The sequence below is a fragment of the Methanoculleus sp. UBA208 genome (assembly GCF_002498065.1).
In the GTDB taxonomy this organism is placed as follows: Archaea; Halobacteriota; Methanomicrobia; order Methanomicrobiales; family Methanoculleaceae; genus Methanoculleus.
This window is the reverse complement of sequence record NZ_DAFZ01000035.1, coordinates 525-41,054: the sequence shown is the minus strand read 5'-3', so window position 1 is coordinate 41,054 and position 40,530 is coordinate 525. Positions and strand designations below refer to the sequence as shown.

General features: G+C 62.3%; 49 protein-coding genes. 15 read left to right on the top strand and 34 right to left on the bottom strand.

Annotated features, from left to right (window positions below):
- Positions 1-289: 289 nt before the first annotated feature.
- The 22 genes from BRA62_RS03080 to BRA62_RS02975 form a co-directional block, all read right to left on the bottom strand.
- Positions 290-856, bottom strand: coding sequence for a HemK2/MTQ2 family protein methyltransferase (locus tag BRA62_RS03080; RefSeq protein WP_292364713.1), 567 nt, complete (start codon positions 854-856; stop codon positions 290-292).
- A gap of 2 nt (positions 857-858) precedes the next feature.
- Positions 859-1,632: a 16S rRNA (adenine(1518)-N(6)/adenine(1519)-N(6))-dimethyltransferase RsmA gene (gene rsmA, locus BRA62_RS03075; RefSeq protein ID WP_292364711.1), complete on the bottom strand. Its 774-nt coding sequence runs from the start codon at positions 1,630-1,632 to the stop codon at positions 859-861.
- Positions 1,629-2,192, bottom strand: coding sequence for a DUF655 domain-containing protein (locus BRA62_RS03070; RefSeq protein WP_292364709.1), 564 nt, complete (start codon positions 2,190-2,192; stop codon positions 1,629-1,631). The genes rsmA and BRA62_RS03070 overlap by 4 nt, the downstream gene beginning before the upstream one ends.
- Before the next feature lie 17 nt (positions 2,193-2,209).
- Positions 2,210-2,560, bottom strand: a complete 351-nt coding sequence (locus tag BRA62_RS03065) for an RNA polymerase Rpb4 family protein (protein ID WP_292364708.1) — start codon at positions 2,558-2,560, stop codon at positions 2,210-2,212.
- Between the two features lie 21 nt (positions 2,561-2,581).
- Positions 2,582-2,875 carry a 50S ribosomal protein L21e gene (locus BRA62_RS03060; RefSeq protein ID WP_292364706.1) on the bottom strand — a complete coding sequence of 98 codons (294 nt, stop codon included), beginning with the start codon at positions 2,873-2,875 and terminating at the stop codon, positions 2,582-2,584.
- A 2-nt stretch (positions 2,876-2,877) separates the two neighbouring features.
- Positions 2,878-4,116 (bottom strand): tRNA pseudouridine(54/55) synthase Pus10, encoded by a 1,239-nt coding sequence (locus tag BRA62_RS03055; RefSeq protein ID WP_292364704.1) that lies wholly within the window; start codon positions 4,114-4,116, stop codon positions 2,878-2,880.
- Positions 4,116-4,685, bottom strand: a complete 570-nt coding sequence (gene trmY / locus BRA62_RS03050) for a tRNA (pseudouridine(54)-N(1))-methyltransferase TrmY (protein ID WP_292364702.1) — start codon at positions 4,683-4,685, stop codon at positions 4,116-4,118. The genes BRA62_RS03055 and trmY overlap by 1 nt, the downstream gene beginning before the upstream one ends.
- Complete coding sequence (locus BRA62_RS03045; protein WP_292364700.1) at positions 4,682-6,013, bottom strand: signal recognition particle protein Srp54; 1,332 nt, start codon at positions 6,011-6,013, stop codon at positions 4,682-4,684. Before BRA62_RS03045 ends, trmY begins: the two co-directional genes overlap by 4 nt.
- Complete coding sequence (gene ftsY / locus BRA62_RS03040; protein ID WP_292364698.1) at positions 6,013-7,092, bottom strand: signal recognition particle-docking protein FtsY; 1,080 nt, start codon at positions 7,090-7,092, stop codon at positions 6,013-6,015. The genes BRA62_RS03045 and ftsY overlap by 1 nt, the downstream gene beginning before the upstream one ends.
- Positions 7,092-7,550, bottom strand: coding sequence for a prefoldin subunit alpha (gene pfdA / locus BRA62_RS03035; RefSeq protein WP_394339985.1), 459 nt, complete (start codon positions 7,548-7,550; stop codon positions 7,092-7,094). Before pfdA ends, ftsY begins: the two co-directional genes overlap by 1 nt.
- On the bottom strand, positions 7,543-7,734 hold the full coding sequence (gene rpl18a / locus BRA62_RS03030) for a 50S ribosomal protein L18Ae (RefSeq protein ID WP_292364696.1): 192 nt from the start codon (positions 7,732-7,734) through the stop codon (positions 7,543-7,545). The genes pfdA and rpl18a overlap by 8 nt, the downstream gene beginning before the upstream one ends.
- Before the next feature lie 7 nt (positions 7,735-7,741).
- On the bottom strand, positions 7,742-8,404 hold the full coding sequence (locus BRA62_RS03025; protein ID WP_292364694.1) for a translation initiation factor IF-6: 663 nt from the start codon (positions 8,402-8,404) through the stop codon (positions 7,742-7,744).
- Position 8,405: 1 nt separating this feature from the next.
- Positions 8,406-8,669: a 50S ribosomal protein L31e gene (locus tag BRA62_RS03020; RefSeq protein WP_011844804.1), complete on the bottom strand. Its 264-nt coding sequence runs from the start codon at positions 8,667-8,669 to the stop codon at positions 8,406-8,408.
- Between the two features lie 4 nt (positions 8,670-8,673).
- Complete coding sequence (locus BRA62_RS03015) at positions 8,674-8,826, bottom strand: 50S ribosomal protein L39e (RefSeq protein ID WP_214019632.1); 153 nt, start codon at positions 8,824-8,826, stop codon at positions 8,674-8,676.
- A gap of 20 nt (positions 8,827-8,846) precedes the next feature.
- On the bottom strand, positions 8,847-9,437 hold the full coding sequence (locus BRA62_RS03010) for a DUF7411 family protein (protein ID WP_292364689.1): 591 nt from the start codon (positions 9,435-9,437) through the stop codon (positions 8,847-8,849).
- Positions 9,437-9,775 (bottom strand): DNA-binding protein, encoded by a 339-nt coding sequence (locus BRA62_RS03005; protein WP_214019634.1) that lies wholly within the window; start codon positions 9,773-9,775, stop codon positions 9,437-9,439. Before BRA62_RS03005 ends, BRA62_RS03010 begins: the two co-directional genes overlap by 1 nt.
- Positions 9,776-9,794: 19 nt before the next feature.
- Positions 9,795-10,244: a 30S ribosomal protein S19e gene (locus tag BRA62_RS03000; RefSeq protein ID WP_292364686.1), complete on the bottom strand. Its 450-nt coding sequence runs from the start codon at positions 10,242-10,244 to the stop codon at positions 9,795-9,797.
- A gap of 51 nt (positions 10,245-10,295) precedes the next feature.
- The gene (locus tag BRA62_RS02995) at positions 10,296-10,556 is read right to left on the bottom strand and encodes a YhbY family RNA-binding protein (protein ID WP_292364684.1); all 261 of its coding nucleotides are present in this window, start codon (positions 10,554-10,556) and stop codon (positions 10,296-10,298) included.
- Positions 10,553-10,870, bottom strand: coding sequence for a ribonuclease P protein component 4 (locus BRA62_RS02990; protein ID WP_048113253.1), 318 nt, complete (start codon positions 10,868-10,870; stop codon positions 10,553-10,555). Before BRA62_RS02990 ends, BRA62_RS02995 begins: the two co-directional genes overlap by 4 nt.
- A gap of 70 nt (positions 10,871-10,940) precedes the next feature.
- Positions 10,941-11,567, bottom strand: coding sequence for a phosphoribosylglycinamide formyltransferase (gene purN / locus BRA62_RS02985; RefSeq protein WP_292364681.1), 627 nt, complete (start codon positions 11,565-11,567; stop codon positions 10,941-10,943).
- A gap of 23 nt (positions 11,568-11,590) precedes the next feature.
- A complete protein-coding gene (locus tag BRA62_RS02980) occupies positions 11,591-12,868 on the bottom strand; it encodes a hemolysin family protein (protein WP_292364679.1) in 1,278 nt (425 codons plus the stop codon).
- Positions 12,869-12,963: 95 nt separating this feature from the next.
- Positions 12,964-13,788, bottom strand: a complete 825-nt coding sequence (locus BRA62_RS02975; RefSeq protein WP_292364677.1) for a sugar phosphate isomerase/epimerase family protein — start codon at positions 13,786-13,788, stop codon at positions 12,964-12,966.
- A 39-nt stretch (positions 13,789-13,827) separates the two neighbouring features.
- On the opposite strand from BRA62_RS02975, the gene xseA reads away from it, so the two are divergent.
- Together xseA and xseB are read left to right on the top strand one after the other, a co-directional pair.
- The gene (gene xseA, locus BRA62_RS02970) at positions 13,828-15,075 is read left to right on the top strand and encodes an exodeoxyribonuclease VII large subunit (protein WP_292364675.1); all 1,248 of its coding nucleotides are present in this window, start codon (positions 13,828-13,830) and stop codon (positions 15,073-15,075) included.
- Positions 15,059-15,244 (top strand): exodeoxyribonuclease VII small subunit, encoded by a 186-nt coding sequence (gene xseB, locus BRA62_RS02965; protein WP_214019641.1) that lies wholly within the window; start codon positions 15,059-15,061, stop codon positions 15,242-15,244. Before xseA ends, xseB begins: the two co-directional genes overlap by 17 nt.
- Here xseB and BRA62_RS02960 read toward each other — a convergent pair.
- The gene (locus tag BRA62_RS02960; RefSeq protein ID WP_292364671.1) at positions 15,219-17,174 is read right to left on the bottom strand and encodes a PAS domain S-box protein; all 1,956 of its coding nucleotides are present in this window, start codon (positions 17,172-17,174) and stop codon (positions 15,219-15,221) included. The two genes, xseB and BRA62_RS02960, sit on opposite strands and share 26 nt — an antisense overlap.
- A 138-nt stretch (positions 17,175-17,312) precedes the next feature.
- Here BRA62_RS02960 and BRA62_RS02955 point away from each other — a divergent pair, with 138 nt between their 5' ends.
- Entirely contained in the window at positions 17,313-17,501 is a 189-nt protein-coding gene (locus BRA62_RS02955; RefSeq protein WP_292364669.1) for a hypothetical protein, read from the top strand.
- 10 nt (positions 17,502-17,511) lie between these two features.
- Here BRA62_RS02955 and BRA62_RS02950 read toward each other — a convergent pair whose 3' ends face one another.
- The gene (locus tag BRA62_RS02950; RefSeq protein ID WP_292364668.1) at positions 17,512-17,946 is read right to left on the bottom strand and encodes a DUF371 domain-containing protein; all 435 of its coding nucleotides are present in this window, start codon (positions 17,944-17,946) and stop codon (positions 17,512-17,514) included.
- Between the two features lie 32 nt (positions 17,947-17,978).
- Between BRA62_RS02950 and BRA62_RS02945 the strand changes: the two genes are divergently transcribed.
- Complete coding sequence (locus tag BRA62_RS02945; protein WP_292364667.1) at positions 17,979-18,569, top strand: HVO_0476 family zinc finger protein; 591 nt, start codon at positions 17,979-17,981, stop codon at positions 18,567-18,569.
- Positions 18,570-18,573: 4 nt separating this feature from the next.
- Here BRA62_RS02945 and BRA62_RS02940 read toward each other — a convergent pair whose 3' ends face one another.
- Together BRA62_RS02940 and BRA62_RS02935 are read right to left on the bottom strand one after the other, a co-directional pair.
- Positions 18,574-18,852, bottom strand: coding sequence for a thioredoxin family protein (locus BRA62_RS02940; RefSeq protein WP_292364666.1), 279 nt, complete (start codon positions 18,850-18,852; stop codon positions 18,574-18,576).
- Positions 18,853-18,897: 45 nt separating this feature from the next.
- On the bottom strand, positions 18,898-19,596 hold the full coding sequence (locus tag BRA62_RS02935) for a hypothetical protein (protein WP_292364664.1): 699 nt from the start codon (positions 19,594-19,596) through the stop codon (positions 18,898-18,900).
- 157 nt (positions 19,597-19,753) lie between these two features.
- Here BRA62_RS02935 and BRA62_RS02930 point away from each other — a divergent pair, with 157 nt between their 5' ends.
- The 4 genes from BRA62_RS02930 (at position 19,754) to BRA62_RS02915 (ending at position 22,192) form a co-directional block, all read left to right on the top strand.
- The gene (locus BRA62_RS02930; protein ID WP_292364662.1) at positions 19,754-20,224 is read left to right on the top strand and encodes an Hsp20/alpha crystallin family protein; all 471 of its coding nucleotides are present in this window, start codon (positions 19,754-19,756) and stop codon (positions 20,222-20,224) included.
- 68 nt (positions 20,225-20,292) lie between these two features.
- Positions 20,293-21,081, top strand: coding sequence for a CBS domain-containing ParB/RepB/Spo0J family partition protein (locus tag BRA62_RS02925; RefSeq protein ID WP_292364660.1), 789 nt, complete (start codon positions 20,293-20,295; stop codon positions 21,079-21,081).
- Positions 21,082-21,218: 137 nt separating this feature from the next.
- Positions 21,219-21,401 (top strand): hypothetical protein, encoded by a 183-nt coding sequence (locus BRA62_RS02920; protein ID WP_292364658.1) that lies wholly within the window; start codon positions 21,219-21,221, stop codon positions 21,399-21,401.
- Positions 21,401-22,192: a hypothetical protein gene (locus tag BRA62_RS02915; RefSeq protein WP_292364656.1), complete on the top strand. Its 792-nt coding sequence runs from the start codon at positions 21,401-21,403 to the stop codon at positions 22,190-22,192. The genes BRA62_RS02920 and BRA62_RS02915 overlap by 1 nt, the downstream gene beginning before the upstream one ends.
- Positions 22,193-22,285: 93 nt before the next feature.
- Here BRA62_RS02915 and BRA62_RS02910 read toward each other — a convergent pair whose 3' ends face one another.
- Positions 22,286-23,464, bottom strand: coding sequence for an NDP-sugar synthase (locus BRA62_RS02910; protein ID WP_292364655.1), 1,179 nt, complete (start codon positions 23,462-23,464; stop codon positions 22,286-22,288).
- A 99-nt stretch (positions 23,465-23,563) separates the two neighbouring features.
- On the opposite strand from BRA62_RS02910, the gene BRA62_RS02905 reads away from it, so the two are divergent.
- The gene (locus tag BRA62_RS02905; RefSeq protein WP_292364653.1) at positions 23,564-24,061 is read left to right on the top strand and encodes a YkgJ family cysteine cluster protein; all 498 of its coding nucleotides are present in this window, start codon (positions 23,564-23,566) and stop codon (positions 24,059-24,061) included.
- Complete coding sequence (locus tag BRA62_RS02900) at positions 24,054-24,314, top strand: hypothetical protein (protein WP_292364651.1); 261 nt, start codon at positions 24,054-24,056, stop codon at positions 24,312-24,314. The genes BRA62_RS02905 and BRA62_RS02900 overlap by 8 nt, the downstream gene beginning before the upstream one ends.
- Positions 24,315-24,318: 4 nt before the next feature.
- Here the strand turns inward: BRA62_RS02900 and BRA62_RS02895 are convergent, their stop codons facing one another.
- The 3 genes from BRA62_RS02895 to BRA62_RS02885 form a co-directional block, all read right to left on the bottom strand.
- The gene (locus BRA62_RS02895; RefSeq protein ID WP_292364649.1) at positions 24,319-24,648 is read right to left on the bottom strand and encodes a type II secretion system protein E; all 330 of its coding nucleotides are present in this window, start codon (positions 24,646-24,648) and stop codon (positions 24,319-24,321) included.
- 159 nt (positions 24,649-24,807) lie between these two features.
- On the bottom strand, positions 24,808-25,113 hold the full coding sequence (gene yciH / locus BRA62_RS02890) for a stress response translation initiation inhibitor YciH (RefSeq protein ID WP_011844832.1): 306 nt from the start codon (positions 25,111-25,113) through the stop codon (positions 24,808-24,810).
- Between the two features lie 41 nt (positions 25,114-25,154).
- On the bottom strand, positions 25,155-26,801 hold the full coding sequence (locus BRA62_RS02885) for an adenosylcobalamin-dependent ribonucleoside-diphosphate reductase (protein ID WP_292364638.1): 1,647 nt from the start codon (positions 26,799-26,801) through the stop codon (positions 25,155-25,157).
- 57 nt (positions 26,802-26,858) lie between these two features.
- On the opposite strand from BRA62_RS02885, the gene BRA62_RS02880 reads away from it, so the two are divergent.
- The gene (locus tag BRA62_RS02880) at positions 26,859-28,340 is read left to right on the top strand and encodes a cobyric acid synthase (protein WP_292364636.1); all 1,482 of its coding nucleotides are present in this window, start codon (positions 26,859-26,861) and stop codon (positions 28,338-28,340) included.
- A gap of 521 nt (positions 28,341-28,861) precedes the next feature.
- Here BRA62_RS02880 and BRA62_RS02875 read toward each other — a convergent pair.
- From BRA62_RS02875 to BRA62_RS02860, 4 genes are all read right to left on the bottom strand, one after another.
- Entirely contained in the window at positions 28,862-29,905 is a 1,044-nt protein-coding gene (locus BRA62_RS02875) for a type II secretion system F family protein (RefSeq protein ID WP_292364634.1), read from the bottom strand.
- A gap of 1 nt (position 29,906) precedes the next feature.
- Positions 29,907-30,830, bottom strand: a complete 924-nt coding sequence (locus tag BRA62_RS02870) for a type II secretion system F family protein (protein WP_292364632.1) — start codon at positions 30,828-30,830, stop codon at positions 29,907-29,909.
- The gene (locus tag BRA62_RS02865) at positions 30,827-33,163 is read right to left on the bottom strand and encodes an ATPase, T2SS/T4P/T4SS family (protein WP_292364630.1); all 2,337 of its coding nucleotides are present in this window, start codon (positions 33,161-33,163) and stop codon (positions 30,827-30,829) included. Before BRA62_RS02865 ends, BRA62_RS02870 begins: the two co-directional genes overlap by 4 nt.
- An 85-nt stretch (positions 33,164-33,248) precedes the next feature.
- The gene (locus BRA62_RS02860) at positions 33,249-33,887 is read right to left on the bottom strand and encodes a hypothetical protein (RefSeq protein ID WP_292364628.1); all 639 of its coding nucleotides are present in this window, start codon (positions 33,885-33,887) and stop codon (positions 33,249-33,251) included.
- A 369-nt stretch (positions 33,888-34,256) separates the two neighbouring features.
- On the opposite strand from BRA62_RS02860, the gene BRA62_RS02855 reads away from it, so the two are divergent.
- From BRA62_RS02855 to leuS, 4 genes are read left to right on the top strand one after another with little or no spacing between them, the layout of a single operon-like run.
- Positions 34,257-35,060, top strand: a complete 804-nt coding sequence (locus BRA62_RS02855) for an A24 family peptidase C-terminal domain-containing protein (RefSeq protein WP_292364626.1) — start codon at positions 34,257-34,259, stop codon at positions 35,058-35,060.
- 6 nt (positions 35,061-35,066) lie between these two features.
- Positions 35,067-35,432 carry a phosphoribosyl-AMP cyclohydrolase gene (gene hisI / locus BRA62_RS02850; protein ID WP_292364624.1) on the top strand — a complete coding sequence of 122 codons (366 nt, stop codon included), beginning with the start codon at positions 35,067-35,069 and terminating at the stop codon, positions 35,430-35,432.
- A gap of 23 nt (positions 35,433-35,455) precedes the next feature.
- The gene (locus tag BRA62_RS02845; protein WP_292364622.1) at positions 35,456-37,357 is read left to right on the top strand and encodes a PINc/VapC family ATPase; all 1,902 of its coding nucleotides are present in this window, start codon (positions 35,456-35,458) and stop codon (positions 37,355-37,357) included.
- A 40-nt stretch (positions 37,358-37,397) separates the two neighbouring features.
- Positions 37,398-40,175, top strand: a complete 2,778-nt coding sequence (gene leuS / locus BRA62_RS02840) for a leucine--tRNA ligase (protein WP_394339984.1) — start codon at positions 37,398-37,400, stop codon at positions 40,173-40,175.
- Positions 40,176-40,530: the final 355 nt, after the last annotated feature.

The following is a 40,530-nucleotide window of genomic DNA, read 5'->3' as shown; positions in this document are numbered from 1 at the left end:
CTGTCCCCACCCCCCCACGGCGATAGCCACCACGGTCCACTGGATGGGGGCACCCCCGGAAAACTGGGTTTAGATTATCTCCCCTCATCCATGTAGCATGAGATGGCATGAGACAGCACCCCCTCAAGTTTCAGCAGTGAAGCCTGACACACCGTCTCATGAGCATTGTTGTGAAAACACAAGAATACCACGGGCAGATGATGTTTTTAACTATTTGCCGGCTGAAAATCCAGACAACAGGCAACACCGTACGACGCCCGATCCTGCTTCCCGAGAAAAATCCGGAAAATCACGCCCCCATCCGGCAGAGGTCCCGCATCGCCCGCAGAACGTAGAGCCTCTCCCCCTCGAGCGCCTCCTCGTCGACGACGAACGAGATGAACCCCTCGCGGGCGAAGATCTCCCGGACTGCGCCCGGGTCGGTCAGCGACGAGACGAGGAGCAGAACCCGCCCGAAGGGCGAGAGCACCCGGCCGGCGTCGGCGACGAACCGCCCGATCGTTGCCCGCCCCGTCGGGCCGCCGTCGAGGGCGTATTCCAGCCAGTCGTCGATCCGCTCCCCGGGGGCGGTCGGGAGGTAGGGCGGGTTGAAGAGGATGAGGTCGAAGGGGCCGCAGAGCCCCGCGAAGAGGTCCGTCCGGACCGCTTCCACCCCGCGGGCGCGGGCGCACTCCACCGCGTGGGGGTTGATGTCGGTCGCGACCACCGCCGCCGCCCGACCAAGAAGTCCGGCCGCGACGCAGCCGCTCCCGGTCCCGACCTCGAGCACCCGGTCGGCCGGACGGACCTCGCGGAGTGCTGCCCGGAGGAGGAGAAACGAGTCCTCGGCAGGAGAATAGACCTGGTCGGGGAGCATCCTCAGCACCCGCTCATTTTGTTCGCGATCAGCGCGAACTCCTCGAGCGTCAGGTCCTCGGGCCGGCGCTGCAGGAGGTCGTCGGGGAGATCCGCGATCGTCCGCTCGATCGCCTCGGCGGGAAATGTGTCCTTACCGCTCCGCAGGCCCTTCCGGACGGTCTTTCGCCGGTGGGAGAAGAGCACCCGGACGACATCGGCGTAGACCTCCCGGTCCGCGATCGGGTACGGCGGTTCGTGCGGCGTGATCCGGACCACCCAGGAGCGGACCTGAGGTTTCGGGCGGAAGGAGGAAGGCGAGAGATCAAGCAGCGGCTTTACGGAAGCATAGGTCTGCACCATCACCGAGAGCCGCCCGACGTTCGGCGTTCCCGGCGGCGCGATCATCCGCTGGGCAAACTCCTTCTGGTACATCAGGACCGCAACCTCAAACCCGATCGAAAGCAGCCGGAACGTTAACTTCGAAGAGACAGAATAGGGAAGGTTCGCGACGACGATATCGAACGGCGGGATATCCACCCTCTTTGCGTCGCCCCTGATGATCTCGAGACGGCCCTCCTCGATCTCGTCGGCAAAGGCGATCTCGATCTCCTCCACGAGAGCCGGATCGATCTCTACCGCAATTACGTTCGCACCCCTGTCAAGAAGGGCGCGGGTGAGGATCCCTTTGCCGGGCCCGATCTCGAGCACCCTCCTGCCGGAGACATCGACAAAACCAGCAATCTTCTCGACGGCCCTTTTGTCGACGAGAAAGTGCTGATCCTTCGAAGCACTCATCTCGATGTGAAGACGTGATACTTCTCGTCCGGATCCTCGATCTCGTGCAGGATCCGGTTGACGATCATCCTGTCCGGGTGCGGGAGCGACTTGATCCGCCCGGAGATGTCGGCGAAACTCTCGAACGGCTTCTTCCCGCGCTGCTCGATGATCTCCCACAACAGCTTCTTCCCGATGCCGGGGAGCAGGTGCAGCATATGGAACTTCGGCGTGATGGGGACAGACTTATTGAAGAAATCGACGAACCGCGGCTCGTTCTCGCGGACGATCTGCTCGACCACGAACGGCAGTTCGAGCTTCGCCGTGGCCGTCAGGTCTTCGTAGCCGATCCGCCGCTTGACACGCTCGATCTTCTCCCGCTCCGCATCGCCGATATAGACGCGGTCGTAGATCTGGATATCCGCACCCGGTTTCGGGACGAGCTCGAGCAGTTTGAACTGGTCCACCCCGACCGCCTGGACAACTGGTTCGCGCTTGTAGGTAGGACGCTGGTCGCTAGCGTATCCCATAGGGAGGACATCGATAACTACAGCGTTCTCCTCTTTCCTTTCGGTCTTCATCGGCACCACCCCTTCAATCAGAAGTGGGTCATTACCAGGTCGAGTATCGCGTCCAGCTCTTCCGTCGTAAGATTGAACCGTTCTTTGGCGTAGATGGCCCGCAGTTCGTCCCGGGTCCGCGGCATAAGGTTCGCGATGCGATAAGCGATCTCTTCCTTCATCTTCTCGAGTTTCACGAGCTCGTCGACGAGGTCGTGGGCCCTCTCGGAAGATGTCTTTGAAAGATGATTGGCATGCTCGATACTCTTACGAAGCTCGTAGGACATCTCCTCTCCTGACTCGAGCCGGGCTGCCTCCACGGAGAGGAGGGTATCACGCAGCTCGGGAAGCAGCATCCGCTCTTCGCTCACGATTCGTTTTACTTTCATGCCAATCACTACTGCTGAGGGTTATATCTTCTGCGCTTTTAGATGTTGCGGTCTCGCAATCACCTGTTTTACCGTCTCTCCATCCCGGACTTCGAGCACCCATGCGCGTCCGCGCTGCCCGATGACCGTGCCGGTCTTCCCGTGGAATCTCTGGTGGGGCATGCCCTTCTGGACACTCGGCTCGACCACGACGTGTACCCGCTGCCCGATCTCGAAGTTCTGAATCACCGAGGTGACCGGGGGGATACCGCGTTTTCTGAGGTCCTTCTTGAACTTATACCGCGTCTTCTTGCGTGGTCCATTGTGATGTGCCATGATTACTCACCATACTCGTTAGCTGTTTTGACCAGCACCACATCGAGGCTGACAACACTTGCGGTGCGCCCCAGGATCAGGGCAAGGCTGGGCTGGGTTCTGCCGTTGTCACCCGATATCAGTTCTTTGATGTAGAGGCCCGCTTCGCCGACGACTTCGACCCAGTATCTGCCGTCTTCTTCGCCCGTACACCCGATATCGAGGACCTGCCGTTCCCGAACTTTATCTGCCCGTCGGTGTGACACCCGCAGAGGGGTGCGCTGTCGTATCGTTACACCTTTTAACTGATCGAGGGCCGCCCTGAACTCATCTGGCGTTACAGAACCGTCGATCTCGACCAGGATCCTGTATTTTTTATGCGCTTTGTCGGATTTAAGGCTTTGCACCATCTTCCGATCCGCCCGTCCGGCGAGATGAACCTCCACCCGGCCGGCGGCGGTCCGGTTGATCTCCTCCTCGAGTTGAGCAAGGTCCACCGACCGTTTCCGGGGCGCCTCAATCTCCATTACGAAGGGGCGGCCCGACCCGAGCATCCGGGCGTCGATGTCCTCCCGGCCGGCACCGTGCAGGACGGCGTTTGCTGCGTCGAAGGCCTCGATCGCCGGCCGGCCGATCAGTTCCTCGACGGAGTCGGCATACTGCTTGCCGGTGAAGTCGCACTTCTCGCACCCCGCGCCCCGGCACGCCCGGCAGTCCCAGTGGGTCTGGGGGATGCCGCGCTCGTACTTCAGGTACCGGCCGGAGAAGAAGACGGGGTTCACCTGCACCTCGACGGCGCCCTCGGCAAGATCGAGGATCGCCACGACGTCGGGCTTCTTGAGGTCGGCCATCTTCCCGGAGAGAGACGAGACGGCTTTGCCCACTTCCCGGTTCATCTCGGCCTTCAGCGGTTCGGGGTCGCGGAGGGAGAGGTCGCTCCAGACCATCTCCTCGCTCTCCGTGACAAGCGGCGGCACCTTCGTCCCGATAAGGAAGGTCTCGAACTCGATGCCGTCCACTGCTTCGACGACTCTTTCCGCCCAGTCTTCGGTGCGGGAGAGCTCGCCGCCGCATATCCAGCAGGACTCCGGGTCCGGTTCGCGGTGCGGCTCGTTTGCCGCAAGTTCGTGCGCGATCCGGAGCGCCCTGCCCCGCTCCTCGTTCGTCAGCGAAAATGAGCGCTTGCCGAAGAACCGCCCGAGGCAGTGGTTGCAGGTATCGCCGTATCCAAGAATTGCTTCTACCTCTTGTATGATATCCATCAGGATTCCCTCCGGTCCATCTCGTTTAAGAGGACGGTGATCGTGTGATCGGCGTGCAGCGACCGCGGCCCCACCGAGTAGCGGGGGCAGCCCGCCATCAGGTCCTGCTCCTCGGGGGTGAAGTTATGGTGATCCGAGAGGAGGTACGACTCCGGGAGCGTCTGAACGGTCCTGACGTCCTCCCCCTCTTCGTCGAGGACCGCAAACGGGATCTCGGCAAGCAGCCGTGAAAGCCCGCCGCGGCGGACGTAAACGCCCGGCGTCGACTCCCGGAACTCGTCCCCGCAGGGGATCGAGAGCGCCTTCTTGATCAGGGCGGCGCTGCTCCGCTCGTCCGGCGAGAGGTAGCGGACAACGCTACCGCGGAAGAGGACGGTCTTCTCCGGCCCGGGCTCCCCGCAGAGGATGAGGTAACACTCGACGTCGCGCCGCAGATCGTGAGAGAGGAAGAACGAGGAGTTGATGCAGCGGCAGAGGACGTCCATCCTCCCGCCGCTGCCGGGCAGATCGTTGAGGCTGAAGGTGCCGTTCGTTACGGCAAGATGGCCCACGACGGCAAACCGTTTCATCTACTGGGTCCGCCGAACTTCTTCATCATGCGCTGCATGTTGAACTTGCCGCCGCCCATGCCCCGCATGCCCTTCAAGGCACGCTGCATGATCTTGTAGTACTTGATGAGGTCGCGGACGTCGTCGGGCGTCACCCCGGCACCCCGGGCGATGCGCTGGATCCGGGAGCTCCCGATCATCGACGGGTCGTCGAGTTCCGGGGGCGTCATCGAGTCCATGATCACCTTGTAGCGCTGCATCTTGGTGCTGGTGATGTCGTAGGCGTCGTCCGGGATCTGCATGCCGCCAAGGGGGAGCATGCTCATGATCTGCTTCAAGGGCCCCATCTTGTTCAACGCCTCGAGCTGCTTGTACATGTCCCGGAGCGTGAACTTGCCCTTGAGCATGGCGTTGACGTCGAGCTCCTCGCCCGAGACCGCCTCCTCCGCCCGCTCGACGAGGGCTTTCAAGTCGCCCATCCCGAGCAGCCGGGAGATGAACCCGTCCGGGTCGAACCGCTCGAGGTCCTCGATCGTCTCGCCGCTCCCGATGAAGACGATGCCGCTCTGGGTCTCCGAGACCGCCGAGAGAGCGCCCCCGCCTTTCGCCGTGCCGTCCATCTTCGTGACCAGGACGCCGTCGATCCCGATCGCCTCGTGGAACCGGCGGGCCTGCTCGCTCGCCTGCTGGCCGAGTGCCGCGTCGATCACGAGCCACCGGTGGTCGGCGTGCGAGATCTCGTTGATGCTGACGATCTCCTCGATCAGGTTCTCCTCAAGGGCGTGCCGCCCCTGGGTATCGATGATGATGACCTCGTAGAGCTTGCGGTATTTCGGCAGCCCTTCCCGGACGATCTTGAGTGCATCGGGTTCCTTCGGATCCCCGAAACAGGGGACGCTGATCCGGTCGCAGAGGGTCTTCAGTTGATCGTAGGCGCCCGGCCGGAACGTATCGGCGCAGATCACCCCGACCCGCAGCCCTTTGCGCTGGAAGTAGCGGGCGAGTTTTGCCGTCGTCGTGGTCTTCCCGCTCCCCTGCAGCCCCGCCATCAGGATCGTCTGGGGCCCGAGCGCCACATCGCCCGGCGTTCCCATCAGCCGGACGAGTTCCTGGTAGACGATGCGAAGGACGTGCTCCCGCACACCCATCCCTTTCGGGGGCTCCTCATCAAGGGCGCGCTGCTTGATCGCCTGGGAGAGTTGCATCACGAGTTTGACGTTGACGTCGGCGGAGAGGAGCGCCCGCTGCAGGTCGCGCACCAGTTCGTCGACCGCCGCCCGGTCGATCACCGTCTTGCCGGCGAGTTTCTTGACGGCGTCCTTTAAGGACGTGCCGAGGTTATCGAGCATCAGGATTCATCTCCCAGAAGTTCGTCGACCACGGCCCGCGGCGAGAAAGGCACAATGTCGTCGTAGCCCTGGCCGGTCCCGAGGAAGAGGATCGGTTTTCCGACGGTATGCGCAACCGATATCGCCGCACCCCCCTTCGGGTCCATGTCCGCCTTCGTCAGGACGACCGCGTCGGTGCCGACGGCCTTGTTGAACTCGTCGGCCCGGATGACCGCGTCGTTGCCCGCCACCGCCTCATCGACGTAGACGACGAGATCGGGCTTCATGACCCGCCGGATCTTCTCGAGCTGGTTCATGAGGTTCGCCCGGTTGTGGAACCGGCCGGCCGTATCGGCGAGGACGACGTCGATATCGTGCGCCTTCGCGTACTGGACGGCGTCGAAGAGGACCGCAGAGGGGTCGGCGCCCGCCTGGTGCTGGATCGTCTTGATCCCGAGACGGTCGGCGTGGGTCCGGATCTGCTCGATCGCGCCCGCGCGGAAGGTGTCGCCTGCGCCGATCACGACCGAGAACCCGTTCTTCTGGAGGTAGTTGCCGACCTTTGCGACCGTCGTCGTCTTGCCGGTCCCGTTCACGCCCGTAAAGAGGATCTTCACGGGCCGCTCATGTCCCTCGATGAATTCGTCCAGATCGAGACCGTCGCCCAGCACGCCGCAGAGCGCGGATCGCAGGGTCGATACGACCAGATCGTCGACCGAGGAGCCGATCTTCCTCTGCCGGCCCACGAGGTCCTCCCGCATCCGGCCGATGATCTCGTCCGTGACCGGGAGCGCGACGTCGTTTTCGAGGAGCACCATCTCGAGCTCAAAAAGCGGCTCCTCGATATCCTTCTCCCGGAGGAGGACCTCCCGCTCCCGGACGAGGACCTTCACCTTGTTAAGGAGCGTGGGCTTCTCCCGCTCTTTCTCCGGAGCCTCTCCGGGGACCGGGGGTTCGGCCGAGATGCCGGGCTCTGCAGCCTCCGCTCCCTCCGGCAGTTGTGCAACCTGCGGCTCCGGTTCGGCCCCGGCAGCCTCCTCGATATTCGAGGCGAATTTGGTCCTGATATTCTGAAGTTTTTTCTTTAAGGAATCAAACATTATTTACTTCCGCCCTGGCCTGCCTGAGCCTGCCGGGCCCCCCGGTAAGCCGCCTCGAGGCGCCGGGAGATCTCCGTTGCCTGCCCCTGCAACTGCTCGACCGAACCCGCAACCTTCTTAGCCACGGCCTCAAGTTCGGTTATCCGATCCTCTAGATACTCAACCGCATCAGCGCTGGCCCTCTCAACCGAGACGTCCGCCCCGATGTTCACCAGGACATGACCGGCATCGAGCACCTTCACCCGAAGATATGCGCCGCCCCCGATGGGGAGAAGAACGGCGCCGTCCGCGTTCTCCTGGATGGCCCGGAGGGTCTCGATGGCGGCGGTGCCCTCAAGCCGCTGCTGCTCGATCATCGAGAGCTGCTGCGTCAGGAGTTCTATCTGCTGCCCGTACTCATTTAAGTACATCTGGAGGGTCTGTATCTCGCGAGGATCTGCCTGGTTCACGTCATTCACCAGCTACTACGTTAACCGACTCGATGGTGATATAACTTCTCTTCAGGCGGTGTTTGCTTCCGATATCCGCAAACGTCCTCTCTTTTGCCTGGTTCTCATTCGGGGCGCTGATTACCTTACGGTACGGTTTCCACTCGTTGTTGATCCTGCATGCGCCTACAACTTCAAACGTCTGGTTCTCCATGACTGTATCACTCCAAAAACCCAAAGACTTCCTCTATTCGTCCCAGCTCAAACCCGGTCGTAACGGATCCTGCGATGTAGCCCTTGCTGTTTGCAAGGAGCCCGGACCCCACGAGACCGCTTCCCATGTTGACCGACCCGAGGCCGATCGGAAGGTCGACGACCCGCTCGAGGTTCGCGATCTCCGTATCGTTGGCTCTCGGGTGGACGAGAATACCCTTGTTCGTCGCGGACCCGGCCATGCCGACGGTCTTGATACCGCCTAGCGTTAGCCGGACCACCGGCACAGAGAGGAACGACCCGATCTCTTCGGCGACGTCGATCTCCATCTCGGGATGGACGGCAGCAACGTAGTCGTTTGCGAGGATCACGTTGCCCGCCGCGTTCATGGCACCCTCGAGCAGCAGGATGTCGCGGTACTCACTGAGGACCGCCAGTTCCTCGTCGGTGGCAAGGCCGCTGACGACCAGGCCCTGGCTGTTTCCGGAAACGAGCGAGCCGATGATGCTGCTGCCCTGAATATAGGTGCTCACGATCTCGACATCGAGCTCCCGTGCGAGGGTCCCGGTGAACTCTTCGGGCGCTCCGGGGTACACGAGCGCTATATCCTCAAATACGCGGGCGTAAACACCGATGTTCGGATCGCCGGAGAGATCGATCGTCCCTGTCATCTCACTCCTCGGCGAGCTCGGCCTGGACCTGCCCGTCCTCGAACTTCATCGCGCGGACGCGAATCTTTCGCGGGGGCTTCGAACTGCCGTTCTCCCAGACCTTCTCGTTGATGCTCTTATCGAGCTTGACGTCTTCGCTCTTCATATGCCGCACGAGAAACGCCCTGATGTCCTTGATGGCGGTGTTGCCCCGCTTCCACCGGGGTGCACGCTTCACCTCGCGGAGAGGGATGATATAGATATGCTCCTTCAATGCCTCTGCCATAGCCTTACACCTTCAGGGAACTCCGTCTCCAGTTGCGCCGCTTCGGATGCGACGCAACCGCACGGTTGGTCCTGATCATCACCCATGCCGGCACGCGGCGGTTCTGCTCGCATGCCTTTGCCAGCCGGATCTTCCGGCCCTTCATCAATTTGCTCATAATGTTCACTCTCGTAATATTCAGGTCTCTCTTCTCGCGACCACCAGCGACTGCAGGTGATGGGGAGGGAAAAACGGCGCCGGATCGATGTCGCGAGCGCGAAGCGCATCCCGGATCTCCCCTTCGTAATCGCCGTTCCCGATGTTGCCGGTCTCCCCGTATCGCACCACCAGCAGCCGTCCGGCGAGGCGTTCCACCTCGCGTTTCCCGTAGCCGAGAAGCGGCCGGACATAGGAGCAGCCGGAGGTCATCTCCAGGTGCTGGACTTCGGGGCGTTCGAGCCGGGGGACCCGGTCTTCGCGGCGGGTGCCGTCGCCGATCACCGCATACTCGGCCGAAAGGATCTCGATCGCCGTCCGGTGGACCATGGCAATCGCGTCGTTCGGGTATCCGCACGTTAGAAGCAGGTCGACGGCCTCGCGAAGGAGGTCCTTCCCGAGCACCCTCTTCTTGAAGGGAAGGCCCAGGGCGACCGCTGCGGCCCGCACTTCCGGGACCTCGCGGTCGGGATCGAATACACAGGTATTCAGTTCCACGCCGTAATCGCGCGCGAGCATGATTGCCGCGAGCGCGCTGTCTTTCCCTCCCGAGAAGAGCACACCTGCTTCCATTACTTCCGCGTAATCCTGAACTCTTTCTTCGACGGGGTCAGCTGGGCAAGCAGGGCTTTCAACTGCTCGTCGGTGATCCGCTGCCGGACCCTGCCGCTCTGCGCGAGCATCACCAGTTGCTGCTCGACCGCTTTTGCAAACTCCGGCCGGGTCAACTTGATGGTATTGAGCCGCTCCCTCGCTTCAGGTTCGAGGATCTCCATGAGGGCGGCGCGGATCTGCGAGTCGATCTGTTGCTGGCGTGCTGCCTCTTCCTCCATAGCCTGCTGGTCCATCGCCTGCCGCTGCATCTGTTCCATCTTCCGGCGGCGGAGTTCCGCGAGTTCGTCGTCTACCATCAGTCATACCTCCTTTCAATCAGTATTTCGAAAGACCCGGCGAAACCGAGGTAGCCTGGGCCTTCATGCCGTTTGCAACGTTGTCGAGGAAGGACCTGCCGGCTGCAGTGACCGTGCGCCCCTCGCTTCCGTGGGAGACGTATCCGGCCGCTTCGAGCTGCTGGAAGATCTTTCGGACGACGGATCCGCTTCCGCGCCTGAACCGGGAGGGAGACGAGCCCCGGTCACGCTTGCCGCCGTAGGCGGAGCGCATCCTCTGGGTACCGACCGGACCGTCGGTGTAGATACGCCGGAAGACCGCCGCAGCACGCACATACCACCAGTCGTCGTTCTCGGGGGGCATCTCTTTATGTACCCCCGTCTTTGCAAAAGCTGCCCAGTCGGGGGGCTGAATCTGCGGGTTTTTCTTGAGTTCTTCTGCCACCTGCCGGATGAACATATCGGCAGGGATGTCATATACAGTCGTCATAGATGAACCTCACTCTTGCTAACAGTCTTTACATATTCGTCCAGTGATGTTTTATATATTTCGAGGATTGTGCCCGGACGATCGGCTCCGCCGCTCCGTGAGGACAAGCGTCCGCCCCCGGACCTCGACGAGAACCGCACCGGCCGATGCCGCTACCTCCTCGGGATCGACCTCGGTGTTCCGCAGCCATCTCACCTTGACGACCTTCCGGTCCTTGAGCTGCCGCCGGATCTCGTCGATCATGACGTTCGTGATGCCCCGTTTTCCCACCCAGATGGTGGGCTTGAGATCCTGGAACGATTCTCTGCTCATTGCCGCGGCCTCCCAACCGGATACCGTGACCGGTGCCCGCAGGTAAGACAGGTGACGACCACGCGGCCGCGGTGAACCCTGACCCGGGCATTCGACCCCGGGACCAGGTAGGTGTAGCACCGGCGGCAGAAACGGCGTTTCAGCGGCCGCTCAATCCGTATCCGATGTCGCATCCCGATCTTGCGGGCCAGTTCCACGCACCGGTTGCTCCAGTCGGGGTTTTCCGGGTAGAACTCCGCTGCACGCGCAAAGAGGACGGCGATCCTCTCGCGGGCGAGTCTTCGGGAACCTGATTTTCGTGTAGTATCTGCCATGGTGCGATCCGTTCCAATGGTGGGTCTTGAGATTGGAGGCGGGAGGATATATAAGAGTTTGATGCCGGGGTCAGCGGACCCGCACCCGCCGGCCGGCGACCTCCAGGCGGTCCTCGCAGAAGAGTTTCACGGCAAGCGGGAGGGCTTCGTGCTCTTCTGCGAGGATCCGGTCGGCGAGCGCCGTCTCGTCGTCGTCCGGGAGGACCGGCACGCACCGCTGGACGACGATAGGGCCGGTATCCATCCCCTCGTCCACCAGGTGGACGGTGCAGCCCGCAACCTTCACCCCGTACTCGATCGCCTGCCTTTGCGCGTGCAGCCCGGAGAACGCCGGGAGCAGGGCGGGATGGATGTTCATCATCCGGCCCGAGAACTCGCGGACGATCCCGGCCCCGAGGATCCGCATGTAGCCGGCGAGGACGAAGAGGTCCGCCCTGCAGCCCCGCATCGCGGATAAAAGCGCCTCCTCGTACGCGGCCTTCGAGGGGAACCGCGCATAGTCGACGACCGTCACCGGGATACCGGCGCCTTTTGCACGCTCTATCGCGTATGCCCCGGGGTTGTCGGTGATGAGGCCGACGCAGACTGCCGGGATCTCGGCGGCAGCGACGGCGTCGATCACCGCCTGAAAGTTTGATCCTCTCCCCGAGGCGAGGAACGCAATCCGTTTCTTATCAACAGGTGTCTCCGGATCCATACTATCGCTTTCCCGGTCCTTCATCAGGAACCCTCCGGCGCAATCGGAGATGCGGTGATCAATTTCACCTTGACGATTCGCCGCCCCCGCATCTGCATCACCACCAGCGTGATCTTGCTCTCCTCGACCTTGACCACCTCGCCGCGGCGGGGGATGTGCCCCAACCGGTCGATGACGAGCCCGCCGATGCTCTCGTAGGTATCGGTCAGCGGGAGATCCAGGTCCAGATCCTCGTTGAGGTGCTCCACCCACGCCCGCGCATCGACCAGGTAGACGCCTTCCTCGATCTGCTGCACCTCGGGCTCCTCCTCGTCAAACTCGTCCATGATCTCGCCGACCAGTTCCTCGAGCATGTCCTCGACCGTCACGATCCCGGTAAACGAGCCGTACTCGTCGAGGACGACAGCCATATGCTGCTTCTTCACCTGGAGCTCCTTTAAGAGCTCGTCGATCTTCTTGCTCTCGGGAACAAAGTAGGGCTCGTACATCAGGTTCCTGATCGTCGCGCTCGTCTGCTGCCGGAAGACCGCCGAGAAGACGTCCTTGACGTTTAAGAGCCCGACGACGTTGTCGATATGCTCGTGGTAGACCGGAATCCGGGAGAAACCCGTCTCGTTGAAGAGGGAGAGGGCGTTCTCGAGCGTGGATACGTCCTCGAGCATGACGACGTCCACACGGGGCGTCATCACCTCGCGAACCGTCGTGTCTCCAAACCGCAGCACGGAGTAGAGCATATCCCGCTCCTCCTCCTCGATGGTGCCCTCCTCCTCGCCGACGTCGATCCACTCCTTGATCTCCTCCTCGGTGACGACCGGCTCGGTCACGCCGGGCCTGAAGGCGAACTGCCGCTTGATGCGGTCCGCGACCCAGAGCACCGGGTAGAGCACCCTCGAGAGGTAGAGGATCGGCCGGGCGACACCGAGCGCCAGTTTCTCGGTATTCCGGGAGGCGTACATCTTCGGCCCGATCTCGCCGAAGACCAGCATCAGGATGACCGTGACGCCGGTCGCTATCCCGATACCGACGTCGCCGTAGATGGCGATGGCGATCGCGGTCGCGAGCGACGCCGCGGCCACGTTAACGATGTTGTTCCCGATCAGGATGGTGATCAGGAGGCCGTCGGTCGATCGTTTCAACGTATCGAGTGCTTTCGCTCCTTTTCTACCCTGGTTTAAGAGTGCGCGGACTTTAGCCCGGGTTATCGATATGAGGGCGACCTCCGAACTCGAGAAAAAGCCCGAAAGGAGCAGACAAACAATGAATAAAATGATCTCTATGGTCAGAAGGTCTATGACTACCATTTACTCCACGCCGCATCAAGCGGCAGCATCCGGTATTGATTGATTGCCGGGATTTTATGAATTATGTCGCGGGCAGATGTTATAAAACCAGCGCTTCAGGAGAATGCCTCCTGTAATGCCCCCGATTCCCGCATCAGGAGTACAACCTTCTCTTCGGATGAGAGGGGTCCCGGAAAGACCATATCCTCGAGTTCCAGGGTGAGGTATCCGCCGTAGCCCCGGTCGGCGAGCTCCGCAAGCACCCGCTTTGCGGACGGGTCGTTATGGATGGGGTGGTGGGGCCGCCCGTTCCCGCCGAGTGCACTGACATGGACGTTTACCATCCTCTCGATGCAGAGGTCGATGAACCGGATCGTCTCATCGCAGGACGTCATCATGGCGTGCCCCATATCCAGTGTGAACCAGAGCCAGGGTTCACGCTCGAGCACCTCGGCCGCATCCTCCGCCGTGGAGAGCAGGGCGTTGACCCGGGGCTCCAGGTTCTCGATCGCCACCTTCACCCGCGTCTCCTCAGCCGCCTCCCGGAGCCGGGCTATATAACTCTCGAACCGCCGGTAGTCGTAGGCGCTCGGGTGCCGTTTCGCCGTCCTTTTCCCCGGGTGGACGGTGACCACGCCGGCACCCATCCGGTCGGCCATCCGGATCGCTTCGAGGGCGTATTCGACCGATATCTCGGCGACACGCGGGTTGATGGAGCAGGGGTTCAGATCCAGCGACGGGGCGTGGACGGTGATCGGCGAGAGTTCCGGGTGGCCCGCGATGCACCGGCTAAGTTCGTCTTCAGGACGGCCGCGAAGCCAGAAGTGCGGCGTCTCTACCCAGAACTCGAGGGAATCAAGGCCGGACTCGGCGACGTAGTCGAAGATATGGTCGCAGGGGTACTCGTGGAAGAACATGGTCGAGACGGCGAAACGGCCCATAACACTACTTGATATAAACCATCGGTCTAATAGATTGTGATGATGCTCGGCGGTCATTCCACCGGTCCGGAACGGTTCGGCACCCCGATATTCGGAGTTTCGGAGGTCTCGGGGCTCATTTGCGACCTCCTCGACGACGCACGCCTGCACCAGATCTGGGTGCGGGGGGAGGTGACCAACTACAGGGACCACGCCTCCGGCCACCGGTACTTCTCGCTTTCGGAGAGAAACGGGAGGAACTCCGCACTTATCAACTGCGTGATGTGGCGCACCTACACATCGGCGCTCGGGTTCGAGCCGAAAGACGGCATGGACATCCTCGCCTGGGGGTCCGTGGAGGTCTACGAGCCTCACGGCAGATACCAGTTCATCGTCCGGGAGATGCTCCCCGCGGGCCTCGGCGAGCGCCACCTCATGGTCGAGCGCTGGAAACAGGAACTCGACGGCGAGGGGCTCTTTGCCCCCGAACGGAGACGGCCCCTCCCTCCTTTCCCGCAACGGATCGGCGTGGTCACCTCCCCGACCGGCGCGGCGGTGAAGGATATCCTCTCGGTCATCTCCCGGCGGTATCCGGCCGAGGTCGTCCTCTCCCCGACGGCCGTCCAGGGCGATGGGGCGCACATCGAGATCGCGGAGGCGATCCGGCGGATCGACGGGCTCGTGGACGTGATCATCGTCGGGCGCGGCGGGGGGAGTTTCGAGGACCTCTTCCCCTTCAACCACCCGGACGTCGTCAGAGCCGTCGCGGCGTGCAGAACACCCGTGATCAGCGCCGTCGGGCACGAGGTGGACACCGCCCTCTGCGACTTCGCCGCGGACCTCCGGGCGCCGACGCCGTCCGCGGCGGCGGAACGAGCGGTGCCGGAACGCCGGGAGGTTCTCCGGGAACTTGCCGGGTGCGAGGAGAGGATGCGCCTGCTCGTCCATAGCCGCCTCGCCGCCTCACAGAGCGAGGTCGAGGACCTGCGGGGGCGGATGCACCCGCGGCGGCTCGCACGCCGGGTTCACGAGCGGATGCAGCGCCTCGCCGAACACGACGACCTGCTCCGCCGGGCGGCGCTCGCCCGGGTGCAGCGGGAGCGCTCCGCCCTCGCGGAAGTCCGCGCGGGCCTTGCGGGGCAGAACCCGCTCGCCATCCTGGACCGGGGCTACTGTATCGTCGAGTCGGGCGGGAGAATTGCGAGAAGTGTCGGCGACCTCGGACCGGGCGACCGCGTGGTGCTGAAAATGAAGGACGGCCGGTGTGGGGCCGTCGTGGAGGAGACAACGTATGACGGAGACCTTTGAAGAGATGCTGGAAGAACTGCGGGGGATTGTCCGGAGGCTGGAAGACGGCGAGACGAGCCTTGAGGAGAGCATCGCCATCTACGAACGGGGCGCGCTCCTCGTGAAACAGTGCGAAGACCTCCTCGGCACGGCCGAGATGAAACTCACGGAGCTCGGCCGCGACCGCTGATCCGGTAGAATCCCGGCGGGACGCCTATTTCGAACCGCGCACCCTTCCCGGGCTCGCCGGTCTCCCGTATGGAGAGATCGGTGATGGCGAGGATCTCCCGGGCGAGGAAGAGCCCGAACCCGGTCTGCCGCCCGAACCCCCGCTCGAAAAGCCTCCCTTTTTCGGCATGGGGGATGCCGATGCCGTTGTCCTCGTAGACGAGACTGATCCCCCGGTCCGACATTTCAGGATGGATGCGTATCCGGGTAACCCGCTCACCGTGCCGGAATGAGTTGTCGATGAGGTTTGCAAAGACCCGGACGATGAGCGGATCGGCATACACCTCGAGATCGCCTGCCTGCACCTCGATGGCGACCTCGCCCGGGTCGAGCCCCGCCATCGCGTCATGAACGATCCGGGAGAGGGGGTGCCAGGCGGGAGAGGCCATGCCGATGTCCCGGTACTCCGCGGTGAAGGCCATATAGCGCCGGATGTCCCGGATGGCTTCTTCCTCCTTCCGGCAGTACTCCAGCAGTTCCGGATCGTCCGTCCGCTCCCGGAAGAGGTCGAGATAGCCGGAGAGCACGTTGAGCCGGTTCAGGAGATCGTGCCGGGTCACGTCGGAGAGCAGGTTGAGTTTCCGGTTCGCGAGGAGGAGCGCCTCCCCCGCCATCCGCGCATCGGTGATGTCCCGGCCCACCGACTGGTACTCGACAGCGGAGCCTTCGTCATCGAAGGACGCCGTGTTGGTCCACTGCTGCCACCGGACCCTGCCGTCCGGCATGATCACCCGGTGCTCGACCGTCGATACCGGGTGGTCGGGGGTGAGGGAGGCGAGGCTCTGCCGGACCCGGTCCTGGTCGTCGGCCGGGACGGTGGGAGCATACCGCCGCCCGATGAGGTCCTCGCACGGGATGCCGGCGTAGCGGCAGTAGGCGTCGTTCGCGAAGGTGATGGTGCCGTCGGGAAGCCGGCGGCAGATCATCTCGGCCTGACTCTCCACGACCATCCGGCACCGCTCTTCGCTCCGCCGGAGAGCCTCTTCGGCTTCGCGGCGGGCCGATATGTCCTGGAGGTAGACGGAGATGCCCGCACGGGTGGGGACGGCACGCACCTCAAAGATACGGTCCTGTCCGTGGAGGCGGAACCCGCACTCGCTCACGCCGGGCCTGCCGGTCTCCGTGACCTCCCGGAAGAACCCGGCAACCTCCTCGTTTCGGAGTTGCGGGAACAGGTCGTAGATGCTCTTTCCGACGGCCTCCTCCTCCGGGCTGCCCGAGAGACGGGCGGCCGCCCTGTTCCAGGAGACGATACGGCCGTCCCGGTCCATGGCGAGGAAGGCGTCGCTGATGTTCTCGGTCAGTCCCCGGTAGCGCTCTTCACTCTCCCGAAGGGCTTCTTCAACCCTTCTCTGCCCTGATATATCGCAGAACGCCCAGAGGAACTCGGCCGCACCGCTGCCGGGGTCGTATAAGGTCGAGACCGCCACGGCGGCGGGAGTGGCGGTGCCGTCGGCCCGGGCGAGTGAAAACTCCTGCACCGGGACCTCTTCACCCCGGCCGAGCGCCGCAACCGCCGACCGGAACGCCGGGACGCACTCCGGACGCAGGTACGTATCGAGAGAGACACCCTGCATGAGGTCGGGAGCGCGGCCGAACAGGGCGCCTGCCGCCCGGTTCGCCTCCAGGATGACGCCGTCCGCCCCGGTGCAGAGGCACCCCGCCGGGAAACGGGCAAACCGGTCCCGGTATCGCCGGTATGCGGTGTCGATGCTCCGGATGCCGGCGATCAGCGCGTCTACGAGGCCGTAGATCTCGGCCAGGTGCGATTTCTGCAGGAGCAGGTCTTCCGCGGGAACAGCACCAGCACCCGCCCTGCGCGGGCGGAGACGGCGGTCGAGCTCTTCCAGGTCTTCGAGGAGGTCTTCGAGCACCGGGGTGAACGGCTGCATGCCTCACCTGTCTCCCCGCACCGTGAATGCATAAACCTATCCCCGGCGGCATCACGGGGTGCATGCGCGTTCGGGAACCGGTCGTGAACGCGAACTCCTTTCAAAGCGTATATGGCACAGAGCGGCGCACCGTGCATCATGGTAGACGAAAAGACGTGGGCGGTAATGACGATCTTTGCTGTGGGCGTCGTCGCGATCCTGGATCTCCTCGGCGGTCTCCCGACGGGAGTGGTCCTGATCGTCGGGCTCTTCGCGATCGTTCTGCTCCTCGGAATCGGCGTACTGGTACTCGGCGAGATCCGGGACGGGATGCGGGACGCCCGGTGATGGGTCCCGTTCAGAACCCTGGGGGGATCTCCACCTCGAGTTCGACGACCAGTTCTTCCCCCCGCCGGAGCGCCTCGATGAACTCCCGGGGGAGGGTCGCCGCCACCCGGTCGGAGCGGATGCCCACGGTCCGGTCCGAGACGAAGTCGCTCCGCCGCCAGACGAGGTCGGCGGGGTGGTCCAGGGTGAACGCCGCACTGCCCCTTGAGCGGACCTCGACGGTCTCGCCGCCCGCGGTAAGACGGGTCGTGAGCACCGCTCGATCGTCGCGGAGCAGCTCTTTTAAGCCCGGATCGAGGTCGGCGGCGCCCCTGTCGGCGGCGACGCCGATGATGCAGTCGCCGGCAGCGGTCAGCGTCTCGTCTTTCGTCACCTCAAACGTCGTCGGGTGGGTTCCCCGGACCAGCGGGTGCCCCCGTGCCCGCACGATATCTCTCGCCTTCATGCTTATTAGGAGAGGGATTCTATTGCTAATGAATGATCAGCATCGTTTGCCCCGTCTGTAAAGAGGAGTGCGAACACCAGATTCTCCGGGAAGCCGCCGAACTGGTGGTGCAGTGCAGTGAGTGCGGCCAGGTCCACCGAATTCCAAAGCCGCCCGAACCCGAGATCCTCACCGTCAAAGCCATCGTGAGCCATGAAACCGAATCGATGGTCTGCACCGTCGAGATGCTTGAGGACGAGGTCGTCTCCCTCGGAGACCAGATCGCCGCGGAGTGCGGAGACGAGGTCTTCGGGGTCGAGGTCACCGGCATCGAGGTCGGAGCAAAGCGGGTCCGCCGGGCGGCGGCCGGCGAAGTGACGGCCCTCTGGACCCGCGGGATCGAGCAGGTCGTGGTGAAGGCGTCCATCCACACCGGGCGCACGACCCTCCCGCTCTACCAGACCGCCGACGGCGAGGACGAGTTCGTCGTCGGGGAGACCTACACCTTCGCAGGCCGGCGGATCCGGATATCGCACATCAAACTCCGCGACGGCCCGGTCATGCGAAAAGAGGGCTGGAAGACGGTGGCCCGCAGGGTGAAGCGGATCTACGGGTATCTCGAAGGCCGCTACCAGAGGCGGTGACCCCTCACCGGGGCAGGGGTTTCTGCAGGTGGCGCCGGATCGCGGCCTCGAGGTCTTCACGGTGGACGAGCCCTTCCATCCGCTCCCTGACCTCGTCGCCCTCGAGGACGAGGGTTGTCGGTGTCACCCGGAGGTTATACGTTTTGATATACTCCGGGTTCTTCACGGCATCGATCTCCTCTATCTCGATCCCGAGATCCTTCTCCACCTCGCGAAGGATCGGGACCTGCTCCTCGCACCCCATGCACCCTTCCTGGTAGAAACTTATCACTTTTATCGCCATATATGGCAGGAAGCAGGGAGACTATAAAAAACTGTGGGGGTGCCGTCACCCCGTTATGCCGTTGAGCGTGACCCGGGCGCTGCCGTAGCGGTGCATGATGACCAGTGAGTCGTCGGTCTTGTCGACGACCTCCCCGAAGCGCAGTGCCGGGGTCTCGTTGGTCTCGTTGCCGAGAGGGACATCCGGCGACGCCGTCAATCCGAGCGGGACCAGATCGCCCACTTTCGTCTCCGTGAAGTTGAGACCGATACCGTTTGCGTCCTCTTCACTCAGGTTCATCTCGAGGTCGTTTGTCCCGTAGGAGAAACTGATGGTCTTCGTCTCGCCGGCCTGCATCCCGACGAGCCCCACGGAGATAGCGTTGGTCTCGAAGCCCAGCAGCCCGAAGCCCGAGAAGCCGGTGATCTCGGGATATACGACCGGTATGACGGCGATGTTCTCACCCGAGACCTGTCCGCCGACGGGCATCTCCAGGCCGTGGGTCAGGAGGACGACGTTCCCTTTCTCGTACTCGCTTGCGAGGAGGTTCTGGTCGGTCGTGATGAGGGGGCGCCCGTCCTCGTCGAGAATGGTGTAGCCGATCGCCGCCATATTTCCTACCTGGGCGGTCGGCTTCTTCTCGAACATCGGGGCGAGGTACGTCCCCACCATGGCCACCGCCACGAACAGGGCGATTCCCACATACGCCCATTTCATCCATGGCGCAGTGTCGCTCTTCGGTGTCTTCTGCTGTGTCTTTTTCATTACGAGTATAATCGCCGTTTGGTGAAATAAAATGATATTGTTCCGGGGGGAGGGGGAGCACCAGGGAATAAATTTATATCTTGGCAACACTACCTTATGGTTAGCCCGGAGCGACCTGCTCGCCTCGGGACAATTCCAGTAGATAGGAGCGATTACAATGGCAAGAATTGAACGAGGGCCGTATCGCACGATATGGCAGGACTTCGACGACCTAATGGCCGAGATGGAGAGCAGGTTCCAGTCCATGCTCGGAGGAATCGGCGCACGGGGAGAAGAGGTCAGGGGCCGCGTCGTTCCGGCAGTCCGCGACTTCCGTGTGGATGTCCGGGACCACGAGGACGAAGTAATCGTTGTTGCCGACCTCCCCGGCGTCGAGAAAGAGAACGTCGCCGTCCGGCTCATCGATCCCCAGCACCTGGAGATCACCAGCAGGCGGACGGGCGAGACCGAGGAGGAGACCAGGGACTTTTTCATGCGGGAACGTGTCTACGGCCAGATGAGCCGCACGGTGCTGCTTCCGGCCGAAGTGGCCGAGGAGAATTCCGCCGCAACGTTTAAGAACGGTGTTCTCGAGGTCCGGCTGAAGAAAGCGCCGACCGAGACCGGGACCACGATCCCCATCGAATAACCCTATTTTTCATGCCGATACCTATTTCAACCGAATAGTTCATGTCGGGCCAGCGTGACACTATCATGATGGATAAAAAGAAGGTCAAAGATTACATGACCTACGACGTCGTCACCGTCGACGCACACGGAACGGTCCGGGACGTCATCGAAGCAATAAAAAATACGCATCACGACGGCTTCCCGGTCGTGGAGAACTCAAAAGAGGTGGTGGGTTACATATCGGCGCGGGACCTTCTCTTTGCCCATCCGTCGACGCCGATAGAGCAGGTGATGTCCCGCCACCTCATCGTCGCCGACCCCGACATGAGCGTGAACGACGCAGCCCGCGTCATCTTCCGCTCCGGCATCCAGAAACTCCCGGTCGTCAACGAGAAAAACGAACTCATCGGGATCATGTCGAACTCCGACGTCATCAGGTCCCAGATCGAGCACGTCTCGCCGGAGAAGGTCTTCAAGTTCATCGAGACCCTGAAAAAACTCTATGGGGTCGAACCGACCCTGAAACGGGGGTCGGTCCCGATCGACGACCTCCTGCCCACCCAGTCGAAGATCTACGAGGACGAACTTGAAGGAAGGATGTACGAGATCAAGAAGGGGCTCGCCGAACCCCTGATCGTGGTCCGGCGGCCGGGCCGCTGGATCCTGGTCGACGGGCACCACCGGGCGATCGCGGCAAAACGGCTCGGGATTGCGAACCTCGACACCTACATCATCGAGGTCAGGGAGAACATCGAGCTCGGGATGGAGCGGACCGCCCGGACGCTGAACTTAAAGACGCTCGACGACATCAAAGTGCTCGATTACGCCCGCCATCCCCTCGTCGCGCTGACGCACCGGCTCGTGCGGCACGGGTAAGCAAACTCTTTTTCTTACCGGGCTGCTTCGGGTCCCCGCTCCGGTCTCCAGATGGATCGCCGCAGGCTACATTACCACCGGATAAATTTCGGAAAGGTAAAGGCAGCCGTCGATAATATCAGGTCCGGTGCAGTGCCATGGCATTTGATTCTCATACGACCCTGCGGAACCTCAAGCGCCTCCTCCCCGCCTCGCTCATCGCCGGCCTCGCCGGCGGCGGACTGCTGGTGCTCCTGACCTATTCCATACATGGTGCTGGGGTGGTATCGCCTGCTACAACCACGGACTCTTCGACGCCATCGGCACGTTCCAGAACCTGATGCTCGGCATTCTCTCCCTCCTCCTCGCCGGGATGCTCCCGGCCGCCCTCTCGCGGGAGGGCGGGACGAGGAGGGGTTCGGCCGTCCTAGCGGGCGGGATCGCCGGGTTCACGGCATTTCTCGTCCTCGAGATGTATTCAATGGTAACAGCGGCCTTCGGGCACGGATACGCCGCCGGGCTCTCCGACGTCCTCTCTCTGGCCCATGACACCCTCGCGAACCACGCTCTCTCCCTCCTCGCCATGGCCCTCATTATGGCGGCCCTTGCCGCCCTCGGGGCCTTCGTCGTCTCGTTCTTCCGGGAGAGAGCGGCCGGGCCGAAAGACGGTGCCGCGGCATCGCGACTGTTTCTCTGCTCCACGGCCGCCATCATCCTCGTCGTTGCGGTTCTTCCCCCGCTCGCCGCCCACGCGATGCTCGGTGCCGGGATGATCGACATGAACCTGAACCCCGGAACAACGGTGAGCATGATGACCGCCATCTCCGTCGAACGCACCGCACCCGATACACTCGTCCTCACCGTTCGCGAGGTGCCTCCCGCCTCCGTGCTCGACCCCGGTGCGCCGTTCTCGGTCTTCATGAACGGCGTCGACGTCTCCAACGCCTCCGCGTGCACCGCAGGCGGTTTTGCCGCGACGGTCGACCCGCCCGGGGGGCTTTCGGCCGCCAAAGGATCGCAGGCTGCCTGGACGGGGACCGGGGTCTTGAACAACGGCACGCCGGTGGACGTCGCGGTCATGGTCCACGGAGTCGACGGCTCGGATATCATCGTCCTGAGTATCAGGGTCTGAAGCAGGTTGACGCCACGCTCCGCCGGCACGTTACGGAGAAAATGCCCGCGGGAGAATCTTTGCGGGTAAAAAGAGACCGGGGGTGCCGGGATCCTACGACCCCTCGGTCCGGGTATCGAAGTCCTCGTTCAGGACATGCTCTTTGACAATCGTCCCCTCCGGGATGATCACCTCCGGCCAGAGCCGGGTCCCGGAATGGACGACCACGCCGCCTTTCAGCACCGCACGCGGCCCGATGACCGTGTCGTGCTCGATGTTGCACCCGCCACCGATGAGCGTATCGTTGTCGATGATGCTCCCGCTGACGGTGCTCTCCCTGCCGATCACCACCCGGTTGTAGATGGACGAGGAGAAGATCTTCGCGCTGTTCTTGATGATGCACCCCTCCCCGATGCTCGTGTACGGCCCGATGACGACGTTCTCCTCGATGATCGTCCCGGCGCCGATCGAGACCGGCCCGATCACCCGGGAGTTCGCCGCAACCGAGACGCAGCTTCCTATCTGTGCCGGGCCCATGATACGGGCGCCCTTGATGTAAAGGTCGCCGGAAATGTTCGTAAACCCGATATCCTGAAGTTTCCACCGCTCTGCTTCCCGTAGCGACCTCGGGCTCCCCACGTCCGACCAGTTGCCGCGGGCAAGCCAGGCTTTGAGGGGGTAGCCCCCCTCCATCAGTTCGGGGAAGAGGTTTCGGGCGAAGTCGAACTTCTCGCCGGCCGGGATATGGTCGAATACATCGGGGTCGCAGACGTACATCCCGGTGCTCGCCAGATTCGAGAAGATCTCACCCGGGCTCGGTTTCTCCTTGAACCGCTTGATCTGGTAGTTCGCGTCGATCTCGGCGATCCCGTACTCGGTCGGGTCATCGATGCTTATGAGCCCGATGGTTGTGATCGAGTCGTTGGCGAGGTGCTCGCGGTAGAACTCGAGCAGGTTCAGGCTCACCACGTGGTCGCCGCCGACGACGAGGAACGGCTGTTCCTCAAGGTATTTCTGGGCGTTCTTGACGCTGCCCGCCGTCCCGAGTTTCGTCTTTTCGTGGACGTAGGTGACGTTGACCCCGAAGAGCGACCCGTCCCCGAGGGCCTCCTCGATGGCCTCGCTCATGTAGCCGAGCGTGATCACCACGTCGTTGAAACCGAGGTTGGCGAGGTGTGAGACCAGGTGCTGGATCGAGGGTTTGTTGACGATCGGAATACAGGGTTTAGGACGCCCGAATGTGAGGGGGCGGAGCCGTGTGCCCTCCCCTCCGCACATTATACACACCTTCATGCCACTCCATTGTGTGCGTATCGATTTAACCCTTGGGATGAATGCGGGCGGATGTTCCCGAACCTTTATTCATCGTTGCGCGAAGACTCTACAGAGACGATGACGGCGTTCGAATGTACGCTCTGCGGGAAGTGCTGCATGCACGCAGGCGGCGAGCTCATTGAGATCGAAAAAAGGCTCACCAGCCGGGACTACCTCTGTCGGCAGAAGATCGTCGGCGGCACGTTTCGCGCCCGGGTCGAGGAGCGGTTCCTCGATGCCTTCAGGGACACCGCCGAAAACGATGCGCACCCGTCCTGGTGCCCGTTTCTCCGGGCCCTCCCGGGAGAGGAGGGGAAGTACGTCTGCACCGTCCACGACAGCCGCCCGGTAATCTGCCGGTCCTACGTCTGCTGTGCCATGCGGATCTTCGCCCCCGACGGCCGGGAGGCCGGGAAGGTGAAGGGGAGGAGGAGCCTCGCCACCGAAGACGCAGATCTCCGCCGGTGCTGGGAAGAGTCAGTCGTGCCACTTACGACCGACGACGATATCGCCTGGCGGACCGAGGTCGCCGCGGCTCTCGGTCGTGCGGGCTACCGGGTCGAATCTTATGAATGAGGCCCGGCGTCTTGCGGTCGTCCGGGGGCGGGTACAGTGTACGGTAAAAGAGACCGTTCCCGTCGACCGGTGCAGGCTCTGCGTCCACTCCGCTCTTGTCGTGGTCAAAGGAAGAGAACTCCCGTCGCCGGCACGGGCCTACTGCAGCCGGTGCCGCGATGCCCCCAACATCGATATGGCGAAGGTTGAAGCGGTCGTCTGCGACGACCTCTCCGGCGAAGGATTCCGGAGCATCGCGAATATCATCAGTTGACGGATCACTTCCGCCAGAACTCCCAGGGGTGTTTCGTCTGGAACGGAACGCCCTTCGCCTCTTTGTTCCAGTCAGTCTCGATCGTGTGGTGGACCAGCCGGACTTCGTTGCGGAGCTCGGTAAGGACCTCTTTGACGTCCTCAAGTTCTTGCTGGAGCCGGTTCAACTCTTCAAACGAACGCTGCTGCCGGACCGTCGGCGTGCCCCCGTCCTTGCAGGCAAGACCGGCCTCGATCAGCTCGAGAATCGCCTCGTTCCGGTCGAACGCATGCTCCCTGGCGAACTGATCGATCTGCTCCATCAGGTCGGGATCGAGCGCAAACGAACATCTCATTACCATAGGTCGTCCACTCCCAATATTGTACGTGTCTGCTGATTATAGTGTCTGCCGGCCCGGACATGGTGCAACCTCCCCGAGGAGAGGGTTTGCGCTCCCCGTGCAATCGTCTTCGGTAAAAAAAAGTGTCCGGGTCCTCTATAGAGGACAACCCGGTCAACTGATATTTTCCATGTTGTATCCTTTCTGGGCGAGCAGGTCTTTCACCCGCTCGCGATGGTTGCCCTGCAGCTCGATCGAGGAGTCCTTGACCGTGCCGCCACAGGCCAGTTTCGCTTTCAGGAATTTCGAGAGGTCTTCGAGGTCGATGTCGTAGGGGTCGAGGCCCTCGATGACTGTGACTTCCTTTCCATACCGGCGCCTATTGATTTTTACGCTGATTCTCTGCTGTTCTTTGGCAACTTCTTCACAGATACACAGTTCCTTTGGCAGTCCGCAAGTCGGACATATCCCACCGTTCATTGCATGTACCTTTCAGCTCTCGTTATATATTATTTGGTATGCTATCCGTCAATACGGCAGACGTCGCACCCCAGGGAGAGTATCTGGTCCGGCCTGCTCCGGTAGCGGTAGACGGTGGTGCCCTTGCATCCGAGGTCGTGGGCGAGAGAGAAGACACGGGCGATCTCATCGACGGTTGCACTCTCCGGCAGATTCACGGTCTTTGAGACGGCGTTATCCACGTGCTTCTGGAACACGGCCTGCATCCGCACATGGTGGCCCGGTGGGATCTCGATCGCCGTCTTGAAGAGGTCCCGGGTATGGTCATCCAGCGGGAGGCCAACGACCGTCCCGTAGCGGCGGACGTGCTCCGCTACATCCTTCCCGCCGGCGGTCTTCGGCAGGAACTCGGCGACGAGATCGCTCACGATGCTGACCGGCTGCCCGTCGATCGTCCGGTCGTAGGCAAACGAGAAGACCGGCTCGATGCCGCTCGTCGTCCCGGCGATGAGATGGATCGAGCCCGTGGGAGCGATGGTGGTGACGGTGGCGTTGCGCATATCCCCCGAGAAGACCGAGCCCTCAACCGCCGGAAACGCCCCCTTCTGTGCCCCAATCTCCTCCGACCGCTCCCGTGCCGCCGTCTGGATCCCCTCCATCAGGCTCCCGGCAAACCGGAGCGCCTCCTCCGACTCATAGGGTATTCCGAGGCGTATGAGCGCTTCCGCAAACCCCATTACCCCGAGGCCGATCTTCCGGGTAGTCAGGGTTTTTTCCCGGATCTCGGGCAGCGGGAAGCGGTTGACATCGATGACCGCATCGAGGAAGTCGACGCCGCACCGGACCGTTGCTGCGAGCAGGTCTTCGTCGAGGTCGTGCTTTTTGATGCACCGGGCGAGGTTGACGCTTCCGAGGTTGCAGCTCTCGTAGGGGTAGAGCGGCTGCTCGCCGCAGGGGTTGGTCGCCTCGATGGGGCCGAGGTGCGGGGTGGTGTTTCTCCGGTTGATCTCGTCGAGGAAGAGCACGCCCGGTTCGCCGGAGATACGGGCGGATGCGGCGAGGAGACGCCAGAGCGATCCGGCGTCGATGCTCCGCCAGACCGTACCGTCGCGGGGGTTGACGAGGTCGTAATCCTCCCCCCTCTCAAGGCACCGGAAGAACCGGGCATCGATGCCGACGGAGATGTTGAAGTTCGGAAAACCTCCTGCCCGCTTGCAGGTGACGAACTCCTCAATGTCGGGGTGAGAGGCCGCGAGCACCCCCATGTTCGCTCCCCTCCGGCGGCCGCCCTGCCTGACCGCCCCGGTCGCCGCGTCGAAGACCCGCATGAACGAGACCGGCCCGGTTGCGGCGCCCGTGACCCCGTTGACGGCATCGCCGCGGGGCCGCAGACGGGAAAACGAGAACCCTGTCCCTCCCCCGGACTGGTGGATGAGCGCCATGTGGCCGAGGCTTCGAAAGATCCCCTCGAGGGTATCCTCGACGGGCAGGACGAAGCAGGCCGAGAGCTGCCCGGCGGGGGTGCCCGCGTTCATCAGGGTCGGGGAGTTCGGGAGGAAGAGGAGGTCCGAGAGGAGCGAGAAGAACTCGCGGGACCGTGCCGTCCCGCCCACGGCGCCGGCGACCCGGGAGAAGAGGCCGTGCGGCGCTTCGCCCGGGAGGAGGTACCGGCGTTCCAGGAGGAGGCGGGCTTGCGGGAAGAACTCCATACAACACCATGAAACCCCGCCCTTAATAATCCGTCGTGCCCAACTCTCCTGCCAGCAATGTCTCTCATCGTGCTCGGAACTGCATCCCACGTGGGCAAGAGCGTGACCGTGGCGGCGCTCTGCCGTGCGCTTTACCGGCGCGGAATCCCGGTTGCGCCGTTCAAATCCCAGAACATGAGCCTCAACTCCTATGTCACGGGCGACGGGAGCGAGATCGGGATTGCCCAGGCGGTCCAGGCCTTTGCGGCCGGCGTGGAACCGGAGGCCGATATGAACCCTGTCCTCCTCAAACCAAAGGGCGACGCGGTCTCGCAGGTGGTGCTGCTCGGGCGTCCATATAAGGATGTGCAGATCCGGGACTACTACAGGGAGACCGATGCGCTTCTTGCAGAGGCCGTCGCTGCCTTCGAACGGCTGCAAAGACGCTTCGGGAACGTGGTGGTGGAAGGTGCCGGGGGAGCGGCGGAGGTGAACCTCTACGACCGCGACATCGCGAACATCCGGCTCGCCCGCTCGCTCCGCCTCCCCATCGTTCTGGTCGCCGATATCGAGCGGGGCGGGGTCTTCGCCCAGGTCTACGGGACGCTCGCCCTCCTGCCGGAGGACATCAGGCCACTCGTCGCCGGCGTCATCGTCAACAAGTTCCGGGGAGATCCGGAACTCTTCACCTCAGGCGTCGAAAAACTCGAGGAACTCACGGGCGTCCCGGTGCTCGGGGTGGTCCCGTATGCGGAGATCCCCCTCCCGAGCGAGGACTCACTCTCGATCGCCGATAAACGACAGCGACCGGCCAGCCAGCCGGTCAGGATCGCCGTTCTCCGCCTCCCCCGGATATCGAACTTCACCGATTTCGAACTCCTCGAGCAGCACGCCACGGTGGACTACGTCCTGCCCGGCGCATCGCTCGCGGACTACGACTGCATCATCCTTCCGGGGACGAAGAACACCGTGGAGGACCTCGCCGTGCTGAACCGCCACGGTGTGGGCGACGAACTCCGGCTCGCCCGGGAACGGGGGGTTCCCATCATCGGGATCTGCGGCGGCTTCCAGATGCTCGGGAGCCGCATCGCTGACGCCGGCATCGAGTCGGGGACCCCTGCTGAGCACCAGGGATTCGGGCTCCTCGACGTCGTCACGGCTTTTACCGGCTACCGCAAGACGACGGTGCAGGTACGGCGGCGGGCGACCGGGCCCGGCCCCATCCTCCCCGCGATGGGGGAGGTGGACGGCTACGAGATCCACATGGGCGAGACGGAGCGGGGAGGGCTGTCCGAGGCGTTCGACGGGGAGGGGGCCGCGACCCCCGACGGCCTGGTCTTCGGGACCTACATGCACGGCCTCTTCCAGAACCCCGGTGCGGCAAACGCCCTCCTCGCCTACCTCTCGGAGCGGTGTGGCGTGCCGTTCGAGCCGGTGACGGCGGAGAGCTCCGCTCTCGGGGCCGCGGCATCCTACGACGACCTGGCCCGGCACTTCGAGGAGCACGTGGATATGGATGCGATTCTAGCATATTTCACGGACGGAACGTCCGGAGCTTGAGAAAACGCGAAGCGTTTTCGAGTTGCGACGGGCCGAAGGGTGCGACGTTCCAATGAACGACTGTCCGTAGGACAGGAGTTCGAGAAGACCGAAGGTCTTCGAGGAACGGAGCAGGAGCACCGTTAGGTGCGGGGCCGGAGCACGAGATACCCGAAGGGTTTCGAATGGCGCACCGGACAGGTGAAGAACGGGCGAGATGAGGAGAACAGGGGGCGTCGGAGAGGATGGCGGGGTAAACCACCTTCGCAAGGGTGAGGGGTAGAACCAAGGAAGTCCTGTACAGTGGACCGTGGGGACTGCGCACCTGCCGGTGCTCGAACTCCGCCTGCCCTTCGGGCACGCGTCGTTCCCCCAATCGCGATAAGCGACGTTTCTGTGAAACGGAGCTGGAGCACCGGAGGTGTGACTTCCCATGGAAATCCGTGCCCGGCAATTTCGATGAGCAAGGCTGGAGGCATGTGAGAAGATTTTCAGCCGCTCGTTGCTTAATTTTGTAAAAAGAGAAATTCCGCCCCGGCCCTTCAGATAAAGAACCGGAACGCGAACCAGGCAATCAGCACCATGATCGCGGAATACTTCAGCCCCGCGAGCGCCCGGCCTTCGCCCATGACGCCTGCCGCAAGCCCCGAGAAGAATCCCTGGATCAGTGCGGCGTGGCAGAAGAGCCGGTTGTAGAGGAAGAGGTCCACGGTGCCTATGAACGCCTGGCTCGAACCCGACGCCGCGACCGCCTCGCCCGCCTCCGCCATGGTGGTCAGGAAGGTGCTCGAGAGCACCCCGATGACGAAGAGGAAGACGAAGAACGACATAACGACGATGATCATATAGATCATCATCCCGTTTTTGCGCTCCGACTTCAGGTTGAAGAACTCGTAGGCGTCGTGCGCCGCCGCCCGCAGCACCTCGCTCACGTCGCCGCCGGCGGAACTCGCGTGGGCGATGAGATCGACGCTCCGTTCCGCGAGCGGTGTATTCACCGCCTTCCCGAACCGGCGGATGGCCTCCACGAACGGGACGCCCCAGGACATCTCGGTATCGAGTTTGCGGATATGCGGCGTGAGCGACCCGTACTCGCCCTCCGAGACCATGTGGATGGCGTGCGGGAGGGTCATGCCGGAATCATTCATCCCCGCCACGTCGCGGAAGAAGTTCGGGAGGGACGCCTCGATGCTCGATACACGCAGCGACTCTTTGAGGTCGAGGATTGCGAGCGGCACGATGGCGATGAGGAGCGCAAACACAAAGACGTCGTCGATCATCGTCGTCGTGAAGAGGACACTGACGCCGTAGGAGAGCACCATGCTCGCGAGCCCGCCGATAAAGAGAAGGAGCGCCACCGGGACGGAGATGAAGAGAACGGTGGCGGGCTCCGCCATTATCACCTGGAGCGGGTGTTTGAGGAACCGGTAGAACCCGTCCTGATACTTCCGCCAGTTCTCGATCCTGCCGAAGATCTCCTGCTCCTGCTCCTCAAACGGATCGGGCGCCGGCACGTCCTCCGGCGCAGCGCCGTCCCGGGTGCGGTTTCTGTTTAAAAAGTCATCGAAAATGTCTTTGAATCCCATATCACACCTCCGGGGTCATGGAACTGATCAGGATGACGAACATCGTGCTCCCGAACGGAACGAGCAGGTAGATGATGATGTAGAGGAAGAACAGGTTCGAGTCGCCTGAGATGAGCGTCATGATCGACTGCAGGATGATCAGAAAGAGCATGCCGGCGACCATCGCGGTAACGTAGGACTCCGCGATCAGCCCGAGCGTCTCTAAAAACGACTTCTGCTGCTGGTTATTCTCGAGCGTATACTGGTGGGCCTTGGTGCGGAAATACTCCGTGAGGTTGCTACCACTGGAGATGCTCGCAACGGCCCCCTGCAGGAACTCCCGCATCCGTTCGCTCGGCGTCGCCTGCGAGACCGTCCGCAGGGCTTCGAGAAGGTCCTTCCCGAAGAAGTCGGTCTCACGAGCGACGTAACGTGCCTCGACGGCGCTCTCGCCGTAGATTTTGCTCTGGCCAAGCAGCCGGAAGACTTCGTCGGGGGTGATCCCGGCTGAAGACATGGCGGTGACGTAGTTGATGGCGTACGGGAGCGTGGCGTCGATGTTCCTGCGGCGCTCCCCGGCCTGTATGCCGGGATACAGGAGGAAGATCAGGTAGGTTATCCCCCCGAATATCAGGAGAGAGATGACCGTGATGGCGATGGTGCCGAGCAGCATCTTGTAGTCGTTCAACGCGTAGAAGACCTCAGGGACCGCTCCACGATAGACGATCATGTCGGGAATCCGCAGGAGGTAGGCCAGAAGCCCGATGAGCACGGCGGCGACCAGCCCCGCGCCGACCGAGGATACGTACGCGGTCGCAAGGTAGGCCTCAAACGGCGTATTCATCCGGGCACCCATCAGGTCGTTTCGAAGGCTGACGTAGTTCCCCCGCTTCTCCTTCAGGCCGTGACCGATCAGGTTGAAGCAGAACCGCTCATAGCTGTTCATGCGGAACCACCCTCCCCGTAGAGGTCGGCCCGCACCCGCTGGATGACCGTCTCCGGATCCCGGAAGTAGGATACCAGGATTTTACTCACGTCCTGGAAGTGGCAGATCTTCTTGATGCGCATCCATTCGAGCACTTCCTGCCGCCGTTTCAGCTCTTCACGCATCCGCTCCTCGCTCCAGCCCCGGTCTTCCATGATCTGTTCGAGGATGTAAGATTTGCCGGAATACCGGATCTCGTCGGTCGCCGGATGCCACCGGAAGACCTCGTTCGTGATCAGTTCGTTCGTCCGGGGATCGATGTCCAGGATCTCGATGAGCTGCTTGTTCCGCCGGATCCTCTGGCCGCCCACCCGGGCCTGCACCTGAATGGACATCAGGGAGAGAGCAGAGAGCATGTTCCTCGGCACGTCGATCGGCGGGTTTTCCAGACGGTGGACGGCGCTCGCCACCGAGTCGGCGTGCATCGTCGCGTAGGTGACGTGGCCGGTGCTCATCGCCTGGAAGAGGGTCAGGGCCTCCTTGCCACGGACCTCGCCGACCAGGATGTACTCCGGGCGCTGCCGGAGGGCGGCACGCAGAAGCTCGTACATATCGATCCCGCCCCGTCCATCCTGCGAGAACGAGTCGCGGGTGATACTCGGGATCCAGTTCGGGTGCGGGAGTTTCAGCTCCCGGGTATCCTCGAGGGTGACGATCTTTGCGAGCGGCGGAATAAACAGCGATAAGGCGTTCAGCGTCGTGGTCTTCCCGGACGCCGTCCCTCCGGCAAATATGCAGGACTTGGCGTTCTCGACCGCAAGCCAGATGAAGGCGATGCCGAGCGGCGAGAAGGTATGCCACTCAATCAGGTCCGTCGGCGTGATCGGCTCCTCCCGGAACTTACGGATGGTGAACGTCGAGCCGTGAGCGGTCACCTCCGCCCCGAGCGTCATCTGGATACGCGACCCGTCGCTCATCGTGGCGTCCAGCATAGGCTCGGCGATCGAGATGTACTTCCCGGCCCGCTGCGCAAGTTTCGTGACGAACGAATCGAGCTCCACAGCGTCGCGGTAGACCAGACTCGTCTTCATCGACTCGTACGTCGTATGATAGACGAATATGTAACTGTTCACGCCGTCGCAGGAGATATCCTCGATGTACTTATCGTGCATCACCGGGTCGATCAGGCCGTCGCCGAGGAACTCCTTCTCCACATGGTAGAGAATCTTCTCCCGCCCGAGGGGCGGAAGGTGGATCCCGTAATCGGCAATGACCGTGTTCGCCGAATCGCGAAGCGCCTTCCGCGCTTCATCACGGGTGAGGTCACGGGTGGTGATGTCGAGCGTCTCAAAGAGGCGCTCCTTGATCTCACTGAAGAGTTCCTGCTCCGCGGGCGTGAGCACGGGCTCGAGGACGTTATAGGTATACTCGTGCGTCGTGCTGTCGTAGGTCACCCGGACGTAGGCATACGGCTCGTTCACCGGGTAGAGTTCGATCTCTTCCAGTCCCGGCGACGGCCGCATCGTGAGGTCGACGAGCGGTCCATGGAGCGAGGGGTTGTACTCCTCGACCACCGTCCCGACTTTCGGGATCTGGAACTTCTTCAAGAACCCGAACCGCGGCTGCACAACCTCTTCGGCAGGGACCGCCACTTCTGCAGCAGCCGCGGCAATCGAGGTCGAGGAGAAGGCCTGGGAGAAAAGGTCATCGAACTCCGATACGACCCGGGCGTTATCGACGAAATTAAAACTGTGCTCGCTGCGGTTGATGCTCAGTTCATCGACCGTGAATGTCGCACTCTTCGGGAGGATCAGGTCCGCCAGGTTCCCGAGCTCCTCGACCGATACCACGCCGTCATCCAGGTCTCCGTCAGGCCCGGGCTCATCGGCCTCTTTCGCACCGGAGCCCTTCGGGCCGGAGGTGCCGGGTTCATCGGCCTCCCGCCACTCTTTCATCCGGTCGAAGATACCGGCAGGAGCACTGTGCCCGGAGAGAGAAGCCGGCGTCTCCGGCTCTGTCTCGACATCTCCTGCCGCAGACTGCGGAGGGGCGGCCTTCCCGCCGGCACCCCTCTCGTGCTGCCCGATCCGGCTGAGGAGTGCCCGGACCGGATTCTCGGCGCCTGCTGCACGCTGATCGGTGATTTTTTCCGATTCCGACACCACATCGATGTCCGAACTGGCTCCCTCGTCCTCCTGCGTCTCCATCGGAGGTTGTTCCGGTTGCTCGTCGTCCTCATCGGAAGCGGGCACGGTGGCTTCCAGGTCCGCCTCTTCCCGCACCTCCTCTTCAATGTCTTCCTGCACCTCCCCTTCAACGGATTGGAACGGCGAAGCGGGTTCGTCACTCTCCACCGTGGTTTCCCCATTGCCAGTCTCCAGTTTCCCGGGTTGTGTGAGAAGATTCCTGACCGCTGCTATCAATTCACGTTCTTCATCTTCACCTGCTCTCATCCTCTGTGCTCCCAATATCAATGCATGCTTCTACCTGAGGTTCATGGAACTCGATGATGCTGCGCGTCCGCTCTCCGAGCCGATCCGAGACCACGCACATGTAGCGCCCGTTTAACAGCCGGAAACAGACTCTTCCTTCGGAATCCGTCACATCGCTCGTCATGACGACCTTTCCCTTTCGGATCGCAACGTGGGCTCCGGCGAGGGGCGCCCGGCCTTCGCGCACGGTCAGGCAGAGCACCCCTATACGCTGCCGGGTAGGAGTGCCGACGGTAGGGATATCGAGGCGGCCGTTCTTCTTCAGGTGGCTTTTGTCGAAGACCCTGCACCGTGACACCAGTGCGTCGGCAATCGGCGGCGTCACCGGGAAGAGCTCGAATTCTTCCTTTCCGGTCAGGTGCAGGATGGCCGAGTCCCCGAAGAGTGTCCCCTTCTCGTCGACGAACATGGCGCCATTCGGCTCGCCCCCGGAGAGAACCAGGAAAAACGTATGCTTCTTCCCTTTGAAGGCCCCAATCCCGGTCGGAGAATGAGTGGTGCCGTAGTGCAGCAACTCTTCAAGAGTGAAGCGCCCCTCGCACGCCGACTGTCGTAGGATCTCGCCCATAAGGTCGTTTATGTCCATGCACATCTCAGGTATGGTATTCGGTAGTTTTTGTATGCCGGAAAGGGGATTTTGCCCCTATCACAATATATCACATCAGTATGCTATTATTAATACCTTGTGATAATCCGATCTCAATTCTGGCAATTATTCTCGTGAAAGCGGCGTATCTGAAAGGCGAGAGGAGACCGTTTGCAGACGGCAATTCCCGGAGGCATTCCGGCTGCAGCGAGAGATGCGGCCAGAGAATCCTGGAGCCTGAAACCGTTTTAACGGGAGAAGGGATCTTATTATGCCTTATCCATCCGGAAAACAGATCGAAACGGCAGGATCCCCTGCAAAGAGCGATCGCCAGAGATAAGAGATAAAAGGTGGATAAAGTACCTGCCCATGATTCTTCCGCCCGTGGTAGCTGTCCCGCTCATGATTGCAGCGGTTGTGATAGGGGTCACGCTCATATACGCGTCAATCCTGGACGCAAAAGAGCGGCGGGTGCCCCACAAAACCTGGCGTCCTGCACTCGCGATCGCGATTCCGGCGGCCGTCTGGGTATACGGACTGACCATTCTTGCAGGCTGGCAGGCGGCGGCAGGGTACCTCATCCTGGTCGCGGTCTTCTGTGGATTCTTTTACCTCTTCCAGGCTGTCAACCTCTTCGGGGGGGCGGATGCGTATGCTCTCATCATCATCACCGCGTGCACCCCGTTCTTCCCGATCGAGCCTTACTTCGGTACCCCGCCACTCGGGTTCTTCCCGTTCACCGTACTGACCAATGCCGTGCTCATCAATATCGCGGCACCCGTTGCAATACTGGCGAAAAACCTCCTGGAGGGGAACCGGGCTCCGTTACCCTGCCTCTTCCTCGGCTTTCCGGTCGACGGGAAAGCAATCCAGAACGAATTCGGTTTTGTCATGGAAGATATCGATGAAGAGGACGGCCAGCTGGTCCGGCGATTCATCGGATTTACCGAGTCGCTCGGGCAGATCGTGCGGGGAGAGCGGCGGCTATACACGAAAGATCTCAGGCTGCATCCCGAAAATTACCGGAGGGAACTTGCCCTCTACCGGAAGGCCGGCAAGGTCTGGATATCCTACGGCATTCCGTTCATCATACCGATCACGGCGGGATTCCTGACCGCACTATTCATGGGAGATATCCTCTTTGTAATCATGAAGACAATCGCGGGAACGTGAATAAATATGGAGATACAGTTCAAAAACGGATTGGTGCCTGTCATCGTGCAGGAGAAACGGACTCGTGAGGTTCTGATGCTCGCCTACGCAAACGCGGAGGCGCTGGAACTCACCAGGACCACCGGATATGCACACTATTACAGCAGGAGCAGGCGGAAACTCTGGAAGAAAGGGGAGGAGAGCGGGCACGTCCAGCGGATCTCGCGCATACTCGTCGACTGTGATGAGGATGCAGTCCTCTATGAGGTGGAGCAGACCGGTGCAGCCTGCCATACCGGCCATGCCTCGTGTTTCTACCGGACGGTCGAGGGGGAGGAGATCGCCGGAACGGTCTTTGATCCGGAGAAGGTATACGCTAATAAGGGTGAATGACTTCATTACTATGGTGATTTTTTATGAAAATTGTACCCGATACAAGCGTCGTGATAGATGGACGCATAACATCGCTGATAAAAACCGGAGAATATAAGGGCGCAACAATAATCATACCGGAAGCCGTCGTCGCCGAACTGGAGGCACAGGCGAATCAGGGGCGGGAGATAGGATTTTCCGGCCTGACGGAACTCCAGGAACTCTTCCGGATGTCGGAGGAGAATGTTATCGAACTCCGGTTTGCCGGAGAACGCCCGAGCCTCGACCAGGTGAAACTCTCCAGCGGAGGTGAGATCGACGCCCTGATCCGGAACGTCGCGATCGACCATGACGCCCGGTTCATCACGAGCGACCTCGTGCAGGCAGAGGTGGCGAAAGCGAAAGGGCTCAATGTCACCTACTTAAGGCCGCAAATAGGCGATTTTTCGCCGCTCTCGATCGACCAGTACCTCGATGAGGAGACGATCGCGATCACTCTTAAGGAGCGGGCGTTGCCGGTGGCGAAGATCGGAAAACTCCGTGAGACCCGCCTGGTCACCCTCCGGGACGCGCCGATGACCGAGTACGAGCTCAAAGCCATGGCACAGGAACTCCTTGAGCGGGCAAAACGCGACCCGGACGGTTTCATCGAACTCGAGAAGCGGGGGATCACGGTCGTCCAGATCGGGTCGCTCCGGATCTCGATTGCCCGGCGGCCGTTCTCGGACGGGATGGAGATCACGGCGGTACGGCCGCTCGTGGACCTCTCGCTCGACGATTACGACATGGCGCCGGAGATCAAGCAGCGGATCCTCGGGAACCGTCGCGGCGTCCTGATTGCAGGGCCCCCGGGTGCAGGGAAGACCACGCTCGCCCAGAGCCTTGCGACGTTCCTTGCCGACCACGACTTCGTCGTGAAAACGATGGAGGCGCCGCGGGACCTGCAGGTGCCCGACCACATCACCCAGTACACGGCGCTCGAGGGCAGCATGACGAACACCGCCGAAGCCCTCCTGCTCGTCCGGCCCGATTACGTGGTCTTCGACGAGATCCGGAAGAACGAGGACTTCAGCGTCTATGCCGACATGCGCCTCGCCGGGATGGGCATGGTCGGCGTGGTGCATGCCATGGAGGTGCACGACTGCCTCCGGCGGTTCTGCGACCGCGTGGACTACAGCATCCTGCCGCAGATCATCAACACCGTCATCTATGTCGTTCAGGGAGCGATCACGAAGATCTACGACCTCGAACTGACGATCAAGGCCCCGGAGGGCATGCCCGGCGATGCACACATCCGCCCGGTGATCGTCGTCCGCGAACACGCCCGGCGGGAGCCCGAGATCGAGATATTCCGCTACGAGGGGGAGACCCTGGTGATGCCGCTCCCCCGGAAGAGGAACGCCGGAGAGCCGGCAGTTGCTCCTGCGGAGCCTCCGGTCATCGCGGCACCGGCGGTAGCGGAGGAGCCCGAGGAGCACGTCTCCTGGAAGGTTGCCGAGAAAGAGGTCCAGCGGGAGATCGGGCGGTACACGAGCGGCCCGGTCGAGGTCCGCATCATCAGCGACAACAAGGCCGTCGTCTACATCGACGACAAGGACGTCCCGGCGGCGATCGGGAAGGGCGGAAAGAACGTCTCGGCGATCGTGAACAAACTCGGTATCGGGATCGACATCCGGCCGAGGAGTGAACTTGAGGCGCAAAAGCACGTCGAGGAGGAGATGCAGCTCGCCGGCGGCATCAAGATCCGCCTCGACAAGAAGCAGCTGACGATCGTCTCCCCCGAGAACAGCGGCAAGATCGTGGACGTCTTCGCCGGCAAGGAGTATCTCTTCACGGCAACGGTGAACGAAGAGGGGGATATCCTCCTCGCCAAAAACAGCACGATCGCCCAGGAGATGATCAAGCGCTACAACGAGGGCGAGACGATCCGGCTGCGGCCGGTATGATACGGGCCGAACACGAGGAACCAGAATCTGGAGGCTTAGAGTGAGCGGATTAGACATGCAGGGCAACGAACGGGAGTGCATCACCCGCTGGGAGCACGCGTTCGAGGCCGATCCGGCAGAGAAAGAGAAATATTACCTGACCGTGGCGTACCCGTATCCGAGCGGGGCGATGCACGTCGGGCACGGGCGGACCTACATCGTACCGGACGTCCTCGCCCGCTACCAGCGGATGAGGGGAAAACAGGTTCTCTTCCCGATGGCGTTCCACGTTACCGGCACCCCGGTCATCGGGATATCGAAGAGGATCTCAAACGGTGACTCAAAGACGATCGGGCTCTACCGTGACCTCTACCGGGTGCCGCGGGACATCCTCGATCGGTTCACCGACCCGATGGAGATCGTCCGGTACTTCTCGGAAGAGTACCGGCGCGTGATGCAGAAGTCGGGGCTCTCGATCGACTGGCGGCGCCGGTTTATCACCGTCGACCCGCAGTACAGCAAGTTCATCGAGTGGCAGTATAAGCACCTGCACGAGGACGAACACGTCGTCAGGGGCGCCCACCCGGTCAAGTACTGCCCCCAGTGCGAGAACCCGGTCGGCGACCACGACCTGCTCGAGGGCGACAAGGCCGAGATTCTCAGGTTCACCCTGGTGGTCTTTTCCTGGGGCGATGCTAAGATCCCGTGCGCAACGCTCCGGCCCGAGACGGTCTACGGCGTGACGAATCTCTGGGTGAACCCGGATATTACCTACGTGCGGGTGAAGCTTGACGGCGAGGAGTGGATCGTAAGCCGTGAGGCCGCAGCGAAACTCGCCCTCCAGGACCACGACGTCCGCGTGGGAGAGGAGATCCCCGGGACGGCGCTGATCGACCGGACGGTATCCCACCCGCTCTCCGGCGAGGTCCCCGTCCTCCCGGCGACGTTCGTCGACCCGGACATGGGGACCGGGATCGTCATGAGCGTTCCGGCCCACGCGCCCTTCGACTACATCGCGCTCCGCGACCTGCAGCAGCAGGGGAAGTACACGTCCATCCGGCCGATCCCGCTCATCTCCGTCGAGGGTTACGGCGAGATCCCGGCAGAGGACGCGGTCGAGCGGGCGGGCATCCGCGACCAGAACGACCCCGGGATGGAGGCGCTCACCCAGGAGGTCTATAGCGCCGAGTTCTCCCGCGGGAAGGTCTTTGAGAAGTACGGCGGAAAGCCGGTGCGGGAGGCCCGGGACGATGTGGCGGCGCTGATGATGGAGCGCTACGGCTCCATCCCGATGTACGAGTTCGACAACCGTCAGGTTGTCTGCCGGTGCGGCGGCAGGGTCTTTGTGAAGATCCTCCATGACCAGTGGTTCCTGGAGTACAGCGACCCGTGCTGGAAGGAACAGGTGAAGACGCAGCTCGGGGAGATGGCGCTCGTCCCGCCCGAGGTCAGGGCCGAGTTCGACCGGACGGTCGACTGGCTGAAGGACTGGGCCTGCACCCGCCGGGTGGGGCTCGGCACGAAGCTTCCCTGGGACCCGACCTGGATCATCGAGCCGCTCTCCGACTCGACGATCTACATGGCCTACTATGCGATCGCCCATCACCTGAAAGCCATCCCGGCGGAGAACCTGGCGCCGGAGGTCTTCGATTACGTCTTCTTCGGGGAAGGGAACCCGGAGACCGTCGACCGCGAGACCCTCGATCGGATCAGGAGCGAGTTCCTCTACTGGTACCCCTACGACTACCGGTTCTCGGCAAAGGACCTCATCTCAAACCACCTCACCTTCCAGCTCTTCCACCACCGGGCCATTTTCCCGCCGGAACTGCAGCCGCAGGGCATGGTGGTCTTCGGCATGGGCCTCCTGAACGGGGCAAAGATGTCGTCGAGCAAGGGCAACGTCTTCCTGCTCGAGGACGCCCTCGAGGAGTTCGGTGCCGATACGGTTCGGATGTTCCTCGTCGGAAGCGCCGAGCCCTGGCAGGACTTCGACTGGCGCAACGAACTCGTCTCGTCGACCAAAAAACAGATCGAGCGGTTCTGGAACACGGTTGAGGAGGCAAAGCAGGCCGAAGGGACCTCCCCCATCGATGCTTGGCTCGCGAGCAGGCTCCAGCGCCGCATCGAGAGCGCGACCGCAGCGCTCGATGCGTTCCAGACCCGGCAGGCGTTGCAGGAGGCGTTCTTCGGCGTGGAGGCCGACCTGAAGTGGTATCGCCGCCGCCTCCCCGAGGGCCTGAGCGGCGGGACGGTGATGCGGGACCTCTGCCGCACCTGGGTGCGGCTGCTCGCCCCGATCATCCCCTTCACCTGTGAGGCGCTCTGGACCGAGCTCGGCGGGGAGGGCATGGTCTCCTTCGCCCCCTGGCCGGAGGTGGACGAAGCCCGGGTCAGCCCGGAGATCGAACTCGCCGAGGAGCTCCTCGCCCGGACGGTCGAGGATATCGAGTCGATCGTGAAGCTCATCCCGATGGAGCCGACGTCCATCAGCCTCTTCATCGCTCCGGCCTGGAAGCACGAGGCCTTCCGGATCATCGCCGCCTCGGCCGACAAAACGAGGGTGGTGCGTGAAATCATGCAGAACGAGGAGATGCGCAAGCGCGGACGCGAGGCGACGGACGCGGCGAAGCAGATCACGAAACTCGTCCTGAAACTGCCGCCCGATCTCGTGAAGCAGCTCGCAGCGTCGCCTCCCGACGAGCAGGCGGTCCTCGAGAGCGCTCGGGAGTTCCTGGAGCACGAGTTCGGCGTGCCGGTGACGGTCCAGAGTGCCGACGCGAGCACGCACCCGAAGGCGTCGGGGGCGCTGCCGTTCAAGCCGGCGATTGTGATTGAGTAGGATACTCTTTCTTTTTAGCCTTTTTTGCGCGTTTTGTCCAAGGTTCTAACGATTCTTTAGTGAAGTCGAGGCGAATCGATCGGCTAACGGCAGTCACCCACCAGAGAACAGGACACTAAGATCAAACACCAGCGAGTGTTACCCGAAACTGCCGGAACGGATCTTCTCCCGCTTCAGTTCTCTGACTGGGTACACAAACCCATGCACGGCTTTCCATTGGCTTCGCACCTTCGGTGCTCTAGCTCCGGTTCTCCGAACCATCGCTTATCGCCACGCACTGCCCCCGCCCCCTGGGGCGGGGAACGACGCTCCGGAGAACGACGTCCTGAAAGGACGGAGTTCGAGAAACCCGCAG

Bases quoted from the DNA above. Each gene is read 5' to 3' on its own strand.
- BRA62_RS03080 (WP_292364713.1), bottom strand. From the start codon at position 856: ATGCTCCCCGACCAGGTCTATTCTCCTGCCGAGGACTCGTTTCTCCTC.
- rsmA (WP_292364711.1), bottom strand. From the start codon at position 1,632: ATGAGTGCTTCGAAGGATCAGCACTTTCTCGTCGACAAAAGGGCCGTC.
- BRA62_RS03070 (WP_292364709.1), bottom strand. From the start codon at position 2,192: ATGAAGACCGAAAGGAAAGAGGAGAACGCTGTAGTTATCGATGTCCTC.
- BRA62_RS03065 (WP_292364708.1), bottom strand. From the start codon at position 2,560: ATGAAAGTAAAACGAATCGTGAGCGAAGAGCGGATGCTGCTTCCCGAG.
- BRA62_RS03060 (WP_292364706.1), bottom strand. From the start codon at position 2,875: ATGGCACATCACAATGGACCACGCAAGAAGACGCGGTATAAGTTCAAG.
- BRA62_RS03055 (WP_292364704.1), bottom strand. From the start codon at position 4,116: ATGGATATCATACAAGAGGTAGAAGCAATTCTTGGATACGGCGATACC.
- trmY (WP_292364702.1), bottom strand. From the start codon at position 4,685: ATGAAACGGTTTGCCGTCGTGGGCCATCTTGCCGTAACGAACGGCACC.
- BRA62_RS03045 (WP_292364700.1), bottom strand. From the start codon at position 6,013: ATGCTCGATAACCTCGGCACGTCCTTAAAGGACGCCGTCAAGAAACTC.
- ftsY (WP_292364698.1), bottom strand. From the start codon at position 7,092: ATGTTTGATTCCTTAAAGAAAAAACTTCAGAATATCAGGACCAAATTC.
- rpl18a (WP_292364696.1), bottom strand. From the start codon at position 7,734: ATGGAGAACCAGACGTTTGAAGTTGTAGGCGCATGCAGGATCAACAAC.
- BRA62_RS03025 (WP_292364694.1), bottom strand. From the start codon at position 8,404: ATGACAGGGACGATCGATCTCTCCGGCGATCCGAACATCGGTGTTTAC.
- BRA62_RS03020 (WP_011844804.1), bottom strand. From the start codon at position 8,669: ATGGCAGAGGCATTGAAGGAGCATATCTATATCATCCCTCTCCGCGAG.
- BRA62_RS03015 (WP_214019632.1), bottom strand. From the start codon at position 8,826: ATGAGCAAATTGATGAAGGGCCGGAAGATCCGGCTGGCAAAGGCATGC.
- BRA62_RS03010 (WP_292364689.1), bottom strand. From the start codon at position 9,437: ATGGAAGCAGGTGTGCTCTTCTCGGGAGGGAAAGACAGCGCGCTCGCG.
- BRA62_RS03005 (WP_214019634.1), bottom strand. From the start codon at position 9,775: ATGGTAGACGACGAACTCGCGGAACTCCGCCGCCGGAAGATGGAACAG.
- BRA62_RS03000 (WP_292364686.1), bottom strand. From the start codon at position 10,244: ATGACGACTGTATATGACATCCCTGCCGATATGTTCATCCGGCAGGTG.
- BRA62_RS02995 (WP_292364684.1), bottom strand. From the start codon at position 10,556: ATGAGCAGAGAATCGTTCCAGGATCTCAAGCCCACCATCTGGGTGGGA.
- BRA62_RS02990 (WP_048113253.1), bottom strand. From the start codon at position 10,870: ATGGCAGATACTACACGAAAATCAGGTTCCCGAAGACTCGCCCGCGAG.
- purN (WP_292364681.1), bottom strand. From the start codon at position 11,567: ATGGATCCGGAGACACCTGTTGATAAGAAACGGATTGCGTTCCTCGCC.
- BRA62_RS02980 (WP_292364679.1), bottom strand. From the start codon at position 12,868: ATGGTAGTCATAGACCTTCTGACCATAGAGATCATTTTATTCATTGTT.
- BRA62_RS02975 (WP_292364677.1), bottom strand. From the start codon at position 13,788: ATGGGCCGTTTCGCCGTCTCGACCATGTTCTTCCACGAGTACCCCTGC.
- xseA (WP_292364675.1), top strand. From the start codon at position 13,828: ATGATGCTCGGCGGTCATTCCACCGGTCCGGAACGGTTCGGCACCCCG.
- xseB (WP_214019641.1), top strand. From the start codon at position 15,059: ATGACGGAGACCTTTGAAGAGATGCTGGAAGAACTGCGGGGGATTGTC.
- BRA62_RS02960 (WP_292364671.1), bottom strand. From the start codon at position 17,174: ATGCAGCCGTTCACCCCGGTGCTCGAAGACCTCCTCGAAGACCTGGAA.
- BRA62_RS02955 (WP_292364669.1), top strand. From the start codon at position 17,313: ATGGTAGACGAAAAGACGTGGGCGGTAATGACGATCTTTGCTGTGGGC.
- BRA62_RS02950 (WP_292364668.1), bottom strand. From the start codon at position 17,946: ATGAAGGCGAGAGATATCGTGCGGGCACGGGGGCACCCGCTGGTCCGG.
- BRA62_RS02945 (WP_292364667.1), top strand. From the start codon at position 17,979: ATGATCAGCATCGTTTGCCCCGTCTGTAAAGAGGAGTGCGAACACCAG.
- BRA62_RS02940 (WP_292364666.1), bottom strand. From the start codon at position 18,852: ATGGCGATAAAAGTGATAAGTTTCTACCAGGAAGGGTGCATGGGGTGC.
- BRA62_RS02935 (WP_292364664.1), bottom strand. From the start codon at position 19,596: ATGAAAAAGACACAGCAGAAGACACCGAAGAGCGACACTGCGCCATGG.
- BRA62_RS02930 (WP_292364662.1), top strand. From the start codon at position 19,754: ATGGCAAGAATTGAACGAGGGCCGTATCGCACGATATGGCAGGACTTC.
- BRA62_RS02925 (WP_292364660.1), top strand. From the start codon at position 20,293: ATGGATAAAAAGAAGGTCAAAGATTACATGACCTACGACGTCGTCACC.
- BRA62_RS02920 (WP_292364658.1), top strand. From the start codon at position 21,219: ATGGCATTTGATTCTCATACGACCCTGCGGAACCTCAAGCGCCTCCTC.
- BRA62_RS02915 (WP_292364656.1), top strand. From the start codon at position 21,401: ATGCTCGGCATTCTCTCCCTCCTCCTCGCCGGGATGCTCCCGGCCGCC.
- BRA62_RS02910 (WP_292364655.1), bottom strand. From the start codon at position 23,464: ATGAAGGTGTGTATAATGTGCGGAGGGGAGGGCACACGGCTCCGCCCC.
- BRA62_RS02905 (WP_292364653.1), top strand. From the start codon at position 23,564: ATGACGGCGTTCGAATGTACGCTCTGCGGGAAGTGCTGCATGCACGCA.
- BRA62_RS02900 (WP_292364651.1), top strand. From the start codon at position 24,054: ATGAATGAGGCCCGGCGTCTTGCGGTCGTCCGGGGGCGGGTACAGTGT.
- BRA62_RS02895 (WP_292364649.1), bottom strand. From the start codon at position 24,648: ATGAGATGTTCGTTTGCGCTCGATCCCGACCTGATGGAGCAGATCGAT.
- yciH (WP_011844832.1), bottom strand. From the start codon at position 25,113: ATGAACGGTGGGATATGTCCGACTTGCGGACTGCCAAAGGAACTGTGT.
- BRA62_RS02885 (WP_292364638.1), bottom strand. From the start codon at position 26,801: ATGGAGTTCTTCCCGCAAGCCCGCCTCCTCCTGGAACGCCGGTACCTC.
- BRA62_RS02880 (WP_292364636.1), top strand. From the start codon at position 26,859: ATGTCTCTCATCGTGCTCGGAACTGCATCCCACGTGGGCAAGAGCGTG.
- BRA62_RS02875 (WP_292364634.1), bottom strand. From the start codon at position 29,905: ATGGGATTCAAAGACATTTTCGATGACTTTTTAAACAGAAACCGCACC.
- BRA62_RS02870 (WP_292364632.1), bottom strand. From the start codon at position 30,830: ATGAACAGCTATGAGCGGTTCTGCTTCAACCTGATCGGTCACGGCCTG.
- BRA62_RS02860 (WP_292364628.1), bottom strand. From the start codon at position 33,887: ATGGACATAAACGACCTTATGGGCGAGATCCTACGACAGTCGGCGTGC.
- BRA62_RS02855 (WP_292364626.1), top strand. From the start codon at position 34,257: ATGATTCTTCCGCCCGTGGTAGCTGTCCCGCTCATGATTGCAGCGGTT.
- hisI (WP_292364624.1), top strand. From the start codon at position 35,067: ATGGAGATACAGTTCAAAAACGGATTGGTGCCTGTCATCGTGCAGGAG.
- BRA62_RS02845 (WP_292364622.1), top strand. From the start codon at position 35,456: ATGAAAATTGTACCCGATACAAGCGTCGTGATAGATGGACGCATAACA.